This is a genomic window from Blautia schinkii, from assembly GCF_013304825.1.
Lineage (GTDB): Bacteria > Bacillota > Clostridia > Lachnospirales > Lachnospiraceae > Blautia_A > Blautia_A schinkii_B.
This window is the reverse complement of the sequence record NZ_JAAWUO010000014.1, coordinates 57,672-115,342: the sequence shown is the minus strand read 5'-3', so window position 1 is coordinate 115,342 and position 57,671 is coordinate 57,672. Positions and strand designations below refer to the sequence as shown.

General features: G+C 44.6%; 46 protein-coding genes and 1 pseudogene (2 of these 47 cut by a window edge). 41 read left to right on the top strand and 6 right to left on the bottom strand.

Annotated features, from left to right (window positions below):
* The 9 genes and pseudogenes from lon to HFM85_RS11790 all read left to right on the top strand — a co-directional run.
* A protein-coding gene (gene lon, locus HFM85_RS11830) for an endopeptidase La (protein ID WP_173738310.1) crosses the window boundary here: on the top strand, positions 1 to 1,677 show its 3' portion. The gene continues 636 nt to the left of window position 1, outside the view; only the last 1,677 of its 2,313 coding nucleotides appear in the window; its start codon lies beyond the left edge, outside the window; the stop codon is at positions 1,675 to 1,677.
* A 69-nt stretch (positions 1,678 to 1,746) separates the two neighbouring features.
* Positions 1,747 to 2,358, top strand: a complete 612-nt coding sequence (yihA, locus tag HFM85_RS11825) for a ribosome biogenesis GTP-binding protein YihA/YsxC (protein WP_119238703.1) — start codon at positions 1,747 to 1,749, stop codon at positions 2,356 to 2,358.
* Positions 2,359 to 2,371: 13 nt separating this feature from the next.
* Positions 2,372 to 3,223 carry an energy-coupling factor transporter ATPase gene (locus HFM85_RS11820; RefSeq protein ID WP_173738309.1) on the top strand — a complete coding sequence of 284 codons (852 nt, stop codon included), beginning with the start codon at positions 2,372 to 2,374 and terminating at the stop codon, positions 3,221 to 3,223.
* On the top strand, positions 3,208 to 4,095 hold the full coding sequence (locus HFM85_RS11815) for an energy-coupling factor transporter ATPase (RefSeq protein WP_173738308.1): 888 nt from the start codon (positions 3,208 to 3,210) through the stop codon (positions 4,093 to 4,095). Before HFM85_RS11820 ends, HFM85_RS11815 begins: the two co-directional genes overlap by 16 nt.
* Positions 4,092 to 4,895 (top strand): energy-coupling factor transporter transmembrane component T family protein, encoded by an 804-nt coding sequence (locus HFM85_RS11810; RefSeq protein WP_173738307.1) that lies wholly within the window; start codon positions 4,092 to 4,094, stop codon positions 4,893 to 4,895. The genes HFM85_RS11815 and HFM85_RS11810 overlap by 4 nt, the downstream gene beginning before the upstream one ends.
* Positions 4,896 to 4,998: 103 nt before the next feature.
* Entirely contained in the window at positions 4,999 to 5,736 is a 738-nt protein-coding gene (truA, locus tag HFM85_RS11805) for a tRNA pseudouridine(38-40) synthase TruA (protein WP_173738306.1), read from the top strand.
* 243 nt (positions 5,737 to 5,979) lie between these two features.
* Positions 5,980 to 6,408: a 50S ribosomal protein L13 gene (rplM, locus tag HFM85_RS11800; RefSeq protein WP_021650595.1), complete on the top strand. Its 429-nt coding sequence runs from the start codon at positions 5,980 to 5,982 to the stop codon at positions 6,406 to 6,408.
* Between the two features lie 16 nt (positions 6,409 to 6,424).
* Complete coding sequence (rpsI, locus tag HFM85_RS11795; protein ID WP_173738305.1) at positions 6,425 to 6,817, top strand: 30S ribosomal protein S9; 393 nt, start codon at positions 6,425 to 6,427, stop codon at positions 6,815 to 6,817.
* 184 nt (positions 6,818 to 7,001) lie between these two features.
* A pseudogene (locus HFM85_RS11790) lies at positions 7,002 to 7,567 on the top strand (ParA family protein); the annotation flags it as partial.
* On the opposite strand, the gene HFM85_RS16785 reads toward HFM85_RS11790, so the two are convergent.
* Entirely contained in the window at positions 7,525 to 8,406 is an 882-nt protein-coding gene (locus tag HFM85_RS16785; protein WP_173738304.1) for an AraC family transcriptional regulator, read from the bottom strand. The pseudogene HFM85_RS11790 and the gene HFM85_RS16785 sit on opposite strands and share 43 nt — an antisense overlap.
* A 110-nt stretch (positions 8,407 to 8,516) precedes the next feature.
* Between HFM85_RS16785 and HFM85_RS11780 the strand changes: the two genes are divergently transcribed.
* The 13 genes from HFM85_RS11780 to galE all read left to right on the top strand — a co-directional run bounded on the left by HFM85_RS11780 (position 8,517) and on the right by galE (position 26,082).
* Positions 8,517 to 9,860 carry an MATE family efflux transporter gene (locus HFM85_RS11780; RefSeq protein ID WP_173738303.1) on the top strand — a complete coding sequence of 448 codons (1,344 nt, stop codon included), beginning with the start codon at positions 8,517 to 8,519 and terminating at the stop codon, positions 9,858 to 9,860.
* Between the two features lie 3 nt (positions 9,861 to 9,863).
* Entirely contained in the window at positions 9,864 to 10,493 is a 630-nt protein-coding gene (locus tag HFM85_RS11775; protein ID WP_243251497.1) for a sugar O-acetyltransferase, read from the top strand.
* Positions 10,494 to 10,831: 338 nt separating this feature from the next.
* Entirely contained in the window at positions 10,832 to 12,217 is a 1,386-nt protein-coding gene (locus tag HFM85_RS11770; RefSeq protein WP_173738302.1) for a sodium-dependent transporter, read from the top strand.
* Between the two features lie 237 nt (positions 12,218 to 12,454).
* Complete coding sequence (locus tag HFM85_RS11765) at positions 12,455 to 14,011, top strand: ABC-F family ATP-binding cassette domain-containing protein (protein ID WP_173738301.1); 1,557 nt, start codon at positions 12,455 to 12,457, stop codon at positions 14,009 to 14,011.
* A 123-nt stretch (positions 14,012 to 14,134) separates the two neighbouring features.
* Complete coding sequence (locus HFM85_RS11760; RefSeq protein WP_173738300.1) at positions 14,135 to 15,001, top strand: patatin-like phospholipase family protein; 867 nt, start codon at positions 14,135 to 14,137, stop codon at positions 14,999 to 15,001.
* Positions 15,002 to 15,161: 160 nt separating this feature from the next.
* Positions 15,162 to 18,206, top strand: coding sequence for a translation factor GTPase family protein (locus HFM85_RS11755; RefSeq protein ID WP_173738299.1), 3,045 nt, complete (start codon positions 15,162 to 15,164; stop codon positions 18,204 to 18,206).
* A gap of 304 nt (positions 18,207 to 18,510) precedes the next feature.
* The gene (locus tag HFM85_RS11750; protein ID WP_226843711.1) at positions 18,511 to 19,044 is read left to right on the top strand and encodes a CarD family transcriptional regulator; all 534 of its coding nucleotides are present in this window, start codon (positions 18,511 to 18,513) and stop codon (positions 19,042 to 19,044) included.
* 124 nt (positions 19,045 to 19,168) lie between these two features.
* The gene (greA, locus tag HFM85_RS11745; protein WP_173738297.1) at positions 19,169 to 19,669 is read left to right on the top strand and encodes a transcription elongation factor GreA; all 501 of its coding nucleotides are present in this window, start codon (positions 19,169 to 19,171) and stop codon (positions 19,667 to 19,669) included.
* A 232-nt stretch (positions 19,670 to 19,901) separates the two neighbouring features.
* Positions 19,902 to 21,695, top strand: a complete 1,794-nt coding sequence (locus HFM85_RS11740; protein WP_173738296.1) for a Na/Pi cotransporter family protein — start codon at positions 19,902 to 19,904, stop codon at positions 21,693 to 21,695.
* 171 nt (positions 21,696 to 21,866) lie between these two features.
* Entirely contained in the window at positions 21,867 to 22,541 is a 675-nt protein-coding gene (locus HFM85_RS11735; protein WP_119238724.1) for a winged helix-turn-helix domain-containing protein, read from the top strand.
* A complete protein-coding gene (locus tag HFM85_RS11730) occupies positions 22,538 to 23,887 on the top strand; it encodes a sensor histidine kinase (protein ID WP_173738295.1) in 1,350 nt (449 codons plus the stop codon). The genes HFM85_RS11735 and HFM85_RS11730 overlap by 4 nt, the downstream gene beginning before the upstream one ends.
* Positions 23,888 to 24,017: 130 nt before the next feature.
* Positions 24,018 to 24,941 (top strand): sugar phosphate nucleotidyltransferase, encoded by a 924-nt coding sequence (locus tag HFM85_RS11725; protein WP_173738294.1) that lies wholly within the window; start codon positions 24,018 to 24,020, stop codon positions 24,939 to 24,941.
* 124 nt (positions 24,942 to 25,065) lie between these two features.
* Entirely contained in the window at positions 25,066 to 26,082 is a 1,017-nt protein-coding gene (galE, locus tag HFM85_RS11720) for a UDP-glucose 4-epimerase GalE (RefSeq protein WP_119238727.1), read from the top strand.
* Between the two features lie 76 nt (positions 26,083 to 26,158).
* Here galE and HFM85_RS11715 read toward each other — a convergent pair whose 3' ends face one another.
* Positions 26,159 to 27,268: a tyrosine-type recombinase/integrase gene (locus tag HFM85_RS11715; protein ID WP_173738293.1), complete on the bottom strand. Its 1,110-nt coding sequence runs from the start codon at positions 27,266 to 27,268 to the stop codon at positions 26,159 to 26,161.
* A gap of 165 nt (positions 27,269 to 27,433) precedes the next feature.
* On the opposite strand from HFM85_RS11715, the gene glf reads away from it, so the two are divergent.
* The 3 genes from glf to HFM85_RS11700 all read left to right on the top strand — a co-directional run bounded on the left by glf (position 27,434) and on the right by HFM85_RS11700 (position 32,303).
* A complete protein-coding gene (gene glf, locus HFM85_RS11710) occupies positions 27,434 to 28,549 on the top strand; it encodes a UDP-galactopyranose mutase (RefSeq protein WP_173738292.1) in 1,116 nt (371 codons plus the stop codon).
* Between the two features lie 127 nt (positions 28,550 to 28,676).
* Positions 28,677 to 29,270 carry a hypothetical protein gene (locus HFM85_RS11705; protein ID WP_173738291.1) on the top strand — a complete coding sequence of 198 codons (594 nt, stop codon included), beginning with the start codon at positions 28,677 to 28,679 and terminating at the stop codon, positions 29,268 to 29,270.
* A 51-nt stretch (positions 29,271 to 29,321) separates the two neighbouring features.
* On the top strand, positions 29,322 to 32,303 hold the full coding sequence (locus tag HFM85_RS11700; protein ID WP_173738290.1) for a C1 family peptidase: 2,982 nt from the start codon (positions 29,322 to 29,324) through the stop codon (positions 32,301 to 32,303).
* A 116-nt stretch (positions 32,304 to 32,419) separates the two neighbouring features.
* On the opposite strand, the gene HFM85_RS11695 is transcribed toward HFM85_RS11700, so the two are convergent.
* Complete coding sequence (locus HFM85_RS11695; RefSeq protein ID WP_173738289.1) at positions 32,420 to 32,866, bottom strand: RbsD/FucU family protein; 447 nt, start codon at positions 32,864 to 32,866, stop codon at positions 32,420 to 32,422.
* Between the two features lie 350 nt (positions 32,867 to 33,216).
* On the opposite strand from HFM85_RS11695, the gene HFM85_RS11690 reads away from it, so the two are divergent.
* The 15 genes from HFM85_RS11690 to HFM85_RS11620 all read left to right on the top strand — a co-directional run bounded on the left by HFM85_RS11690 (position 33,217) and on the right by HFM85_RS11620 (position 52,473).
* On the top strand, positions 33,217 to 34,068 hold the full coding sequence (locus HFM85_RS11690) for a class II fructose-bisphosphate aldolase (RefSeq protein ID WP_119238732.1): 852 nt from the start codon (positions 33,217 to 33,219) through the stop codon (positions 34,066 to 34,068).
* Positions 34,069 to 34,104: 36 nt separating this feature from the next.
* The gene (locus HFM85_RS11685) at positions 34,105 to 35,112 is read left to right on the top strand and encodes a LacI family DNA-binding transcriptional regulator (protein ID WP_173738288.1); all 1,008 of its coding nucleotides are present in this window, start codon (positions 34,105 to 34,107) and stop codon (positions 35,110 to 35,112) included.
* Between the two features lie 18 nt (positions 35,113 to 35,130).
* Entirely contained in the window at positions 35,131 to 36,651 is a 1,521-nt protein-coding gene (gene xylB, locus HFM85_RS11680) for a xylulokinase (RefSeq protein ID WP_173738287.1), read from the top strand.
* 2 nt (positions 36,652 to 36,653) lie between these two features.
* Entirely contained in the window at positions 36,654 to 37,706 is a 1,053-nt protein-coding gene (locus HFM85_RS11675) for a galactitol-1-phosphate 5-dehydrogenase (protein ID WP_173738286.1), read from the top strand.
* A 1-nt stretch (position 37,707) separates the two neighbouring features.
* Complete coding sequence (gene pfkB / locus HFM85_RS11670) at positions 37,708 to 38,637, top strand: 1-phosphofructokinase (RefSeq protein WP_173738285.1); 930 nt, start codon at positions 37,708 to 37,710, stop codon at positions 38,635 to 38,637.
* A 46-nt stretch (positions 38,638 to 38,683) separates the two neighbouring features.
* Positions 38,684 to 39,685, top strand: coding sequence for an aldo/keto reductase (locus tag HFM85_RS11665; RefSeq protein ID WP_173738284.1), 1,002 nt, complete (start codon positions 38,684 to 38,686; stop codon positions 39,683 to 39,685).
* A 300-nt stretch (positions 39,686 to 39,985) separates the two neighbouring features.
* Positions 39,986 to 41,602, top strand: coding sequence for a response regulator (locus HFM85_RS11660; protein ID WP_173738283.1), 1,617 nt, complete (start codon positions 39,986 to 39,988; stop codon positions 41,600 to 41,602).
* Positions 41,599 to 43,386 carry a cache domain-containing sensor histidine kinase gene (locus HFM85_RS11655; RefSeq protein WP_173738282.1) on the top strand — a complete coding sequence of 596 codons (1,788 nt, stop codon included), beginning with the start codon at positions 41,599 to 41,601 and terminating at the stop codon, positions 43,384 to 43,386. The genes HFM85_RS11660 and HFM85_RS11655 overlap by 4 nt, the downstream gene beginning before the upstream one ends.
* Positions 43,383 to 44,390 (top strand): substrate-binding domain-containing protein, encoded by a 1,008-nt coding sequence (locus HFM85_RS11650; RefSeq protein WP_173738281.1) that lies wholly within the window; start codon positions 43,383 to 43,385, stop codon positions 44,388 to 44,390. Before HFM85_RS11655 ends, HFM85_RS11650 begins: the two co-directional genes overlap by 4 nt.
* A gap of 157 nt (positions 44,391 to 44,547) precedes the next feature.
* Positions 44,548 to 45,522 carry an ABC transporter permease gene (locus HFM85_RS11645; protein ID WP_021977849.1) on the top strand — a complete coding sequence of 325 codons (975 nt, stop codon included), beginning with the start codon at positions 44,548 to 44,550 and terminating at the stop codon, positions 45,520 to 45,522.
* Positions 45,523 to 45,543: 21 nt separating this feature from the next.
* Positions 45,544 to 47,055, top strand: a complete 1,512-nt coding sequence (locus tag HFM85_RS11640; RefSeq protein ID WP_173738280.1) for a sugar ABC transporter ATP-binding protein — start codon at positions 45,544 to 45,546, stop codon at positions 47,053 to 47,055.
* Between the two features lie 11 nt (positions 47,056 to 47,066).
* Positions 47,067 to 48,044 (top strand): ABC transporter permease, encoded by a 978-nt coding sequence (locus HFM85_RS11635; protein WP_021977851.1) that lies wholly within the window; start codon positions 47,067 to 47,069, stop codon positions 48,042 to 48,044.
* 147 nt (positions 48,045 to 48,191) lie between these two features.
* Positions 48,192 to 49,361 carry a substrate-binding domain-containing protein gene (locus HFM85_RS11630; RefSeq protein WP_118070954.1) on the top strand — a complete coding sequence of 390 codons (1,170 nt, stop codon included), beginning with the start codon at positions 48,192 to 48,194 and terminating at the stop codon, positions 49,359 to 49,361.
* Positions 49,362 to 49,632: 271 nt separating this feature from the next.
* On the top strand, positions 49,633 to 51,036 hold the full coding sequence (gene rhaB / locus HFM85_RS11625; RefSeq protein ID WP_173738279.1) for a rhamnulokinase: 1,404 nt from the start codon (positions 49,633 to 49,635) through the stop codon (positions 51,034 to 51,036).
* Between the two features lie 18 nt (positions 51,037 to 51,054).
* A complete protein-coding gene (locus HFM85_RS11620) occupies positions 51,055 to 52,473 on the top strand; it encodes an arabinose isomerase (RefSeq protein WP_118368701.1) in 1,419 nt (472 codons plus the stop codon).
* Positions 52,474 to 52,608: 135 nt separating this feature from the next.
* On the opposite strand, the gene HFM85_RS11615 is transcribed toward HFM85_RS11620, so the two are convergent.
* From HFM85_RS11615 to HFM85_RS11605, 3 genes are all read right to left on the bottom strand, one after another.
* Positions 52,609 to 52,992: a DUF3783 domain-containing protein gene (locus HFM85_RS11615; protein WP_173738278.1), complete on the bottom strand. Its 384-nt coding sequence runs from the start codon at positions 52,990 to 52,992 to the stop codon at positions 52,609 to 52,611.
* Positions 52,993 to 53,084: 92 nt separating this feature from the next.
* Positions 53,085 to 54,908 (bottom strand): sensor histidine kinase, encoded by a 1,824-nt coding sequence (locus HFM85_RS11610; RefSeq protein WP_173738277.1) that lies wholly within the window; start codon positions 54,906 to 54,908, stop codon positions 53,085 to 53,087.
* Entirely contained in the window at positions 54,905 to 56,470 is a 1,566-nt protein-coding gene (locus tag HFM85_RS11605) for a response regulator transcription factor (RefSeq protein ID WP_173738276.1), read from the bottom strand. The genes HFM85_RS11610 and HFM85_RS11605 overlap by 4 nt, the downstream gene beginning before the upstream one ends.
* Before the next feature lie 265 nt (positions 56,471 to 56,735).
* On the opposite strand from HFM85_RS11605, the gene HFM85_RS11600 reads away from it, so the two are divergent.
* On the top strand, positions 56,736 to 57,671 hold the 5' portion of the coding sequence (locus tag HFM85_RS11600; protein WP_173738275.1) for a sugar ABC transporter ATP-binding protein. 570 nt of this gene lie beyond the right edge of the window; the window shows 936 of its 1,506 coding nt (coding positions 1–936); its start codon is at positions 56,736 to 56,738; the stop codon falls past the right edge of the window.

Sequence of the window (57,671 nt, the reverse complement as noted above, 5' to 3'; positions counted from 1 at the left end):
CAGCGCAAGGTGAAATCTCATATCGACAAGAATCAGAGGGAGTACATTCTCCGTGAGCAGCTTAAGACGATCCGTGAGGAGCTTGGCGAAGATAATACAGCTGATGATGTTGAGGAATTCCGCAAACAGCTGAAAGAACTTAACGCTTCCGACGAAGTAAAAGAGAAGATATCCAAGGAAATCGGCCGTTTCAGGGGAATGGCAGCCAGTGCGGCAGAGGCTACAGTGCAGAGGGGATATCTTGAGACAGTTCTTGCTCTTCCGTGGGATAAAAAATCCGAGGATTCCGAGGATCTTGAGAATGCGTGGAGAATCCTTGAGGAAGGTCATTACGGACTGAAAGATGTAAAAGAACGTATCATGGAATTCCTTGCAGTGCGTAAGCTGACACATAAGGGCAAGAGTCCGATCCTCTGTCTTGTAGGCCCTCCGGGAACCGGTAAGACTTCCATTGCCCGTTCTGTTGCAGAGGCCATGAATAAGAAATATGTACGTATCTGTCTTGGCGGTGTTCGTGATGAGGCTGAGATTCGTGGTCACAGAAAGACTTATGTGGGTGCCATGCCGGGAAGGATCACTGTTGCGCTGAAAGAAGCAGGTGTCAGCAATCCGCTGATGCTCCTTGACGAGATCGACAAGACAAGCAGCGACTACAAGGGAGATACTTCCGCGGCACTTCTGGAGGTTCTTGATCCGGAGCAGAACAGTAAGTTCAATGATCACTATGTGGAGATTCCCCAGGATCTTTCGGAGGTACTGTTTATTGCCACTGCAAATGATGTTCAGGGAATCCCGAGACCACTTCTTGACAGAATGGAACTGATAGAGATCTCCGGATACACAGAGAATGAGAAGGAACATATTGCAAGAGAGCATCTGATTCCGAAACAGATGGAAATCAACGGAATCCCGAAAGGAAAACTGGTGATCCAGCCGGCTGCACTTGGCAAGCTGATCAACAGCTATACAAAAGAAGCCGGAGTCCGTTCTCTTGAGAGAAATATCGGCCGCATCTGCCGCAAGACTGCGAGAGCTCTTATGGAAGAAGGCAAAGATAAGGTGGTTGTAACATCCAGAAATATTTCCAGATTCCTTGGAAAAGAGAGATATGATTATCTTATGGCCAATGAAAAAAATGAGATTGGAATCGCCCGTGGCCTTGCATGGACACAGGTTGGTGGTGATACTCTTCAGATCGAAGTCAATGTTATGCCGGGCAAAGGTGAGCTGCTTCTTACAGGACAGCTTGGAGATGTAATGAAGGAATCTGCACAGGCAGGTATCAGTTACATCCGTTCCGTTGCAGATGAGTATGGAATTGATGCAGAATTTTTCCAGAAAAAAGATATCCATGTACATATCCCGGAAGGTGCTGTTCCAAAAGATGGCCCGTCCGCAGGTATTACCATGGCAACAGCTATGTTTTCCGCTATTATCGGGAAACCGGTACGCGCAGACCTTGCCATGACAGGTGAGATTACTTTAAGAGGCCGTGTGCTTCCGATTGGCGGACTGAAAGAAAAGCTGCTTGCAGCCAAATATGCGAAAATAAAAGAAGTCCTCGTTCCGGCGAAAAACCGTCCGGATATTGAAGAGATGGACAAAGAGATCCTACAGGGACTTAACATTCAGTTTGTGGATAACATGAAAGAAGTTCTTGATGAAGCTCTTGCATAAACAAAACAAGAAAAAACCCTGCCTTGATTTTCAGGACAGGGCTTTTAACAGAAAAGGGAGGAACAACAAATGGTAATCAAAAACGTATCGCTGGACATTGTATGCGGAATCACAAGCAAGATCCCGGACACAGGAAGACCGGAGGTAGCTTTTGCGGGAAAATCAAATGTAGGGAAATCCTCCCTGATCAATGGTCTGATGAACCGCAAGGCTCTGGCCAGAACCAGTGCACAGCCGGGAAAAACACAGACGATTAATTTTTATAATATCAACGAAGCAATGTATCTTGTGGACCTGCCAGGCTACGGCTACGCTAAAGTTTCCGCAGCTGAGAAGGAAAAATGGGGAAAGATGATCGAGGGCTATCTTCACGAGTCAAAGGAGCTCCGGGCAGTCTTTCTTCTGGTGGATATCCGCCATAAACCATCTGCCAATGACAAGCAGATGTATGATTGGATCTGCCATAACGGATATGAGCCGGTGATCATCGCGACCAAGCTTGACAAGCTGAAGCGCAGCCAGGTGGCAAAGAGCCTGAAGGAGATCCGCACAGGACTGGGACTTCCGAAAGATGGAAAGATCCTTCCGTTTTCTGCGGAGACAAAGCAGGGAAGAGACGAGATATGGGCACTGATCGATGAGTTGACTGGATTAGCAGAACCGGCAGCTACAGAGGATTGAGGAGAACAAAAAGATGGGAATTATCAAGGCGCTCAAGCTGGGATTTGACTATCAGAGATATGACGATGACGGCAATGTGGTAGACATGCAGCGTGCAGTCAATGATGTAAACCTGGACATTGAAGCCGGGGAATTTGTGGCAGTACTGGGACATAACGGCTCCGGAAAATCTACACTGGCGAAACATATGAATGCACTTTTGATTCCGACAGAAGGAACCATGCTGGTAGACGGTATTGACACAGCCAGGGAAACAAAACTCTGGAAAGTGCGCCAGAAAGCAGGAATGGTGTTTCAGAACCCGGATAATCAGATCATAGGAACTGTAGTAGAAGAGGATGTAGGATTCGGTCCTGAGAACATGGGCATTCCCACAGACGATATCTGGAAACGTGTAGATGACAGCCTGGAAAAAGTTGGCATGACAGCTTATCGTTATCAGTCCCCAAACAAGCTTTCCGGAGGACAGAAGCAGAGAGTGGCTATTGCAGGCGTGATGGCCATGCGTCCCAGATGCATCATTCTGGATGAGCCTACAGCCATGCTGGACCCCAACGGGCGAAAAGAAGTTCTGGAGGCAGTGCGGGAATTGAATCGCAAGGAAAAAGTTACAGTCATTCTGATCACGCATTACATGGAGGAAGTGATCCATGCTGACCGTGTTTATGTCATGGACAGCGGAAATGTTGTGATGCAGGGAAATCCTAAAGAGATTTTTTCCCAGGTGGATACCCTCAAAGCGTATGGACTGGATGTACCACAGGTAACACTTCTTGCATATGAACTGAAGAAATCCGGCGTGGATGTTCCGGATGGAATACTGACTACAGAGGAGCTGGTGAGCGCATTATGTCAATCGAATTAAAAAATGTAACCTATACCTACAGCCCAGGGACAGCCTATGAGAGCCATGCGCTGCAGGATGTCAGCCTTGTGATCCCGGACGGTCAGTTTATCGGGATCATCGGACACACAGGAAGCGGAAAATCTACATTGATCCAGCATCTGAATGCGCTGGTACAGCCAACATCCGGCCAGGTTCTGTACAATGGAGAAGATGTGTGGGCAGAAAAATATGACAGAAAGCAGCTTCGGAGCGAAGTTGGACTGGTGTTCCAGTATCCGGAACATCAGCTTTTTGAGAACGATGTGATTTCCGATGTGTGCTTTGGACCTATGAATCAGGGACTTTCCAGAGAAGAGGCGGAGAAAGAAGCGAAGCAGGCACTGACACAGGTTGGAGTAAAAGAATCCAATTTCAAGAAATCACCCTTTGAGCTTTCCGGAGGCCAGAAAAAAAGAGTAGCTATTGCAGGGGTTCTTGCCATGAACCCGAAGATCCTGATCCTGGACGAGCCCACAGCAGGCCTTGATCCGAAGGGACGTGATGATATTCTGGATCAGATCGCAGAGCTTCATAAAGTGAGGGGAATCACTATTGTCCTGGTGTCCCACAGCATGGAGGATATTGCCAAATATGTGGAGCGTCTCATTGTTATGAATCATGGAGAAGCGGTATTTGACGATGAGCCGAAGAAAGTTTTTTCCCATTATAAAGAACTGGAAACTATGGGACTCGCCGCACCGCAGATTACCTATATTATGCATGCGCTGAAGGAACATGGGCTGAATGTGGATGCAGATGCCACAACAGTGGAGGAAGCCAGAGACAGCATCCTTGCCGCACTTACGCAGGCGAACTCTCCATTACTGAACAAAGGAGGGGCGGAAAAATGATCAGAGATATTACCATTGGCCAGTATTATCCGGCCAAATCCGTTCTTCACAGACTGGACCCACGGACCAAATTTCTGGGAACTCTGGGATTTCTGATCTCTGTGTTCCTGTTCCATACATTTCTCGGATATGCGGTGGCAACAGCATTTCTGGTAGCCATGATCGCAATATCCAAGGTTCCGGTGAAATTCATGTTCAAGGGTCTGAAGGCTATCGTTATGATCCTTCTGATCACGGTTGTGTTCAATATCATCCTGACGCCTGGCGAAGTGCTGTGGCGTTTCGGAATCATCAAGGTTACAAGGGAAGGCCTTGTTCTTGCAGGAAGAATGGCAATCCGTCTTGTTTACCTTGTGATCGGATCTTCCATCATGACATTGACTACCACGCCGAATCAGCTGACAGATGGTCTGGAGAGATTGCTCCGTCCGCTGAACAAGATCCGGGTGCCGGTACATGAGATCGCCATGATGATGTCCATTGCCCTTCGCTTTATCCCGATCCTTCTGGAGGAGACGGATAAGATCATGAAAGCGCAGATTGCCAGGGGTGCAGATTTCGAAAATGGAAATCTGATCCAGAAGGCAAAAAACATGGTTCCCCTTCTTGTACCGTTGTTTATTTCTGCTTTTCGACGTGCCAATGATCTGGCCATGGCAATGGAAGCAAGATGTTACCATGGCGGAGATCACAGGACTCAGATGAAACCGCTGCATTATGAGAAGAGAGATTACATTGCATTTGTGATCCTTGCGGCATATCTTGCAGTTGGTGTGGTGTTCCGTGCAGTGGGACTGTAACCGGGCCAGGCAGATTTTTGTAAAAATGCGAAGGTTATGAACAGTTCAGCCATGGATCACAAGCAGTGACAGGAACTGCCTGAAGCAGGAGGTATATTATTTTATGAAACGAGTAGGACTTGTAGTAGCTTACGATGGAACCAATTATTCCGGCTGGCAGACACAGCCAAACGGAACGACTATCCAGGGTGTCTTAAATGATACCTTAAGTGAGCTGCTTGGAGAAAAGATAGAGACCATCGGTGCCAGCCGTACAGATGCAGGAGTGCACGCTCTTGGGAATGTGGCGGTTTTTGATACCGAATCCAGGATCCCCGGGGAAAAATTTTCCTATGCACTGAACCAGAGACTTCCGGAGGATATCCGTATCCAGCTTTCTGAGGAGGTGGAGCCTGATTTTCATCCCCGCTACTGTGACAGTGAAAAAACATATGAATACCGTATCCTGAACCGAAAATTTCCGGTTCCAACAGAGCGGCTGTATTCCTATTTTTATCATTACAAGCTGGACGTGGATAAGATGAAGGAGGCAACTTCCTATCTGATCGGACGACATGATTTCGCAAGCTTCTGCGGTTCCGGTGCACAGGTGAAGACAACCATCCGTACAGTAACTTCCATGGATGTATGGAGGGACGGAGATATGGTGACGATCCGCATTTCAGGAACTGGATTTCTTTACAATATGGTGCGTATCATTTCTGGTACTCTGATCGAGATCGGGAACGGACAGTACCCGCCGGAACGTATGGATAAGATCTTGAAAGCCTGCGACCGTGGGGCAGCAGGCCCCACAGCACCGGCTCAGGGGCTGACATTGATGGGAATTGAATTTTTCTGAAAACAGGAATTTTGTTGAAAATTACAAGAAAAAACAGTTGACAGGCAAGGTGCCTTATAATATAATAACTCAATGTGACGTAGTGCGAAGATGCTTGAGCCAATAGCCCCGGCGACGGCATTTTATCAGCGGTTTCGGACATTTCCGCGATTTATTTTGCACCCGCGTTTCCATTTACTTTTTTTCGCGGAAGTACCGCGGTTTGAGAAACATTATCGTTGATAAATAACAGGAGGTAGGACCATGCAGACTTATATGGCTAATCCGGATAAAATCGAAAGAAAATGGTATGTAGTTGACGCAGAGGGTTGCACTCTGGGACGTCTGGCTTCCGGTGTTGCAAGTGTTTTAAGAGGAAAGAACAAACCTCAGTTTACACCGCACGTTGACACAGGAGATTATGTAATCGTTGTAAACGCTGATAAGATCAAAGTTACAGGCAAGAAGCTTGAGCAGAAGATTTATTATAACCACTCCGACTATGTTGGTGGAATGAAAGAAACCACATTAAAAGAAATGTTAGCAAAGAAACCTGAGAAGGTTATCGAGCTCGCAGTTAAGGGAATGCTTCCGAAAGGACCTCTTGGAAGAGCTATGAACAAGAAACTTTTCGTATACGCAGGACCAGAGCACAAACATGAGGCTCAGAAGCCTGAAGTTTTAACATTTTAATAGGAGGTAGAAAACATTGGCTAGCGCAAAATTCTACGGAACAGGAAGAAGAAAGAAATCAATCGCGAGAGTTTACCTGGTACCTGGAACAGGTAAAATCACTATCAATAAAAGAGACATCGATGAGTACTTCGGTCTTGAGACTCTGAAAGTTATCGTTCGTCAGCCACTCACTTTAACAGAGACAGAGGGTAAATTCGATGTGATCGTTAACGTTCACGGCGGTGGATACACAGGACAGGCTGGAGCAATCCGTCATGGTCTTTCCAGAGCACTCCTCGAGGCAGATAAAGACTACAGACCAGCTCTTAAAGCAGCAGGATTCCTTACACGTGATCCACGTATGAAAGAGCGTAAGAAATACGGTCTCAAAGCAGCTCGTCGCGCTCCGCAGTTCAGCAAGCGATAATCGACTGCTCAGACTATATCAAAATAGTTCAAAAACCCCGGAAAATCAAGGTTTTCCGGGGTTTTCTTATACCTAAATGGGCTGATATAGTTTGACCCCATTTGACCTAACGAGAGCCGTTTTCCCCCAATTTTTAGTGGTTCACCAGATTTTTCGCTGGAGAGTTTGGCATAATCTGATCAAAATGGAAGTATCCCTGGTAAATGCCATGAGTCGTAAGACTATCTTGCGGCAATATCTGGACACGCTGAAGGGGCAATATTCCCATATCCTCATCGACTGCCAGCCCTCCCTGGGTATGCTCACAGTCAATGCGCTGGCCGCTGCGAACAGGATCATCATTCCCGTTCAGGCGGAGTATCTGTCCGCCAAAGGGCTGGAACAGCTCCTCTCCACGTAAACAAGGTAAAGCGGCAGATCAACCCCAAGCTCCAGATCGACGGTATCCTGCTGACGATGGTGGATAGCCGAACCAACTTTGCCAAAGAGATTTCCGCGCTCCTGCGGGAGACCTATGGCAGCAAGATTAAAGTATTCGTCACAGAGATCCCCCATTCTGTCCGGGCAAAGGAAATCAGTGCAGAGGGAAACAATGCAGAGGGAAACAATGCAGGAGATCAGATGTTATGTGAAAGACTGGCTGGAAAAACAGGGAAACTGTTAAAAAATATCCATTATAATTATAAGTCAAAGAATATGAATAGTGTTTATCTATTACTGCTTCGAAACTTCCCAGGGGTGGTATTATAATACTTATGAAAAAGTTCACAAAAATAACTGCTATTTGAAAACCCGCAGGTATATGCTATCTCAGTAACAGACATTGTAGTATTTTGAAGAAGAAAAACAGATTTTTCCAAACGATAGCGATTTAGATATACCATTGGGGAAGTATTCAAATATTTCTGAAAAAGGGAAGTACATTTTGTCTTGCAGCAATTTCCTGAGGATGAAATATCTTTAAGCATAATTTTGTGGGGATAATTTTTCTGCACATATCCGATCATTGTAGTAAGAGCCAGAGTATCCTCTGTATCTTTATCATAATCTGGGAAATAATTCATATTTTCAGCAAGGAGTCGAAAAATATGAACGGTTTTTTCCAGCGTAATAAATGGCTGTAGTTCATCCACATTTTTTTTGTAAAGCATTTCAAGGTCACGAAGAATAGAATTCTGCCACAGGATAGACGGATTCAGTGGTTGATAGGGAAAATGAATATTCTGTATCAGGGGATTTAGACATTTTTCCACAAAATAAGTATTTGCAGAAAGCAACTGCGGAGATAACAGAATACAGATAAAGAGACATTCTGTATGAGTATCGGAATAGCCATAATGAAAGCAGCGGCTGTTTACAAAAATTCCTTCACCTGCTTGCAAAGAAATCTTCTGACCATTCACATCATAAAACATCTGTCCCTCTAAAATCAGAATAAATTCCAGATCGTCATGCCAATGACTGACTGCACGAAAATCAGGATAGCGTGAAAGCTGTCCCTTTTTTATATATGCAGGAAAGTCTGGATTGTTATAGGCAACATTTTCAGATGCATCTGAATTTAAAACAATGCTTGGACATACTTCCATCAAAATAATCTCCTTTTCGAACGTTTGTTATATTATTATGGCTGATTATGGTATAAAAATCAATAAAATTGGTTTATTTTTATATTGTGCACAGAAAGGAAAAATTGTAGATGGGAAACGAATTCACAAATAAGATTTTGAAACTTGCTCTGCCCATTACAGCACAACAATTTATGTTAGCACTTGTAAGTGCATGCGATGCTTTTATGTTGGGAGGATTAAATCAGAACTCTCTGTCAGCAGTTTCGCTGGCTTCGCAGATCACCTTTGTTTTCAATTTGATTTTAACAGCACTTACAATAGGGGAAAATATGTTTGTTGCACAGTATTATGGAAAAAGAGATTTTGATGGATTACGGACATCAGCAGGACTTGTATTAAGATATGTATTCATAATTTCCATTCTCTTTCTGCTTGCAACATTCTTTATTCCTGAAACGCTCATGCGACTGTTTACAAACGATACTATACTGATTGATTATGGTATTAAGTATTTGAAAGTGATTGGATTATCCTATATCTTTTCAGGAGTTCTGCAGGTTTTGCAGGGAATCTTGAAAAATTGTGGTTATGCAGGTAGATGTACCATAATAAGTGCAGTTGTTGTCTGTGTTAATATTATACTGAATGTTATTCTGATTTACGGATACATGGGCTTTCCAAGAATGGAGATTGCAGGTGCGGCACTGGCTACTGTCATTGCAAATGGACTTGGTCTGGCTATTGCGATTTATATTTTGCACCTGAAAAAGGAATTTTGGATTGGAGTAAAAGACATAAAAAACAGGGAAGTCCATATAACGAGGAAATTCTGGAAACATGTTTATCCGGTACTTTTTAATGAACTTGCCTGGGGCGGTGGATTTACGATGTATTCTGTCATACTTGGACATCTTGGTTCCGATGCTATCGCAGCCAATTCTATTGCAAATATAACCAAGAACCTTTTAATCTGTGGTTGTACCGGCTTTGGATATGGTGGAAGTATTATTGTTGGAAATCTGCTTGGTAAAGGGAACTTATCTGAAGCAAAGAAAAACGGAAATATTTTATGCAAAACTTCGGTATTTTTGGGCGTGGTGACGGCTGGAGTGATTTTTCTTGCGACACCTGTAATCCTGCATTTTACGAATCTGACTGATATAGCAACAGGATATTTAAAGAATATGCTGTTTATAAGCAGCTATTATGTAATAGGAAAATCAATCAATTCTATGACAATAGGTGGTATTTTTCCTGCAGGGGGAGATACAAAATTTGGATTAATATGTGATGTGGTTACCATGTGGTGCTTTGCAGTTCCACTGGGATGTATCGCAGCATTTGTATTTAAATTGCCGGTAATGATGGTGTATTTTGTCCTAAATCTGGATGAACTGGTAAAACTTCCGGCAGTATTTAAACATTATAAACAATATAAATGGTTAAAAAATTTAACAGAAATGGAGAATTAAATTATGAATATGAAAAAAAGAAGAGATATGCAGCTTGCTTACATTTCAGATGAAGCGGTTATGGAAGAACAGAGGATAGGTAGAAAAATCCTGCAAAAACTTAATTTTGCAGATCGGTCGGATTTTGATGGGATTGCAGAAATAGTAAAAGAACTTTTGGGAAAATCGGAAGGTGCATGGATTAACCCACCTTTTTACTGCGATTATGGTTCGCATATAGAAGTAGGTAAAAATTTCTTTGCAAATTATAACTGTACAATTATAGATGTGGCAAAGGTAAAAATCGGTGATAACTGTCAGATGGCACCCAATGTATCTATTTATACAGCAGGACATCCAATTTATCCAGATACGCGCAATTCTGCTTTTGAATACGGAAAAGAGGTTACCATCGGGGATAATGTATGGTTGGGAGGAAATACAGTAGTGTGTCCTGGAGTACATATTGGAGACAATGTGGTAATTGGTGCAGGAAGTGTTGTAACAAAAGACATTCCGGATTGGTCCATTGCAGCCGGAAATCCATGTCGTGTGATTAGAAAAATAACAGATGAGGACAGGAGAAAATTGTTTCACAATGAAGAAATTGATGATGAAGCATGGGATATGATATGTGCACAGGCGGAAAAATAATATGATCATGAGAGAACGGATTGCAGCCGGATAATAAAGTCCCGTTTCTTTAGCCGTCTGTTTTTTTGTCCATGCCATCAACTTGTCTTCATCGCCATCGAACTGTTCCAGAAGAGCATTGTATTTCCCAAGTTTTTTATAAATACATGAAGATGATTTTTAATTATTCAACTGTCAAACTCCCGGGTTGTATCAGGATTATCGAAAAAAAAGGAAAAAAAGTATACTCTTTTTTTGACATTTTTATATTTTTTTGATACTATATCATCATGCAGACCTCTCATAGGCATAAACCTGTGGGAGGTTTTTTACACATGAAATTTAAGGAGGATTAACGGATGAGAGAAGCAAAAAAATCCGGTCACAGCCATCAGCGGGGACGTTTTTCAGGGAAGATCGGTTATGTGCTGGCAGTGGCCGGATCAGCTGTTGGTTTGGGAAACATCTGGCGTTTTCCGTACCTGGCAGCGAAATATGGAGGAGGAATGTTCCTGCTGGTTTATATTCTTCTGACAGTGTCATTTGGATATGTTCTGATCATGTCCGAGACAGCACTTGGACGAATGACGAGAAAGAGTCCGGTAGGAGCGTTTGAACATTTTGGAAAGAGTGCACCGTTTAAGATTGGCGGCTGGCTGAATGCAGTAATCCCTATGCTGATCGTGCCGTATTACAGTACCATCGGCGGATGGGTCATTAAATATCTGGTGGAATATTTCAGAGGGAATGTTCAGAAGGTTTCTGAAGAAGGTTACTTTGGAAGCTTTATTGCGGATTCCTGGCAGGTAGAGATATGGTTTATTGTATTTGCTGTTCTGGTGTTTGCAATCATTCTTGGAGGAGTCAGAAACGGTGTGGAACGTATGTCCAAGATCATGATGCCGCTTCTGGTGGTTCTGGCAGTGATCGTGGCAGTATATTCTATCACACGTCCGGGGGCAATGACCGGTGTGAAATATTTCCTGATTCCAAATTTTGAAAATTTTTCCTGGATGACAGTAGTTGCAGCCATGGGACAGATGTTCTATTCTCTGTCTATTGCTATGGGAATCCTGTACACATATGGTTCTTATATGAATAAAAAGATGGATGTGGAGCAGGCAACCACCCAAGTAGAGATCTTTGATACGGGTATTGCGATCCTTGCAGGCCTGATGATCATTCCGGCAGTATTTGCTTTTTCCGGCGGAAATCCTGAGACACTGCAGGCGGGTCCATCCCTGATGTTTATTACATTGCCGAAGATTTTTGCAACCATGGGCGTTGGAACTGGAGCAGGAATCCTGTTTTTCCTTCTTGTTCTTCTGGCTGCACTGACCAGTGCGGTATCTCTTATGGAAACCAGCGTATCCACTTTTATGGATGAACTTCACTGGGGCAGGGCAAAATGCTGTATCATTATGGCTGTGATCATGCTTGTATTCGGAAGTGCATCCTCTATGGGATACGGAATTCTGGATTTTCTGAAGATCTTCGGAATGAATTTCCTGGATTTCTTTGACTTTATGACAAACTCCGTGATGATGCCGCTGGCAGCACTTGCAACCTGCTTCCTGGTGACACGTGTTGTTGGATATGACAGGATCGCAGCAGAGATCGAGCAGTCATCCAGATTCCGCAGAAAAGGACTGTATAAGTTTTTTATCAGATATCTGGCACCTGTTTGTCTGATCATTGTACTGTTAAGCTCTATTGCCAATGTGCTGGGAATTATCAGTATGTAAAAAAATATTAAGAGATAGAAAAAGATCAGGAGGGAATGAATACTGAATGAAATCATTCTCATCTGATCTTTTCCATAGTTTACGCTGCTGAAACAACAGCAATGGAAATATAGTCATACCTATTTTCATGCTAAAACAGGTGGCAGATTTGGCTTTACATCATGGGTTGGTATCAAGTATAATACATTGAACGCAGACTAAATATCACAATAAAATTACGATAAAGGAATATAACAGATGAGTATTTTAAACGTTGAACATCTCACTCACGGATTTGGAGACAGAGCGATTTTTGAGGATGTATCTTTCCGGCTCCTAAAGGGAGAACATATCGGACTTGTCGGTGCCAACGGTGAGGGAAAGTCCACATTTATGAGTATTGTAACCGGAAAACTGATGCCGGATGAAGGTAAGGTAGAATGGGCAAAAAATGTCCACGCAGGCTATCTGGATCAGCATGCAGTCCTGGAAAAAGGTATGACCATCGGGCAGGTGCTGAAATCTGCCTTTGATCCTCTTCTGAAAAAAGAAGAGCGCATGAACGAGATCTGCGACAAACTGGGAACAGCAGATCCTGATGAGATGGATTCTCTGATGGAAGAGCTTGGAACTATCCAGGATGAACTGACGCTTCATGATTTTTATGCCATTGATGCGAAAGTGGAGGAGGTTGCCAGAGCACTGGGACTTCTTGACCTGGGCCTGGACCGTGATGTTACGGACTTAAGTGGTGGCCAGAGAACCAAGGTACTTCTTGCGAAACTTCTTCTGGAGAAACCGGATATCCTTCTTCTGGACGAGCCCACAAACTATCTGGATGAAGAACATATTGCATGGCTGAAAAGATATCTCCTGGATTATGAGAATGCTTTTATCCTGATCTCCCATGATATTCCGTTCCTGAATTCAGTAGTCAATATTATCTACCACATGGAGAACCAGGAACTGAACCGATATGTAGGAGATTACGACCACTTCCAGGAAGTTTACGCAGTAAAAAAAGCTCAGCTGGAGGCTGCCTATCGTAAACAGCAGCAGGAAATCAGTGAGCTGAAAGATTTTGTAGCCAGAAACAAGGCACGTGTTTCCACAAGAAACATGGCCATGTCACGTCAGAAGAAACTGGATAAAATGGATGTGATCGAGCTGGCAGCAGAGAAGCCGAAGCCGGAGTTTAATTTCCGTTACGGACGCACACCGGGAAAAATGCTTTTTGAGACACATGACCTTGTGATCGGATATGATGAACCACTCTCCAAACCGCTGAATTTTACAATGGAACGCGGCCAGAAGAGTGCTCTGGTAGGAACTAACGGTATTGGTAAGACTACACTTCTTCGAAGTCTTCTCGGACTGATCAAGCCGATTTCCGGAAATGTGGAACAGGGCGAGAATCTTGAGATTGGATATTTTGAGCAGGAAGTTAAGGGTGAGAATCGAACTACCTGCATCGAAGAACTCTGGCAGGAATTTCCGTCATTTTCCCAGTATGAAGTACGTTCCGCACTGGCAAAATGCGGCCTGACGACCAAGCATATTGAGAGCCAGGTACGGGTTTTAAGCGGTGGTGAGCAGGCAAAGGTGCGTCTCTGCAAGCTGGTGAACCGTGACACCAACATTCTTCTTTTGGATGAGCCTACCAATCATCTGGATGTAGATGCAAAAGACGAGCTGAAAAAAGCTCTCCGGGAGTATCGTGGAAGTATTCTTCTTATCTGCCACGAGCCGGAATTTTATCAGGATGTGGTAAATGAAGTCTGGGATATGAGCAAGTGGACAACCAAGATATTCTGATAATGGATATAGATATATGGCAGAAAAGACAGATATAATTCGAAAAGTACAATAAATGAGACATAAAAGATGACAGCATAAGGGCAGCAGAGTCTGCCGGACAGAAATACAGAGGATGAATAAATGGAAGAAACACAACTGAAAAAATTCGGCATTGTGATGGAAGGCGGCGGGATGCGCGGTCTTTATACAGCCGGAGTGATCGATGTGCTGATGGAGAATGATATTTACGCAGACAGTGCAGTAGGCGTATCGGCAGGAGCTGTTTTTGGCTGCAATTACAAGTCAGAACAGATCGGAAGAGTTCGTCGTTACAATAAAAAATACTGTAAGGACAAGCGGCTTGCAAGTATCCGCAACTGGATCACAACAGGTGATATCTACAGCAAGGAGTTCGGATACAACGAACTTCCATGGAAACTGGATATTTTTGACAGGGGAACTTATAAGGATAATCCTATGAAATTTACGGTGGTATGTACGGATATCAACACAGGAAAACCGGTATATCACCAGTGTCCCAACGGAGATGTGGAGGATATTGAGTGGATGCGTGCCTCAGCGTCTATTCCGGTTGTTTCCCGCCCTGTAAAACTTGGGGGAAAGCAGCTGCTGGATGGAGGTGTGTCTGATCCGATTCCGGTTGAATGGATGCTGAAACAGGGCTATGAGAAGAACATAGTGGTACTTACAAGAGACATCAATTACCGGAAAACAGCCAACCCCAGGATGATGATGTTTCTGAAAGCTGTCTTACATAAATATCCGGCGTTACTAGAAGATCTGGAGAAACGCCATATTCATTATAATGAAACTCTGGAGAAACTAGGCTCTCTGGAAAAAGCAGGCCGTGTCCATATCATCCGCCCAAGCCAGCCTGTCAAAGCAGCCATGATCGAGAGGGATGCAGACAATCTGGAGCGGATCTACCAGATGGGAAGAAGTGATATGGAGAAAGATCTGGAACAGCTGAGAGCATACCTGCACTGATATGGAACCGAGGCCGGGATAAATTTTTCCGTGTTTCAGGCAGGCGGAATACCAGGCAGTGGAGTAAAGTATCGTCAGATACAGGAAACAGGATTCGACTTATACCCCTTTCTATGTTATGATAGTAGATATCACTATAAGACAGGAAAGGGGTATTTTCATGGGGGAAAAACCTCAGAACATAAAACAAAAGAAACATATCAGTCTGGGTGTGCTGGCCCACGTAGATGCAGGAAAGACGACTTTATCGGAAGGCCTGCTTTTTAAATGCGGACGTATCCGCAGGATCGGGCGTGTGGATCACAAAGACGCTTATCTGGATACCTATGAGCTGGAGCGGGAACGAGGAATTACGATTTTTTCCAAGCAGGCAGTTTTTTCCATGGGAGATATGGAAGTGACTCTTCTGGATACACCGGGACATGTGGATTTTTCCGCAGAGATGGAGCGTACGCTGCAGGTGCTGGATTATGCGATCCTGGTGATCAACGGAGCGGACGGCGTGCAGGGACATACGCAGACTCTGTGGAGACTGCTGACACAGTATAAGATCCCCACATTTCTCTTTGTAAACAAGATGGACCAGGAAGGAACAGACAGGGAGGCACTTCTTGAAGAATTAAAGAAGAAATTAAGCGGAAACTGTGTGGATTTCAGTGGAGAACTGGAATGCTCCGGTGCAGAAGAAGCCGGGAAAAAAGAAGCGCCGGTTGATAACTCCGGGGAATCTCCGGTAGCTGAAGGAACGCAGCTGAAAGATGATGCCAGTGGGGCAGAAAAAGCTCATATGTCCGAAGAGAAGAACGATTCTGACGAGATCAACGGAACCGATGAATTTCTGGAGAATATCGCCATGTGTGATGAAGAACTGCTGGAAACATTTCTGGAAACCGGTACTATCCGGAAGAAAGACGCAGCGAAGCTGATCCTGGAGAGAAAGCTTTTTCCATGCTTCTTCGGTTCTGCCCTGAAAATGGAGGGTGTGGATGCATTTATCCACGGAATGGAAAGCTATATGGAAACACCGGTTTATCCGGATAAATTTGGAGCAAAGGTTTTCAAAATCGCAAGAGACGATCAGGGCAACCGACTTACTTATATGAAGATCACAGGTGGAAGCTTGAAAGTAAAAGAAACGCTTACCAATGCCGGAGGTAAAGGAATTCCGGAAGATGAGAGGTGGGAGGAAAAGATTGATCAGATCAGGATATATTCCGGTGCAAAGTTTGATATGATAAAAGAAGCAGAGGCAGGAACAGTCTGTGCTGTTACCGGACTTACCCGGACTTATCCGGGCGAGGGACTTGGGGCAGAAGCGGAATCCAGCATGCCGGTTCTGGAACCTGTTCTGAATTATCATATCATCCTTCCGGAAGGCTGTGATGCCCACAAGATGCTGAAAAGCCTGAAAGAACTGGAGGAGGAAGAACCGCAGCTTCATATCATGTGGGATAAACAGCTGGGAGAGATCCACGCCATGCTCATGGGCGAAGTTCAGATCGAGATCCTGAAGCATCTGATCTGGGATCGTTTTCATGTGGCTGTGGAGTTTGGAACAGGAAATATTGTATATAAAGAAACCATCGCTGCACCTGTGGAAGGGGTGGGACATTTTGAGCCGCTGCGGCATTATGCAGAGGTACATCTTCTTCTGGAACCAGGAGAACGGGGAAGCGGACTTCAGTTTTTTACAGCTGCAAGTGAAGATCAGCTTGACCGCAACTGGCAACGTCTGATCCTGACCCATCTGGAAGAAAAAGAGCATCTGGGTGTTCTCACCGGTTCTCCGATCACAGATATGCAGATCACGCTTCTTACAGGCCGTGCTCATCAGAAGCATACAGAAGGCGGAGATTTCCGTCAGGCTACTTACCGTGCAGTCCGACAGGGACTTAAAAAAGCGCAGACTGTACTGCTGGAGCCATACTACAGCTTCCGGCTGGAGCTTCCGGCAGAGAATGTGGGAAAAGCCATGACGGATATCCAGCGTATGCAGGGAAGCTTCCAGGGACCGGAGACAGAGGGTGAGATGGCTGTGATTACAGGAAGTGCGTCTGTGGCAAAAATGCGCGACTATCAGAGTCAGGTAATCTCCTACACAAGAGGCCGCGGACGCCTTACCTGCACTTTAAAAGGCTATGAACCATGCCAGGATCAGGAAACTATCGCAGAAGAGATCGGCTATGATTCCGAGAGGGATCTGGATAATCCTACAGGTTCCGTATTCTGTGCTCATGGAGCTGGCTTTGTGGTTCCATGGTATGAGGTGGAGGAGTATATGCACCTGGAAGGCACAGAGATCCAGGAATGGGATGATGTATATGATGATTCAGAAGAGGGAGTCGGAAATGGTGCAAGAAGTGCATCAGCAGGACAAGGCAGAGGTTCTGACAGTACGATTTCTGGGATTGGAAATAAATCCCGTGGAAAATACACTTCCATGTACGGCAGCTATGAGGAAGAAAAAGAGCTGAAAGCGATCTTTGAGAAAACTTTCGGCCCTGTGAAATCGAAGAAATATAATAATAACAGCCGAAGCTTCGGAAATCTGGAAAGCAGCAGCTTTTCTGATTATGCAGGCAGCAGTGCAGGATCCCCTGCAGGTTCATCAGGTATCGGACTTCCGGAAAAGTCCGGCCACGGTGCCTGGAAAAACAGCAGTCCGGCGATCCACAGAGACGACTATCTGCTGGTAGACGGATGCAATATTATTTTTGCATGGGAGGACTTAAGAGACCTTGCACAGGCAGACTTTCATGCGGCACAGTCCAAGTTAATGGATATATTAAGCGATTATCAGGGAATCAAGGGCTGTATTTTAATTCTGGTATTTGATGCCTACCGTGTGGAAGGGCATCCGGAGGAAACGTTCCGGTATCACAACATTCACGTTGTCTACACAAAAGAAGCAGAGACAGCGGACCAGTATATTGAGCGCACTGTCCATAAAATCGGACGGAAACATAATGTAACAGTAGCAACCTCTGACGGCCTGGAACAGATCATCATCATGGGCCAGGGCGCAGCCAGGATCTCGGCCCGGGGATTTAAAGAAGAAATCGAGTCTGCGAAAAAGCAGCTTCGTGAAGACTGGAACGAGCGCAGGGATAACACAAAGAACTATCTGTTTGACAACATGACACCGGAACTGAGATCTCATATGGAGGATATCCGGCTGGGAAGAAAGAAAAAAGAAGAAATATAATATTTATCGTTCACAGACTGCACATCTTCGAGAAAGGTGTGCAGTTTTTATATTTTCGGAAAAATCTATCAAAGACGCTGTAAAAACTGCACAAAACACATATGCACACTGTTATGAGCATATTTCACAAAAATAAAAAAACTTTTTGAATTCTTTTGCAAATAAATGGGAAAAGTAGTAAAATAAGGATAGAATCCTCAGTGAGAAACTCCTTGTCCGGATCTTATGCCTGACAGGGAGTTTTCATTAGAGCACAATAGACGCCACGGAAATAAAAGCAAAAAATATGAAAGGATGTGGAAAAATGTTTGAAACAGGCGAATATGTTGTGTATGGCCGTACCGGAATCTGCAAGGTGACAGGAGTTACCACAATGAAGATGGACGGTGCCTCCGGTGAGAGACTTTATTATGTGTTAAGGCCGGGAGGGGAGACAGAAGGGAAGATCTTTACACCGGTGGAAGGCGGCAAGCAGGTGCTTCGTGGAATTATCACGAAGGAAGAGGCAGAGAAGCTGATCAATGAGATCCCTTTGATAGAAACACTGAGTATTGAGAACGAGAAATTCCGGGAAGACAGCTACAAGAAATGTATCCGAACCTGTGAATGCAGAGATCTGCTCCGGATCATCAAGACGATCTATATTCGTAAACAGACCAGATTATCCCATGGCAAAAAAACAACCGCTACAGATGAACGGTATCTGAAAATGGCAGAGGATCACCTCTATTCTGAATTTTCCATGTTACTGGATATTCCCAAAGATCATATGGCAGACTATATTAAACAGCGTATAAAACAACAGAGAGAAGAAACAGAACAAGCCTGCGCTGTTTGACAAAGCAGAGTGTATCTGCTAAGGTATCTCTGGTAAATAAATAGTACTCCGGCACCGGGATATATCTGTGTGGATATCAGAGAAGGTGACGGAATAAAGTACAGAAAAGGAGATGCCGTGAATTATGAGAGAACAGCTTACCCGCAAGGATGTTGAAAAAATAGAGCAGGAGATCGAACACCGCAAGCTGGTCGTACGAAAGGAAGCCATTGAGGCTGTCAAGGAAGCGCGTGCCCAGGGAGACTTAAGTGAGAACTTCGAATATTATGCAGCCAAGAAACATAAGAACCAGAACGAGAGCCGTATCCGTTATCTGGAGAGAATGCTGAAAACAGCGAGCATTGTATCCGATAATTCCAGGGCTGATGAAGTAGGAATGGATGATATCGTAGAGGTACTTTTTGAGGAGGACAATGAGGTAGAAAAGTATAAGCTTGTCACTTCCATCAGGGGAAATTCCATGGAGAACCGCATCAGTATTGAATCCCCTATCGGCAAAGCTTTAAGAGGACACAGAGTTGGCGACCGTGTTGAGGTAAAGGTCAACGATGATTACAGCTATTATCTTGTGATCAGATCGATTGATAAGACAGGATCCGAGGATGAGGAAATCCGTGGATTCTGATACATGTGATTTGTGGGATATATGATCAGAAATGAAAATAACGAAAAATATAATAAGACAGTTGATCTTTATAAGGGTAATATCTCCCGGACAGGATCAACTGTTTTATTTTTTTACACAGATTTTACATTCAGGTGGGGAAAACTTTACAAAGGACAGTTATCATGAAAAACGTCGAAATGAGAAATAGGAAATCAAACATATCAAAAAAGAGAAAGTGAAGGAGAGAATCATGGACTTTTTCAGCGTACTGGCATTGCTTGGAGGCCTTGCCATTTTCCTTTATGGAATGAACTTAATGGGAGACGGGCTTGCGAAAGTAGCAGGAGGAAAACTTGAGCGTATTCTTGAAACCCTTACATCCAGTCCGATCAGAGCCGTTCTTCTGGGAATGGGCGTAACTGCAGTGATCCAGTCATCATCTGCAACAACGGTTATGGTAGTTGGTTTTGTAAATTCAGGACTCATGAAACTTTCCCAGGTAGTGGGAATCATTATGGGAGCGAACATCGGAACAACAGTTACCTCCTGGATCTTAAGCCTTACCGGAATCCAGAGCGATAACTTTATCATCCGTCTTTTTAAACCGACATCATTTTCACCGGTGCTGGCTCTGATCGGTGTGGTCCTGATCATGTTTACAAAGAGCCAGAAGAAGAAAGACGTAGGAACGATTTTTGTAGGATTTGCAATCCTGATGTATGGAATGAGTGCCATGAGCGGAGCAGTAGAGCCGTTGGCAGATGTACCGGAATTCACAGGAATGCTTGTGAAATTTTCCAACCCGCTGCTTGGTGTTGTTGCCGGTGCAGTGCTTACAGCGATCATTCAGTCATCATCCGCATCCGTCGGTATCCTGCAGGCACTTTGTCTTACAGGAATGGTACCGTTCAGTGCAGCACTCCCTATTATTATGGGACAGAATATCGGTACCTGTATCACGGCGATTCTTTCAGCCATCGGAGCTAACACAAATGCGAAGCGTGCGGCAATGATTCATCTGTACTTTAACCTGATTGGAACGATTCTTTTTATGGCAGTGTTCTATACCGTCAATGCAGCTGTACATTTCTCGTTCATGTCACAGGCTGCAACACCGGCAGGAATCGCAATTCTGCACAGTGCATTCAATGTAAGTGCAACACTGGTACTGCTTCCGTTTGGAAAAGCACTGGAGAAACTTGCCTGTCTTACGATCAGAGACAAAAAGGAGGAGGAAGCAGCAGATCCGGATTTCATGATCCTGGAAAGCCGTTTTCTGGAGAAGCCGGCTTTTGCTGTTGAGCAGAGCAGAAATGCAGCAAAAAAAATGGCAGAGGATTCCCATAAAACATTATTTACAGCTCTTGATCTTCTGAAGCATTTCAGTGCAGAAGGAAAGAAGGAGGTAGAGGAATCAGAGAAAAAAGTAGACCGCTACGAGGATGAACTTGGAACTTATCTTGTAAAGCTGAACCAGAAGGATCTGTCAGTTCATGACAGCCACAGTATTTCCATCATGCTCCACTGTATCGGAGATTTCGAGAGAATTTCCGATCACGGCGTGAATATTATGGAATCCGCCCAGGAGCTTCATGAGAAAGGCCTTAAATTCTCAGAAAAAGCCCTCGAGGAGCTTCGTGTCATGGAACATGCTGTAGAGGATATCGTGGACATTGCATATAAGGTCTATGAGAATCAGGATGTACAGCTTGCACGTGAGATTGAACCGCTGGAAGAGGTGATCGATGAGCTGAGCAAAGAACTGAAATACAGACATGTTCAGAGACTTCGTGCCGGAGAGTGTACCATTGAGATGGGATTCATCCTTTCAGATGTGACTACCAGCCTGGAGAGGGTGGCTGACCATTGTTCCAACATTGGTGTCTGTGTAACTCAGGTACATGCAGATCTGTTTGATACACATCAGCATCTGAAACAGATCAAGCACAGTACAGATGCAAGCTTCTACCATGAACTGGAAGCAATCCGCGGACAGTACCAGCTGCCTCCGTTAACTGTTGAGGCAGAGACTGCGCAGGCTTAAAAATAAATAAGTAAAAATGAGCATATGCCCTGGTTATCCGCGATGACGCAGATACCAGGGCTTGTGCAGTAAAAAGAAAATCGTTATACTGAAAACAAAAATTCAACAAATATCGGGCAGATGAGTATCTTCTGCTCCGGAAAATGAAAACGAACAGAGAGGTGTTGGTAAATGATCTACTGTGTGGAAGATGAGCGCAATATCAGAGAGCTTCTTGTTTATACACTGGAGACAACCGGGTTTGAGGCAGAAGGATTTGAGACCGGGGCAGAACTTGATGCGGCTATGAGAAAGAGCCTGCCGGAGCTGATTCTTTTGGATATCATGCTCCCGGGCGAGGATGGATATAATATTTTGAAACGATTGAAAAGTGATACCAGGACAAGGGATATCCCGGTGATCATGGTAACAGCGAAGGAAGCGGAATTTGACAAGGTAAAAGGTCTGGAGGGCGGAGCTGACGATTATATTACAAAACCATTTGGAATGATGGAATTCGTGGCCAGAGTTAAGGCTGTTTTGCGCCGCTGTGCAAGACAGAGCGAGGAAAGAGAGCTTCACTGCAAGGGGCTGCGTGTAAATGTGTCCCGCCACGAGGTCAGCTACCAGGGGGAGGAGAAGGAACTCACCAGAAAAGAATTTGAACTTCTTGAGTATCTTCTGGAAAACAAAGGTCTTGTCATGTCAAGAAATCAGATCCTCTGCCATGTATGGGGATATGATTTTGACGGGGAAACAAGGACTGTAGATGTCCACGTACGTACCCTTCGCCAGAAGCTGGGTGAAGCGGGAAACCTTATTGAAACTGTGCGCGGAGTCGGCTACAGGATAGGAGATCATCTATGAAAAAAAAGATCCTGAATCATACAAGTGTAATGATCGTTCTGGCTGTCCTTGTAACATTTCTGGCTGCAAGCGTGGTGACATACAGTAAATTCAACACTTATATGCAGCGTGGAGTGAGAGAGGAAACCAGGTATATCTGTTTTGGGATGGAAGAGTACGGAGAAGCTTTTCTTACGAAAAAACTGGGAACAGTATCTACAAGCCGTGTGACGCTCATAGGAAAAGACGGAACTGTTCTCTTTGATTCTGAAGCGTCACCGGAGAAACTGGAGAATCACAGTAATCGTCCGGAATTTATCCAGGCAGAAAAAGAAGGACAAAGTGAAAGTATCCGCTACTCGGAGACTTTTGCAAAAAAGACTTTTTATTATGCGGTAAAACTGAATGACGGAAACGTGCTTCGTGTAGGAAAAACCATAGATTCCGTATATTCCACCTGGATATCAAGCCTGCTTGTTCTGGGGATTTTGATGCTTCTTGTACTGGTCCTGGAGTTTATTTTTGCACAGAGGCAGACAAAGGATCTTATCAGACCTATCAATGATCTGGACCTGGAACATCCGCTGAACAATGTGTGCTATGAAGAACTGAGGCCGCTTCTTGTGCGGGTGGATGAACAGAATCGCCAGATCAGGCAGCAGGTAAAAGAACTGAAAGAGGCAGAACAGATCCGGAAGGAATTTTCCGCAAATGTTTCCCATGAGCTGAAAACACCGCTGATGTCCATTTCCGGCTATGCAGAACTCATGATGAATGGAATGGTTCCTTCGGAACATGTACAGGAATTTTCCGGAAGAATCTATCATGAGGCAGTGCGGTTATCCAATCTTGTGGCAGATATCATCCAGCTTTCCAGACTGGATGAGAGCAACAGCGAGGTTCCTTTTGAAGAAGTGGATCTTTATGAACTGGCAGAGGATGTGGAAAGCAATCTGAAGCATCCGGCAGAAAAGAAAAATATCTCCCTGGAGCTGGCCGGAAATTCTGAGAAGATCCAGGGCGTGCGACACGTTCTTTATGAGATGTTTTTCAATATTGCAGATAATGCAGTGCGCTACACAGAAAATGATGGACATGTTCGCATTATGGTAGGAAACCGTAAAGGACATCCGTTCTACTGTGTTGTGGATGACGGGATCGGAATCCCGAAGAGTGAACAGGGCAGGATCTTTGAGCGTTTTTACAGAGTAGATAAGAGCCATTCCAGACAGACTGGCGGAACAGGACTTGGTCTGTCCATAGTAAAACATGGTGCGACGCTTCATCATGCGCAGATCCATGTGGAAAGCGAGCAGGGACAGGGAACGAGAATGGAGATTGTTTTTCCGGAGAAAGTGGGAAAATAACGGATAGGATTCCGTGATGAATTGTAGTATAATAAAGCATAAGGTTCGTAAAGCCGGTTGGATGAGGATCTGACCGGCTTTATGAATGCAGATCGGGAGATACCCGGAGAATAACAGGAGGAATAAGATTATGAAAGAGCCGGTTCTGGTAGTAATGGCAGCAGGAATGGGAAGCCGATACGGTGGTCTTAAGCAGATCGACCCGGTAGATCAGGAAGGCCATATTATCATGGATTTTTCCATTTATGACGCTGTACGCGCAGGCTTTAAGAAAGTTATCTTTATTATAAAGAAAGGAAATGAGCAGGATTTCCGTGATGCCATTGGTGATCGTTTAAGCGATAAGGTGGAGATCGTTTATGTGCATCAGGATCTGAATAACATTCCGGAGGGATTCAAAGTTCCGGAAGGACGTGTGAAGCCATGGGGAACAGGACACGCAGTATTAAGCTGCCTGAATGAGATAGGCGGACCGTTTGTTGTAATTAATGCAGATGATTATTACGGAACTCACGCATTTAAAATGGCGTATGATTTCCTGATCCAGGCAGAAGAAGATAGTGCTCCGGCTCAGTATATGATGGTTGGATACCGTCTGGAGAACACACTGACAGATAATGGTTATGTATCCCGCGGTGTCTGCGAGACAGACGAGAACGGATATCTTGCAGATATCAATGAGAGAACTCACATTGAAAAACGTGACGGCGGAGCAGCTTACACAGAGGACGATGGAAAAACATGGACAGCACTTCCTGTTGACGCACCGGTATCCATGAATATGTGGGGCTTCACCGGCGGATTCATGAAAGAGCTGGAAGCGCGATTTCCTGTATTCCTTGAGAAAAACATTCCGGTCAATCCGCTGAAGTGCGAGTACTTCCTTCCGTTTGTAGTAGATGAACTTCTTAAAGAAAAGAAAGCTACAGTAAAAGTGCTTACCACACAGGATAAATGGTACGGCGTAACTTATAAAGAGGATAAGCCGGTAGTTGTGGCTGCGATTCAGAGCCTGAAGGATCAGGGCCTTTATCCTCAGGGACTGTGGGACTAAGTGATTTTCACAGATCTGAGAGGAAGTCATGTACGAAACCTGGTTTTCTGCTATTGTGGAAAACAGGCAGCAGTGTTAAAATAAACACGAACTCTATAAACCTAATCTGAGGAGGAGAAAAACTATGGCAATTTTAGTAACAGGTGGAGCAGGATACATTGGAAGTCATACAGTTGTAGAGCTGCAGAACGCAGGATATGATGTTGTAGTAGTTGACAATTTGGCTAATTCCAGTGAGAAGGCTCTTGACAGAGTATCCAAGATCACAGGTAAGCCGGTGAAATTTTATAAGGCAGACATTCTGGATCGTGAAGCAATGAATAAGGTTTTTGACAGCGAGAAGATCGATTCCTGTATTCATTTTGCAGGACTGAAAGCAGTAGGTGAATCTGTTGCCAAGCCATGGGAGTACTACGAGAACAATATCGCAGGAACCCTGACACTTGTGGACGTGATGAGAAAACATAATGTAAAGAATATTATTTTCTCTTCCTCAGCAACTGTATACGGCGATCCGGCTATGATCCCGATCACAGAGGAGTGCCCGAAGGGACAGTGCACTAATCCATACGGCTGGACAAAATCCATGCTGGAGCAGATCCTGACAGATATCCAGAAAGCAGATCCGGAATGGAACGTAGTACTTCTTCGTTACTTCAATCCGATTGGTGCTCATAAGAGCGGAACGATCGGTGAGAACCCGAACGGAATCCCGAACAACCTGATGCCGTATATCACACAGGTTGCAGTAGGAAAGCTGAAAGAGCTTGGCGTGTTCGGAAATGACTACGACACACCGGACGGAACAGGTGTCCGTGACTACATCCACGTAGTAGACCTTGCCAAAGGACATGTAAAAGCTCTCAGGAAACTTGAGGATAACTCCGGCTTAAGCATCTACAACCTGGGAACAGGTAAAGGCTACAGTGTTCTTGACATCGTTAAGAACTTCGAGGCAGCTACAGGTGTTAAGATCCCATACGTGATCAAACCACGCCGCCCAGGTGACATCGCAACCTGCTACTCCGATGCAACTAAGGCAGAGAAAGAACTCGGCTGGAAAGCAGAGAACGGAATTCGCGAAATGTGTGCAGATTCCTGGAAATGGCAGAGCCAGAACCCGAATGGATATGAGGAATAATTAATTACATAGAGAGATGAAAAAAAGCAGGCAGCTCTGAGGAGGTGCCTGCTTTTTGTAACCAGAATTCTGACTGTTAATAATATAATTTTTCCATATATTTCTGCTTTTGTTTCATGCTGCTGTGGACATAGATATCCATGGTGATCTTAACGGAAGAATGTCCCAGGATTTCAGACAAAGTTTTGCTGTCAAATCCCATCTCTGTGCACCTTGTTGCAAAAGCATGCCTCAGAGAATGGATATTGATATTGGGAATCTCGCATTGTTCCAGAAGACGTTGAAATTTTCGCTGTATACTTCTTGGCTCCATGCATTTTGTACTGGAACCTGTAAGCAAATATGCATCTGGCATGGACGCGATCGGCTCCAGTTTGGCCAATAAAAAATCAGGGATTGGAATATCCCTGAGAGATGAGGTGGATTTAGGAGAACCTATCATTAAAATTGTTTTCGGGGTTTCATCAGACTCACCTGTGTAGTCAAGGTTTTTTACTCGTGAGATCGTGCGCCTTATATGAAGAATTTTTTTATTGAAATCAATATCTGACCATCGGATTCCGCTGAGTTCGCCAACGCGGATTCCTGTATAGATACATAACAGAATGCCCATGGAAAATGCGGATGTATCTGTTGAGAGAACAGAAATCAGTTTTGCCAGATTTTCCTGAGAAATAAGATTAAAAGATCTGTCTGCTATTTTGGGATATCGAAATTCAAGCTGTGACATACTAAGATATCCCAGTTTTTCGCCATATCGAAGAATACTGTGGAACAGGATCAGGAGATTTTTGATCGTACGTGGAGAAAGTCCTTCCTGTTTCATTTTTTCAGAAAAAGCATATATGGAACCAGATGAAATATACTTTACCGGAACATTTCCAAATTCAGGAATAATATGCGTTTCTATCAGAGTTTCGTAGCAGGCATATGTGCTGACTTTTACTGTGTAACGGATGGAAAGCAGCCATTCCTGGCTGAGAGTGTGGAATATATATCGATTTCCGGATAACTTTTGAGGATTATTTTGGCATAAAACAGCAATTTTTTTCTTTTTGACAGCATCATATGTATGTCCATACAGATATCCATATTGAATACGTCCGTTTTTATCACGGCATTTCTCGTATCGTGCCTCCCATCTTCCGTCTTTTCTTTTTCTGATATTTTCCCCTTTTCTCGGCATAATCGTAGTCTCCTTTTCGCACTATTATAGCAAAAGTCTGACCACTTTTGTGACCACGAATAGTTGAAAAACATAGAATATTTACTCAAAATTTGCAGAACACTTGCCAGATATGCAGTACAGGTGTTAGAATAGCATCATCAAGTAATAAGGAGAAAAAACGAAATGTACGATTATCTTATCGTAGGTGCCGGTTTGTACGGCGCTGTCTTTGCTCATGAGGCGAAGAAGGCGGGCAAGTCTGTTCTTGTAATCGATAAACGCCCGAACATTGCTGGAAATGTATATACAGAGAAGGTTGAAGGAATCAACGTTCATAAGTATGGTGCACATATTTTCCACACAAATAATAAGAAAGTATGGAGTTATATTACACAGTTTGCTGAGTTCAACCGTTTTACAAACAGCCCGGTTGCCAATTATCATGGGGAGCTGTACAGCCTTCCGTTCAATATGTACACATTTAATAAGATGTGGGGTGTTGTAACACCGGAGGAGGCTGCTGCGAAGATCGAGGAGCAGCGTAAGGATGCTGGTATCACAGAGCCGAAGAACCTTGAAGAGCAGGCTATCAGCCTTGTTGGTACAGATATCTATGAGAAACTGATCAAGGGATATACAGAGAAGCAGTGGGGACGTCCGTGCACAGAGCTTCCTTCCTTTATTATCAAGAGACTTCCGGTTCGTTTGACTTTTGATAACAATTATTTCAATGCACTTTATCAGGGAATCCCGGTTGGCGGTTATACGAAGATGGTTGCCAATCTTCTGGATGGCATCGAGGTACGCCTTAATGAGGATTATCTTGCGAAGAAGGCTGAGTATGATGTAATGGCAGATAAAGTTATCTATACAGGTGCCATTGATGCATACTTTGATTATAAGCTTGGTACACTGGAGTATCGTTCTGTACGTTTTGAGAATGAGACTCTTGATAAACCGAATTTCCAGGGTAATGCAGCTGTGAATTACACAGATGTGGAGACACCGTGGACACGTATCATCGAGCACAAGTGGTTTGAGTTTGGTAAAGATGAGGACGGCAATGATCTGCCGAAAACTGTGATCAGCCGTGAGTACAGCTCAGAGTGGAAGCCTGGTGATGAGCCGTATTACCCGGTTAATGATGAGAAGAATGGACAGCTTTATGCACAGTACAGGGAACTTGCTGAGAAAGAGAATAAAGTGATCTTCGGCGGCCGTCTTGGCGAGTATAAGTATTACGACATGGATGCAGTTATCGCATCAGCACTGGATATGTGCGAGAAAGAACTTGCTTAATTATTAACAGATCCAAAAGACATAACAAATGATAAAATCCTCTTATATTTCAGATCGTGTAAGGAAATATAGGGGGATTTTGTCTATAGGGAGATTTCGCCGGAAACTGGAAGGGGAGAAAGACAGAATGAGGAAAGGAACAAGGATATTGCTGGCCGGACTGCTGATGCTGTCCATGAGTACATCTGTTTACGCGGATAAATCTGTTAAGAGAGAATTGCCGCAGGAGAGCACGGATTATTATATGACTGTGGATTCGGGAGGAATCGGAGTGGATATCTATCCTGAAACCAGTGATAAAAGTGAAAAAATTAATAATAAAACGGTGGAAGATGGAACGGTTTTGCATATTGAAGGTGAGACTGAGAAGAATGGGGAGACCTGGGGATATGCAGAATATAACGGCACACATGGTTATGTGCCGTTGGATGAACTGAGGCCGTCTACAGAAAATGAACTGAAAGCATCCGAAGTGGGAAATGGCACAGATTCTATCTCAGAGAAAGATGCTACGGAAACTTCAGCTGCATCCTCAGACTCCACAATAAAAGAAACCACAGAAGAGGAAGCAGAACCTACAGATTCAAAGCCTGTAAATGGTATAACAGCAAAGTCCTTTAAAGAGGACAGAACCTGGTACGGGAATCCTTTTGTCTGGATCGGAGCTGCGACAGTACTTGCAGTGCTTGGAATTTTAGGGTATCATTTGAGAAAACATTGATAAGATACCAGAAAACAGTTCAGATACATAAGAGAAACAGGAGGCTTATATGTGAAGCGATTACAGCTGATCAGAAAAAAATTACTTCCATTATTTATAAGTGCAGCAGTTGCTGGATGTCAGATTTCAGTGGCAGCTGCAGATTTCAGTGATACGTTGGCTGTCAGTGAAAACGGACAGGAAGATGATGTGCAGTGTCAGGCTGGAAATATAGATGATATATCCGGAGATAGTATATCCGGGAGCAGCTCATCGTCTGAAAATATAAGTGAAACAGGAGATAATACTTCAGAGATTTTCGGGACATCAGAAGATATTTCGGATACAGATGGTTTGGGTGCAGACATTTCAGATACAGACAGTTCAGATACAGAAACACTCTCACAGATTTCCGAAGAAGATAAAGCAGAGGATGAAAGAGAGAATACTGGGGAAACAATAAATACTGAGAACCTGGCAGATTCTCAAAACGAACTGTTCGGTGACGGAAACAGTGAAGCAGATATCACTGACGATGGAATAGATTATATCAAGGGGCGGCCCCTGACAGAGGAGGAAGAGAAGGAGCAGCTGGCTCCTTTTGATACACTGACATCTTATTCTACAGCTGTGGAGATCGGCAATGATACAGATGAGATTCCGATGGGAAGGGCTGTTGCTTATCCTTCTTACTATAATGCAGCAGAGCAGGGATATGTAACTCCAGTTAAAGACCAGGATCCGTATGGAATGTGCTGGGCATTCGGCATGGCGTCTCTTCTGGAAACCTCACTTCTGGCGCAGGGCCTTGGGACATATGATCTGTCTGAGGAACATTTAGCGTACTTTTTTGCAAACAGAAGCAATGACCCTCTGGGAAATACTGCCGGCGATGTAAATCATCATTATGGAACGGATGATTATGGAAATATTGATTATCATGAGGGTGGAAACGATCTTCTTGCATCAATGTTTCTCAGTACATGGTCTGGAATGACTACGGAAGATGAGGTGCCGCTGGCTACTGATGCTACCCATACCCAGAAAACCGGGGTTCTGCCGTCAAGATCAAGCGAGTATCACGCAGCAGCATATCTGAAAAATGCTTGTTTTTCGGATTATTCGGTTTCTGCCATGAAGAAGCTTCTTACAGCCAACCATTCTGTAACTGTTATGTATAATGCCCAGAATAAATACTATAACGCCAGTACAGGTGCTTATTCTTATCCGACGCGAACAAAGAGTGTGAACCATGTGGTAACAGTTGTTGGCTGGGATGATGATTACAAGGCTGCAAATTTCAGGTCTGCATCAAAAGTAACCTCTGACGGTGCATGGATCGTCAAGAACAGTTGGGGAACAGACTGGGGAAAAGATGGTTATTTTTATATGTCTTATGGGGATAAATCTGTCTGCGAGCTGGTAGCAGCAACGGCGACGGATCAGCCGGAATACTCCAATAACTATTTTTATGACGGAACTTCTGGTCTTGGTTCGATCAGCCTGTATTCAGGGGAAAAGCTTGCCAGCGTTTTTAAGGCAACTGCAGGCAAAGGAAAGGCAGAGACTCTGGGCGAGGTAACGCTTGCGTCCATGACTGCAAACAGTTCATTTACTGTGCAGATATATACCAATCTGAAGAAGGCCAGTGACCCTACAAGCGGAACGCCGGCTTATTCGAAACCAGTTTCCTGTAAACAGACAATGGCGGGGATTCAGACATTTAAGGTTCCGGAGGTGCTGATAAGCCAGAACAGTCTGTACTCTGTTGTGGTGACGAATGCGGCAAATAAAACTGCGAAATATTATGTGGAGGCCAGTGTGGATTACGGATGGTGCAGCTTTTCAGCTTCGATCCCGTCTGGACAGAGTTATATTTATCGCAGTTCCGGTAAAAAATGGTCGGATACCAAAAATTTCGGGCCAGCTATCACGCCACGTATCAAGGTTCATACAAAGACTCTGGACAGTGCGGCAAGGATGAGCTTATCATCCTCTTCCCTGTGCCTGTATGTAGGAGAGAAACGGACACTGAAAGCATTTGCCACAAGAAAAGAGATGACTTCCCAGGGAATCACCTGGGTGAGTTCTGATACGAATGTGGCGGCAGTCAGCAAGAGTGGTGTGATCACAGCGAAACATCCGGGAACTGCAATGATATCCTGTTACGGAAATGGTGCGAAAGGAATCAAGGCATCCTGTAAGATCATCGTGAAGCTGAAAAAAACTACAGGGATAAAAGTAGCGGGCAGAGCCTACAACAGGATAAGGATCGCCTGGTCAGCGGTGCCAGGCTGCAACCGCTATGTCATCTACCGTTCTGAAAATGGTGGAAAAGAAACAAAGCTCACTTCAGTAAAATCTGATATAAACAACTGGCTGGATACATCTGCAAAAACAGGAAGAACTTATACATACCGCGTTCGGGCTGCCTATGTATGCAGCGGTAAGACAACCGTATATGGAGCTCTTTCAGACAAAGTATCTGCAAAAGCAGAGCTGGGAAAAGTTACAGCAGTGGCAGAAGCAAGAAGCGGTCCATGCAATGTAGTTTCCTGGAACAGAGTTTCCGGAGCCGGCAGATACAGGATCTATAGAAAAACAGCAAGTGGCAGTTTTCAATGTATAAAGGAGGTAGAGAATACCCGGAATACCTATCATGATTTTGATATTCAGGGAATTACTTCGTACACATATGCAGTCAGGGCGTGTTGTCTTGTTGATGGAAAAAAAGTTTTCAGCAGCTATGTTCCGGGAGAGGAGATTCTTTCCTATCCTTCACAGCAGAAAATATCAAAAATTGTCAGAACTGCCTGCGGGCTCAGGATCTGTTGGAAAAAACAGGCGAAAGCAGACTGCTATCAGATTTACCGAAAGACAAAGAACACCTCCTGGAAAAAGATCGGAACAGTTTCCGGAGGGAAAATTTCCTCTTTTGAGGATAAGACAGCAAAAAAGGGAACAACTTATTATTACGCAGTGCGTGCCGGTGTAAAAATATCCACAGGCAAGGTGCTGTGCGGAAGCTACGCAGCCAAATCTGCGAAGCGATGAGTGCCATATAAAAAGAAAACTCCCGGTTTCATTCCTGATAAAAATTATCAGACAATGAAACCGGGAGTTTTTGGTTGAATATGTGTATGTATATATCAGGCAGTTACGTAAGAAGATCAGTCGTTGTTGATAACAACACCTTTCTGAAGCATTATATTTGCATAAAGAGCTTTCTCACCTGTGGAGATGATGCAGTAAGCTGTCTTAGCTTCATCATAGAATGCGAAACGCTCGATATTTCCAATTGCTTTTTCGCCACGCTCGTCATGTTTGGACACGATTTCTTTGTATGTATCCCAGATCGGTGTCTCAACATCATCGCCAGGCATTACTTCCATCAGGTTTACCGGATGCTCTACATAAGTATCAAGCGGGAACAGCTTCAGGATCGCATCAAGGATCTCCGGAACACCGTGTCCGTCGCAGCGGATGGTGATAGCGTTCTTTCCCATGGATTCTACAGGAAAGTTGCCGTCTGCGATTACAAGACGGTCACTGTGACCCATCTCGCATAATACTTTCAGTAATTCTGGTGATAAGATTTCTGGAATTCCTTTTAACATAGTTCATATCCTCCTAAGATAAATTGATCATTTACAGCATTGCAGAAATTATTGCATCAGGTCAGGCTTAAGATTCAGCTGCTCAGAGAATAATTTATGCAGTTGCCATATCTGCCGGTCATATCAGACGTTCCTGCCCGGCCACAGGTTTTTATATCTTTTATAGATTAATCTAACGGTATTTTATCTTCTTTTCAAGGCAATATTTTCCTTTAAATGATGAATATTTTATGGTTGACAGAAACGTTTCGGAGAGCTATGATAAACTCAAACAGAAACGTTTCGGTTTATGGACCGACAATAGATATTATTTAGAAAATAAACACAATATTCCAAGGAGGAAAAAGATTATGCCACTGGTTACATCGAAAGAAATGCTGTTAAAAGCACAGAAAGGCGGATACGCAGTAGGAGCATTCAATGCAGAGAATATGGAGATGGTGAAAGCAATCATCCAGGCTGCTGAGGAGCTGAAAGCTCCGGTTATGATCCAGACGACACCATCTACGGTTAAATATGGTACTGTTGAGACCTATGCAGCGATCGTTGCAGCTGAGGCTGCCAAGGCTTCTGTTCCGGTTTGCCTTCATCTTGACCATGGCAGCAGTTTTGAGCTGGCTATGCAGGCAATGCATGCAGGTTACACATCTGTTATGATCGACGGTTCCAAACTGGATTTTGAGGACAATATTAAAGAGACAAAGAGAGTTGCTGATGTAGCTGCTGCCCTGAACATTCCGTGTGAGGCTGAACTTGGTAAAGTCGGCGGTAAGGAAGATGATCTTGAGGCAGAGGCAGACACCAACACAGATCCGCAGGAAGCAAAAGAATTCGTAGAGCGCACAGGTGTTACTTCCCTTGCAGTTGCAATTGGAACAGCACACGGTTTTTATGTAGGAACTCCGGTTCTTGATAAAGAACGTTTAAGCGAGATCCGTGAAGTTGTTGATATCCCACTTGTTCTTCACGGAGCATCCGGTCTCAGTGATGAGGATGTAAGCGACTGTGTAAAACGTGGTATCTGCAAGGTAAACTTTGCAACAGAGCTTCGTGCGGCATATTCCAAGGCGGTTAAGGAGACATTCGCAGAGAATGAGAACACCATCGATCCGAAAGCATACGGAAAAAAAGCAATCCAGGCTGTAAAAGAGCTTGTTGAGGCTCGTATGAAAGTCTGCGGCTGCGACGGAAAGGCAGAATAAGTATTGCGGTAAAATGCAGATAATGAGGTGATAAGTATGGCAGCGACCATGAAAGATATCGCCAGGCGGACGGGACTTGGGCTTGCAACGATTTCTTCCTATTTTAATGGGGGAAACGTAAGAGAAAAAAACAGAGTAAAGATCGAGGAAGCCATCGAGGAGCTGCACTACGAGGTAAATGAGGTGGCCAGAGGACTTAAGACCAATGCCACCAAAACCATCGGCGTGGTGATTCCGGAGCTTAACAATACCTTTTGTGCGGAGATTATCACAGAGATGGAGGATGTCCTGAGAAGTCATGGATATGCGACCATTGTCTGTGACTGCCGTACAGATAAGAAGCTGGAGCGGGACGCAGTGGAATTCTTAAGCCGGAAACGTGTGGATGGCATTATCAACATGCCGGTGGACACAGAAGGCAATCACCTGAAAAAATTTCAGAAAACCGGGAAACCGATCGTGCTCATTGACCGTAAGATCCAGGAGATTTCCTGTGACAGTGTTCTTGTGGACAATGAGAAGGCGGCAGAAGATGCCATGAGAGTTTTTTTTCAGGCAGGACACCGCAAAATCGGGATCATCGGCGGCCCGGAGGAGATATCCACAGCGCAGGAACGTCTCCAGGGCTACAGAAGCGCATATGAAAAAGAGAATCTTCCGGTACAGGAATCTCTGATCTATCACGGCGACTATACCATTCAGGGTGGCGTGAACGGTCTGGAGAAACTTGTGGCGGACAATCCGGATATGACAGCTGTATTTGTCACCAACTATGAGATGACCATGGGGGCGGTGATCGGTGTCAATGAGCTGGCACTTAAAATTCCGGAGCAGCTTTCTATGATCGGGTTCGATAACCTGCAGTTTGCAAGGGCATGTAATCCCAAGCTGACTATCGTTGCTCAGCCTACACCAAGTATTGCAAGAGAGGTGGCCGGCATTATGCTGAAACGACTGGAAGAGGGAGATGCTGGAAATACGGAGCGGATTGCGGAGAAGCTTGACGCAGAGATTATTATGGGGAAATCTGTGCGTGCTATATAAGGAGAAGGAGAAATCACAATGAAACCATATTTACTTGGTATTGATATTGGTACCAGTGCCTGTAAGGTTGCGATCTTTGAGAAATCCGGAAACGTAGTGGCAGCAGCCAACGGCGACTATCCGGTATATTATCCGAGGGAAGGCTGGGCTGAACAGAATCCGGAGGAATGGTGGAGCGCAGTCTGCAGTGCAGTAAAAAAAGCTATCCGGAAAGCAGGTATTGTACCGGATGAGATCGCAGGCATCGGTATTGACGGACAGAGCTGGTCAGCGATTGCCATGGATAAAGATGGTAATGTTCTGACCAACACACCGATCTGGATGGATACAAGAGCACAGTCCATCTGTGACAGGCTGAATGAGGAGATCGGAGCAGATAAGATTTTTGAAGTATCCGGCAATTCACTGCAGCCGTCTTATACAACAGCGAAGATCCTCTGGTATAAAGAAAATATGCCGGAGGTTTATGAAAAGATAGACAAGATTCTGCAGTCCAACAGCTTTATTGCATATAAGCTGACGGGTGTTATGAGTCAGGATGTTTCACAGGGATACGGTCTGCACTGCTTTGATATGCGAAGAGCTGTATGGGATGAGGATATGTGCAGAAGGCTTGGAATTCCCATGGGATTTCTTCCTGAGATCTGCGAGTGCGACCATATAGTAGGAACTGTCACAGAGAAGGCAGCAGAGGAAGCAGGACTTGCAGCAGGAATACCGGTTGTTGCGGGTGGTCTGGATGCAGCATGCGGAACACTGGGGGCTGGAGTTATCCATCCTGGTGAGACACAGGAGCAGGGCGGACAGGCTGGTGGAATGAGCATCTGCATGGATGAGTACAAGGCAGATCCAAGACTGATCCTTGGATATCATGTTGTTCCGGGTCAGTGGCTCCTTCAGGGCGGCACAACCGGCGGCGGTGGTGTGATGCGCTGGTTTGAGCGTGAGTTTGCAGATTATGAGCGCATGATGACAGGCGCGGGAAAAGGTTCTTCCCTGAATCAGCTTAATGAGATTGCAGAAAAAATCGCTCCAGGCAGTGACGGTGTTGTATTCCTTCCATATATGTCCGGTGAGCGTTCACCGATCTGGAATCCAAATGCAAAAGGCGTTTTCTATGGACTGGATTTTGCAAAGACCAAGGGCCATATGGTACGCGCCTGCATGGAAGGTGTGGCACTTTCCCTGAAGCATAATCTTGAGGTTGCAAAAGAAGCAGGGGCAGAAGTTGAAGTACTCCGGGCAATGGGAGGATCAGCCAACTCTCTACTCTGGACACAGATCAAATCCGACATCACCGGCAAACCGATCGTAGTGCCGTCATCCGACACAGCTACAACACTTGGTGCAGCGATTCTGGCAGGCATTGGTGTTGGAATGTATAAAGATTATGATGAGGCTATCAGCCTTACTGTAAAAGAAACAAGAAGACATGAACCGAACCCTGAAAACAGGGTTGTTTATGATAAAACCTATAAAACCTATTTAAATCTCTATAAATCTCTTGAACCTATGATGAGAAATGAGGAGGAAAAGTAATCATGAAAGCAGCAGTAGTAGTAGCAAATGAAGATGTTCAGTATCAGGAAGTGGAAGAACCTAAGGTAACTCCTGGCCATGTTAAGATCAAAGTAAGATATTCCGGAATCTGCGGATCAGATATCCCGCGTGTATTAAACCACGGCGTACATTTTTATCCGATCGTACTTGGACATGAGTTCTCCGGTGATGTTGTGGAAGTCGGAGAAGGTGTTACAAAGGTAAAAGTCGGAGACCGTGTATCCGGTGCACCGCTTCTTCCATGTATGAAATGTGACGACTGCCAGAAAGGTAATTACTCCCTCTGCAAACATTACAGCTTCATCGGTTCCAGAGAGCAGGGAGCAAATGCAGATTATGTAGTAGTTCCGGAGAAAAATGCCGTACCATTTGCAGACAATGTTCCATATGAGCAGGGCGCAATGTTTGAACCTGCAACAGTAGCTATCCACGGTGTATTCCAGAATGATTATCACGGCGGCGAGTATGTGGCGATCCTTGGCGGCGGAACAGTTGGTATGTTCACCATGCAGTGGACAAAGATCTTCGGCTCCAAGAAAGTCGTAGTTTTTGATATCAGTGATGAGAGACTTGCTCTTGCAAAACGTCTCGGTGCAGATGAAGTGATCAACACGAAAGAAGAAGGATATATGGAAAAAGCCATGGCCATCACAGGCGGCAAGGGATACGGCTTCGTATTTGAGACAGCTGGACAGGTTCCGACCATGCACATGGCGTTCGAGCTTGCGGCAAACAAAGCACATGTATGCTTCATCGGTACTCCTCATGAGAACCTTACTTTCACACCGAAGCAGTGGGAAAATATGAACCGTAAAGAATTCAAGCTTACCGGTTCCTGGATGTCCTACAGTGCACCGTATCCGGGACGAGAGTGGGATCTGACAGCTCATTATTTTGCAACAGGGCAGCTGAAATTTGATCCGGGCTTCATCTATAAGAAAATTCCGATGAGCCAGGCTCAGGAGGCCTTCCAGCTGTTCAAGACACCGGGCCTTGTAAAAGGAAAGATCCTTCTTTCCAATGAGGAAGACTGATATGATCCTGACAGTAACCTTAAACGCTGCCATTGACAAGCGTTATGTAGTGGATGATTTTAAAGTGGGCGAAGTAAACCGTGTGCGTGAATGTACCTATGTTCCCGGCGGAAAGGGACTGAATGTTTCCAAGCCGGCGTCTATTTACGGTGCTGAAGTGGTTGCCACAGGGTTTGTGGGCGGCCACGCAGGCAACTATATTGAAGATGCCCTGAAACCTTTTGGTATCAGGAGTGCTTTTTACCATGTTGATGCAGAGAGCCGTTCCTGTATCAATATCTGGGATGAAGTGAATCACGTACAGACAGAATTTCTGGAGCCGGGATTTACTCTTACAGAGACAGATTTTGAGGGATTTGAGAAAAAATTCCGCGATCTTGTAAAAGACGCCTCCGTTGTGGCAATGTCCGGAAGCGTACCGAAGGGGCTTGACGGAACTGCATATCAGCGTCTTGTGAAGATTGTTAAAGATGCAGGAAAGCCGGTGATTCTGGATACCAGCGGCAAACTTCTGGAAGAAGGAATCAAAGCTGCTCCGACACTGATCAAGCCGAATATTGATGAGATCCGTATGCTTACAGGCAAGCACTGCGACGATATCAATGATATCATAGAGGCTGCGAAAGCCATCCACGCAGGCGGTGTGGAGATCGTAGCGGTTTCTCTTGGCGCAGACGGTTCCCTGGCAGTTGGTGATGAAGGAATTTTCCGTGCTGTTGTCCCGAAGATCGATGCAGTGAATACTGTAGGATGTGGCGATTCCATGATTGCAGGCTTTGCACTGGGATTAAGCGAAGGACTTTCCCTGGAGGAGACCTTGCGCAGAGCCAGCGCAATCTCAGCAGCTGCAGCCATGCGCGAGGAGACAGGCTTCTTTGTAATGGAAGATATGGAAGCACTTCTTCCGAAGATTGAGATCAAGCGTTTATAAGATCAGCTTATAATAAGAAAATTTTTCATAAAAAGGAGATGTAAAAATGGCAGAAGTTATCAATCCGGCAATCGTGCCGAAAGTGACACTTCCATCCGGCGAGCAGGTTCCATGTGTCGGAATGGGAACATTCGGTTCTGACCGTGTATCCGCAGAGGATGTATCCGCAGCTGTTGCAGGTGCGATCCGCAGCGGCTACCGTATGTTTGACTGTGCTGCATGCTACGGAAACGAGCATGAGATCGGCCAGGTGTTCAAAGATGCTTTTGACGAAGGTGTTGTAGAGCGTAAAGATCTCTTCATCATGACAAAGGTATGGAATGACATGCACAGAAGAGTAGAGGAAGCATGTGACAAGAGCATCAGGGATCTTCAGTGTGATTATGTAGATATGTACTATATCCACTGGCCATTTCCGAACTATCATGCACCGGGATGTGATGTAGACTCCAGAAATCCTGATTCCAAGCCGTTCAGTGTTGAGGAGTTTATGGACACTTACCGCCAGTGCGAGGCACTGGTAGAAAAAGGAAAGATCCGTTATATCGGTATTTCCAATATGACCATTCCGAAGCTTGAGGCTGTTCTTCCTTTGATGAAGATCAAACCTGCAACCTGTGAGCTTGAGCTTCATGTATGCTTCCAGCAGCAGGAGCTTTACGATTATCTGGTAGCTCACAACATTCAGCCTGTAGGCTATATGCCGATCGGTTCCCCGCGCAGACCTGAGAGAGATATCTGTCCTGAAGATGTTGCTGATCTGGAAGTACCGGAGATGCAGACAATTGCAAAAGCACACGGTGTTCATCCGGCTCTGATCGCTCTGAAATGGGCTCATCAGAGAGGCGAGATCTCCATACCGTTTTCTGTTCACAACTATGCAAGCAACCTGAAATGTGTGACAGAGGATCCGCTTACAGAGGAAGAGATGGCAACCATTGCTACTCTGGAAAAAGGCAACCGTCTTGTAAAAGGCCAGGTATTCCTGTGGCATGGTGCAAATGACTGGCATGACCTCTGGGATGAAGATGGCGTGATCGTAAAATAATAAAATTCTGTGTGAGATATCACAGTACAAAGGCCTCATGTTCGATATATTGAACATGGGGCCTTTGTTACTGTTCGCTCTGTGACCAGCAACGAGCTTTTTTCACCGTGTAAAATGGACTAAGAAACTCTGTTGTAAATTATCACCAAACATGTTACCATGTAGGAGGTATAAACAGTTATTGTTCACATAGAAAGCAGTGATTTTTAACAAAATAATGGCAGAAATGGTGAGAGGAGACTGCCGGGGGGATGTATAAAAAGAGCAGCAGAAACTGATCAGAGGGGGATGACAGAGATTATGTATCGTATTTTACTGGTAGATGATGAAATACTTGTTCGCGATGCGATCCGGGAGAACATTGACTGGAAAGCAATGGACTGTGAGCTGGTAGGAGACTGTGATAACGGAAAAGCAGCAGCGGAATTTGTACAGACACATCCGGTGGATATCGTGCTTACGGATATTCTTATGCCATATATGGATGGTATGGAACTGAGCCGTTTTCTCCATGACAATTACCCGGATATCGTGATCGTGATCTTCAGCGGATTCGGAGAATTTGAGTATGCGAAGAAGGCAATCCAGTACGATGTAAGTGAATATATGCTGAAGCCGGTGACAGCAATGGAACTCAGAAATGTCATCGAAAAAATGAAAGAGAAGGTGGATCAGCGAAGAAAAGAAAAAGAAAAGCTGGAACGTCTGACACAGACTTCCGAGAATTATCAGAAAAACGCCATTGTGATCCGTTCCAGAGCACTGCAGGGCTTTGTGGATAATATCAAGACACGGCAGGAAAGCCTGGAAGAGCTTGCAGCACTGGGAATCGACCTTGAGGCAGCTTGCTATCGTGTGGCTGTTTTTGAACTGGATCTGTATTCGGACAGCAGTCAGCTTACTGCGGAGAAACGTCAGGAGAGTGCACTGATGTCTTTTGTTCTTTTTAATATCAGTGATGAGATCATCAGTGAAGAAAAAGCAGGAGTGGCATATCAGGCCGGAAATAACAAGGTCGGTGCTCTTTTCATGGGAAACCGGACCAGAGAATTTGACCAGAAGATCATGGAGATCTGCAGGACGATCCAGGATAAGCTGAAGGAGCTGATGTCACTGGATATTTCTATCGGTGTGGGATGCTGGGCCAGAACCCAGCAGGAGCTCCAGTTATCCCATGAGCTTGCGGAGAAAGCTATTGAATACCGTTATCTTCTTGGCGGAAACCTTCTTATCAGTATGGAAGAACGTCCGGAGGAGAATAGTCTTTCCATCAAAAACCATGTGGAGAAGCTGGTAGCTGCTCTGAAAGCAGGAAAAAAGGAAAACTCAGAGCATGTCCTGGAACAGATTTCTTCTGAAATCAAGGAAGCGCGTGTGGATAAGAGCCGTGCCTGCGTATATCTTCAGCAGATCATCCGCGCGGCAGATGAGACATGTGAGGATGTGGTTCCGGACAGCAGGCTTTTTTCAAAAAGAGATGCACTTCTGCAGCAGGTTACAGAGCAGAATTCTTTTGACAGTGCCTTTGCACTGGTAAGGAATCATGTCGGAGAAATTTTCCGGAAACTCTCCGATGCAAACAGCTCCAGCGGACAGCGGCAGGCCAGACTTGCCCTGGATTACATACAGAAGAATTATATGGATCCGGATTTAAGCCTGAACAGCATCTGTTCTTATCTGAATATCAGCACCAGCTATTTCAGTACGATCTTTAAGGAGCTTACAGGAGAGACTTTTACAGAGGTTCTGATCCGTACCCGTATGGAGAAGGCGAAGGAGCTTCTGGAGAATACAACTATGAAGAATTATGAAATTGCCGAGAAAGTCGGATTTGCAGACCCTCATTATTTTGGAATTTCCTTCAAAAAAATGACCGGCTGCACGCCGACAGAATATGCGAGGGAGAAACGTAAATGAGAGATATCCGGTTTGCTGCAAGGATCATAGGAAAATTCAAAAGCATCCAGAGCGCGATCTTTGCGGTAGTGACGGTGCTGCTTTTAAGTGCGGTGCTGGTCATAACAGGTGTTTCTATGAGGTATACCCGGAATTCTATTTTTGAAAATTCCTCTGTTTACACACAGAATATCGTACAGCAGATGAATCAGAATATTGATTCCTATATTGATTATATGGAAAATATTGCCTATATGATCTCCAGCAATGAGGATGTACAGCAATATCTTTTTGGTGACAATGTGGACGATGGAACAAGAGAACGTCTGATCAATCAGTTTAAGACTATACTGGACGGGCGAAGTGATATCAGAAATCTTGGGATCATTGGAATTAATGGCCGTAAGCTGATCAATGATGGCAAGCAGTCTGTGAACCCGGATCTGAAGCTTTCCACCCAGGAATGGTATCTGGAAGCTTTACAGAAGCCGGAAGGACCGCTTCTTACATCTTCCCATGTACAGCACATTATCAGCGGAGATCGTCCGTGGGTAATTACCTTAAGCCGGGGGATCCGCAATTTTTCCAACCAAGGTGAAAAAGAGGGCGTTTTTTTTATTGACCTGAATTACAGCGCCATTAGTGAGCTCTGTGATCAGAATACCATTGGAAAAAAAGGATACGCATTCATTCTGGATGAAAGCGGAAATATTGTATACCATCCCCAGCAGCAGCAGCTTTATAATGAACTGCAGACCGAAAATATCGACCTGATTGTGAATTCAAAAGAAGATACGGTGCGTACCGGAAAGGGAAACAGAGGAAAGCTGTATTCCATTTCCAGATCTAATAAAACAGGATGGACTGTTGTGGGCTGCATGAGTGTCAGTGAGCTCCTGCGCAAAAGCAATCAGGCACAGAGCATTTATGTGCTTATTTCCGCATTTCTGATGATCGTGGCGCTGCTTTTTTCCAGCTTTCTGGCTAAGAGTCTTACTTATCCCCTTCAGCGTCTCAGGGATTCCATGTCCAGGGTACAGGAGGGGCATTTTGACGGAGCGGATGTGGAGATTGATTCGGAGAATGAGATCGGAAGTCTGACGAAATCTTTTAATGTGATGACACATCGGATACAGGATCTGATGGAACAGAATGTGAAGGAACAGGAAGCAAAGAGAAAAAGTGAGCTGAAGGCTCTTCAGTCTCAGATTAATCCGCATTTTCTCTATAATACTCTGGATTCGATCATCTGGATGGCAGAAGGCAGAAAATACGAGGAGGTTGTCCTGATGACAGCATCTCTGGCACGTCTTTTGCGGCAGAGTATCAGCAATGAGGATGAAGTGGTTCCTCTTGCAAGGGAAGTGGAGTATGCAAAGGGGTACCTTACGATCCAGAAGATGCGTTACAAGGACAAGCTGGAATTTGAGATCAATGTAGAACCTTCTATATTAAATATCCCGCTGATCAAGCTGGTTCTCCAGCCGATCATTGAAAATGCCATCTATCATGGCCTGAAATATAAAGAGAGCAAGGGGCTTTTGCAGGTAAAAGGGTTTATGAAGGATGGAAATGCAGTTCTTCAGGTGATCGACAACGGAGTAGGTATGGATGAGGAAACACTGGCACATATTTATGATAAGCATAAGGTGAATTATCATTCCAATGGCGTGGGGGTTTATAATGTACAGAAACGTCTGCAGCTTTATTATGGAGAAAGTTACGGGATCACCTATGAAAGTGAAAAAGGTGTCGGAACAACTGCCACGATCACCATTCCGGGAATGCAGGAGGAATCAATATGAAAAAACACAGAAAACTCCTGACCTTTGGAGTAGTCATCTGCCTTGCAGCAGGACTTGTGGCCGGAATCTTCTATTATAAACAGACAGAGGAAGAGAGAAATTTATCACTGATCTATATTCCGAAGGTTGTGGATGGTAGCAATGATTTCTGGACTTCCCTGATCCAGGGAGCGGAGATGGCCGCAAAAGAATATAATGCAGATATCCGCGTATGGGCACCTGAGGAAGAGAATGATGTGGATGGTCAGAATAAGCTGCTCAAAAGGGCGATAGAAGAAAAACCGGATGCGATCCTGATCTCTCCATCCAGCTTTACTGAATCGGACCAGCTTTTGAAGAGGGCAAAGGAACAGGGAATACATATTGCATTTATTGATTCCTATACCCAGGAAGCTGTCCAGGATCTCACTGTTGCGACCGATAATCTGGAAGCAGGGCAGCTTCTTGGCAGATTTGCAAAGGAGCTTGTGGGGGAGGATGACCAGATCGCAGTCGTTTCACATGTAAAAGGTGTATCTACGGCAGTTGAAAGAGAAAAAGGATTCCGTACAGGACTTGGCAGTCTGAAGGAGAATATCGTAGATGTGGTATACTGTGATTCTCAGTATGACAAGTCCTATGAACTCACAAAAGAACTGATGAAAAAATATCCGGACCTCAAGATGATTGCGGGAATGAATGAATATTCCTCTGTAGGTGCTGCAAGGGCAGTTAAAGCGGCAAAAGCAGAGAATCGGATCAGGGTAGTGGGAGTAGACAGCTCACAGGAGGCTGTTCAGCTGATGGAACACGGAGTATTCCAGGGGATCGTTGTGCAGAAAGCATTTAAAATGGGGTATGTAGGTGTTCGGGAAACCATTAAGATGCTGCGAGGTGAAGAGTATAAAAAGAATATTAATTCCGGCTGCCAGCTGGTAACCCCGGATAACATGTATACCAGTGAGATCGAAAAACTGCTTTTTCCGTTTAATACGTTAAAAACACATGGCGATCTTACACCGTAAATAGTCATAAATACACAAAGAAAAAGGTTAAATATTTACCGTACAGTAAATATTTAACCTTTTTTTGCAAGATATTCTATTACAATTATTGACTTTTGACGGTATTATAATAACCAAGAAAACACAAGATACGTGCAAAACGTGAGGAGGGTAAAAATTGGAAAACTTAAAACAAAATCCAATCGTTAAGAAGCTCGGATTGAACAGAATACTTCTTGTCTGTGTTCTGATTCTCATGTTCCTGGTTTTTAAAGTAGTTCTTGGAAACAAGTTTCCGGCTGTTGATAGTATCAGATCTACTTTGAACTATGTGTACTTCCTGGGCTTTTTGTCACTTGGCGTTACATTCGTAATCGCTACAGGAGGAATTGATTTCTCCATCGGACCTGTAATGTTCTGCTGTGCACTGGTATCCGGTTACTGCATGACATCCTACAAGGTTCCGTGTGCAGTTGCCATGATCCTTTGCATTCTGATCGGTCTCTGCTTTGGTATTTTCAATGGCTGGATGGTTTCTTACATGTCAGTACCACCATTCATTATTTCCATGGCATCCATGAACATTGCAAAAGGTATTGCTTCTGTATTCACAAAAACACAGTCAGTAAGCTGGCCGGCAGCCAGTGAGGCAAACGGCTGGTTCCGTAATATCGTTTCCGTAAACGGTTTCCCTGTAGGAATCATTATCTTCCTGGGAATGGCAGTTATCTGCGGTATCGTTCTTTACAACACAAAACAAGGACGTTACATCCTCTGCCTTGGTTCCAACAAAGAGGCTGTCCGTCTTTCCGGTGTTAACACAAAGAAATGGGAAATGCTTGCTTATGTGATCTGCGGATTCCTGGTAGGTATTGCAGCACTCTTCTTTGTAGCTACATACACAACTGTTCAGCCTGGCTATGGCGATCAGTACAACAACGAGGCTATTGCAGGCTGCGTTATGGGTGGTACATCCATGGTTGGTGGACTTGCTTCCATCGGCGGTACTGTAATCGGCGTATTCATCATCTCTCTTCTTCAGCAGGGCATCATGGCATTTGGTCTTGGTAAAGGACAGCAGATGATCATCACAGGTATCATTGTTATCGTTGCAGTTTATATCGACGTTTCTGCAAGACGCAGAAAGAACTGATCTTAGAGGGAGGATGCGACAATGGGTGAAGTTATTTTAACTATGAAGGACATTGATAAGTCCTTTCCTGGAGTTCATGCTCTGGATCACGTTAATTTCGAAGTAAAACGCGGCGAAGTACATGCACTTATGGGAGAAAACGGTGCCGGTAAATCAACACTGATGAAGGTTCTTACCGGTATTTATCAGAAGGATTCAGGTTCCATCGTTTACAAAGGAAAGGAAACAGAATTTCACAATACACGTGAGGCACAGGATGCCGGCGTTGTAATCGTACATCAGGAGCTGAACATGGTAGGTGATCTTACTGTTGCTCAGAACATCTTCATCGGACGTGAGCCGAAGAAGGGTTTCCGCATTGATGACAAAAAGATGATCGAGGATTCCAAAAAGCTTTTTCAGGATCTGAACATTGAGATCAATCCGAAAGAAAAGATGAAAAACCTGACAGTCGGAAAACAGCAGATGTGTGAGATCGCAAAAGCAATTTCCCATAAAGCTGAGGTTATCATTTTTGATGAGCCTTCCGCAGCACTGACAGAGAAAGAGATCGCGGACCTGTTCGAGATCATCCGTGACCTTCGTAAGAAGAATCTTGGTATCGTATATATCTCTCACCGTATGGATGAGATCAAGACCATCACAGACCGTGTAACCGTTATGCGAGATGGTGGATATGTAGGAACTCTGATCACAAAAGACAGTACAAAAGAAGATATCATCAACATGATGGTTGGTCGTGTTATTTATGAAGATCCGAAACAGCAGAGTGCAGTTCCGGCAGATGCACCGGTAGTTCTTAAGGTTGAACATCTGAACGCAGGAAAGATGGTTCAAGATGTAAGCTTTGAACTGAAGAAAGGTGAGATCCTTGGTTTCTCAGGACTAATGGGGGCAGGACGTACCGAGACAGCCAGAGCACTGTTCGGAGCAGACCCGAAACAGAGTGGTAAGATCTCTGTTATGGGTAAAGATGGACAGCTTCACGAAGTTACCATCAACAGCCCGCAGGATGCTGTTAAATACGGTATCGGTTATCTGTCAGAGGACAGAAGAAGATACGGCTGTGTTGTACAGAAATCTGTAACAGAGAATACAACACTGGCAACAATGGAAGAGTTTACCAATGGTATCTTTATCAACAAAGCAAAAGAGAAAAAAGTTGCTGAGAAATATGTAAACGAACTTGCAACAAAGACACCTACAACAGATCAGCTGGTAGTAAACCTTTCCGGTGGTAACCAGCAGAAGGTTGTTATTGCTAAATGGCTGACACGAGACAGCGATATCCTTATTTTCGATGAGCCGACAAGAGGTATCGATGTTGGTGCCAAGAACGAAATCTACAAATTAATGAACAGACTGGCAGCAGAAGGCAAATCCATTATCATGATTTCTTCTGAGATGACGGAAGTTCTCCGAATGAGTGACCGTATCATCATCATGTGTGAGGGTAAAGTTACCGGATGTATTGATATCTCCGAGGCAACCCAGGAAAACATCATGGACAAGGCCACACGGAATATCGATTAAGGAGGAAAGTCATGACTAAGAAGAAAAAAAGTATTTTAAGTGATCAGAGATTTATTGTTTTGCTCGTTATCATTGTCCTGTGTGCAATATTCTCAGGCTTGAGTAAAGAATTCAGACAGTACACCACGATCCTGAGTATGCTGGATTTCTCATATTACGATCTTCTTATGGCGATCGGAGTTACATTCCCGCTTATCACTGGTGGTGTTGACCTGTCAATCGGAACTGGTATGGTAGCATACGCACTGATCGCCGGAACACTGATCAGAAACAACAATTGCCCGGTAGCTCTGGCAATGCTGATCTGTATTGTTCTTGGTATCGCAGTTGGTGCACTGAACGGTGTACTGATCGGTGTTATGAACCTGCCGCCATTTTTGGCAACACTTTGTACCTGTATGATCACCCGTGGTGCCGGATCTCTCTGCAGTGCGACACCTTGGCCGGGACTTACACAGGACGGTGGATGGTTCCACACAATCTTTAAAGTAACCGTTGGTACAGGAAGAAGTGCTTCACGTTATCCGCTCGGTTTCCTGTGGATGATCATTCTGGTTCTTCTTATGGAGTACATCCTGAACCACACCAAATTCGGTCGTTACACAATTGCAATCGGTTCCAACAAAGAGGCAGCAGCCCTTTCCGGAATCAATACAAAGTTCTATCACGTAATGGTATACGTTGTCTGCGGTCTGTTTACAGGTCTTGCAGCAATCGCATACGCAGCAGTAACACCTACTGTACAGCCTGGTACTGGTGCCGGACTTGAGATGGATGCTATCGGTGGTGTATTCGTTGGTGGTGTAGCAGCTACCGGTGGATATGGTTCCGTGATCGGTACATTCGTTGGTATCTTCGTCATCATGCTTCTGAAAACAGGTCTTCCATATATCGGCCTGCAGGCAAACTGGCAGCAGATCATCACTGGTATCGTTCTGATCGTAGCCGTTCTGATCGATATCTTGAAAGAGAAAAAAGCAGCACATTGATATTAAGAAGTGTGTATAATAAGTAAGGGTGCTGTTTACAGAGAAATGTGAACAGCACCCGATAATCAAAGATGTGAAACGCCAAGGGGTAGCAACGGCGTATGAACATAAAAAACTATATAATATATTTTAAGGAGGAAATATTATATGAAAGCAAAAAAGGTTATGGCATTAATGCTCTGTGCAGCAATGGTAACAAGCATGAGCGCAACAGCAGCTTTTGCAGCTGAGGAGAAAGAAGATGCAGCAACAGAGGAATCCGCAGATTCCACAGCAGCTGAGGATCCTACCGCACAGTTCGACGGACTGAAAGCAAACGAAGCTTATGAGTTCCCGATGATGGTTAAATCTTTCCAGTCTACATACTGGGATGCAGCTCAGGAAGGTATGAAGAAAGCATCTGAGGAGCTGGGCGTTACTTATAAAGCACAGGGACCGAACAGTGAGTCCGATATCGCTGACCAGGTTAACATGATCAACACAGCTATCGGCTCCAATCCTGTTGGATTAGGACTTGCAGCTTGCGATACATCTTCTGTTCAGGATGCTCTTAAGACATGTGCAGAAAAAGGTATCCCGGTTGTAACTTTCGATACAGGTATCGCTGATGCTCCGGAAGGATCTGTAGTATGCGAGGTTTGTACAGACAACGCACAGGCTGGTGCAGTAGCAGCTGAGAATATGTACAACTCCATTAAAGACGTTGTTAAAGATGCTGACGGACAGGTTATCATCGGTGAGGTTAACCAGGATGCAACAGCTCAGAACATTCAGCAGCGTGGTACTGGATTCATCAACAAGATGATCGAGCTTCTTCAGGCTGATGGCAAGACAGTTGCAGTAAGCGGTAACGAGTTCTATGTAAACGCAGCAGAGGGTGCTGACGCAGACGCTAAAGACGCTGACGTTGTTATCCAGGTAGCTGTTCCGGCACAGACAACTGTAGAGCTCTGCTCCACAGAGGCACAGGCAATCCTTTCCCAGGAGAACTGTATCGCAGTATTCGGTTCCAACCAGGTTTCTGCAGAGGGTGTTCTTGCAGCAAATGCTAACCTTAACGTTCTTGGTTCTGACCCGGCAAACGGTGATGTAGTTGGTGTTGGTTTCGATGCTGGTTCTATCATCAAAGCAGCTGTTAAAGATGGCACATTCATTGGTGCTGTTACACAGTCTCCTCTTATGATGGGATACTATGCAATCTACGCTCTGACAGCAGCAGCAAACGGCCAGGAGCTTCAGGATGTTCCTACAGACGGTTACTGGTATGATGCAACAAATATGGAAGACGAGGATATCGCTCCTAACCTTTATGATTAATCAAATCATATAATTGATAAGATCGTGAAGTTATAATGAACGCGGATGGCGTTCACGGACGTATGAAATAAGAGATCCGCTGGCTGATTCAGTCAGCGGATTTTTTAAACAAATAATGTAGTAGTTCATAAATAATCGCTGTATTATTGGCAAATAAAGACACTTTTTTTGACAAAAGAGGTTCTTATCACCGGAAGGATCCTGATGTATGATAAATACAACATCAGATATGAAAGTGATCAGAAGCTTACATATTGAGGAGGATTTAAAAATGGCAACATATTATTTAGCAGTAGATATCGGAGCATCCAGCGGACGTCACATTCTGGGACATATGGAAAACGGAAAAATGATCCTGGAAGAAATCTATCGTTTTGAGAACGGTATGGTTAAGAAAGACGGAGAACTCTGCTGGGAGTTTGACCGCCTTTTCAACGAGATTGTAAACGGTCTTAAGAAATGTAAAGAAATCGGCAAGATTCCGGTAAGCATGGGTGTTGACACATGGGGCGTTGACTTTGTACTTCTTGACAAAGATGACAACGTTCTCGGAAACACAGTAGGCTACCGTGATCATCGTACAGAGGGAATGGACGAGGAAGTTTACAAGACAATTTCCCTGAAAGATCTGTATGCAAGAACCGGTATCCAGAAAGCAATCTTCAACACAGTATATCAGCTGATGGCAGTTAAGAAGAAACATCCGGAGTATCTGGAGCAGGCCGAGACACTTCTTCATGTACCGGATTACTTCCATTTCCTTCTTACAGGAGAGAAGACCTGTGAGTACACTGAGGCAACAACAGGACAGCTTGTATGCCCGACAACAAAAGACTGGGATTACGAGCTGATCGACATGCTGGGATATCCGAAGAAGATCTTCCAGAAGCTGATCATGCCTGGTACAAGCATCGGACATTTAACAGACGCAGTAAAAGAGGCAGTTGGATTTGACCTTGAGGTTGTAGCACCGGCTACCCACGATACAGGCTCAGCAGTACTTGCCGTTCCTGCAAATGATGACGATTTCATCTACATCAGCTCAGGAACATGGTCTCTGATGGGAATCGAGAGAAAAGAAGCAGACTGCTCAGAGAAGAGCTGTGAGATGAACTTTACAAACGAGGGTGGATATGCAGGACGTTTCCGCTACCTGAAGAACATTATGGGTCTCTGGATGATCCAGTCCGTACGTCATGAGTTTGATGATGCATACAGCTTTGCTCAGATCTGCGAGATGGCTGAGGAGGCAAAAGATTTCCCGTCAAGAGTAGACGCAAACGATGAGTGTTTCCTTTCTCCTGAGAATATGACAAAAGAGGTTCAGGATTACTGTCGCAGAACAGGACAGAAGGTTCCGGAAACTCTTGGTGAGATCGCAACTGTTATCTACACAAGCCTTGCAGAGTGCTATGCAAAAATAGCCAAAGAGCTTGAGGAGATGACAGGAAGAACCTACAGCCGTATCCATATCGTAGGCGGTGGTTCCAATGCAGGATACTTAAATGAGCTGACTGCAAAAGCTACAAAGAAAGAAATCCATGCAGGCCCTGGTGAGGCTACTGCAATCGGTAATATCACAGCACAGATGCTGAAGGCCGAGGAGTTCAAAACTATCGAGGAGGCTCGTACAACCATCCATGAGTCCTTCGGTATCAAAGTATACAAAGCATAAATAATTGGAGGTTTTATTATGTTAGTTAACACAAAGGCAAAAGTTGGTGTATTTTCAATTGCTTTAGGCGCATATCTTCCGCAGTTTCCGTCACTGGTGCCGGAATTTGAGGCACAGTACGACGCATTCAAGAAAACGATCCCGGATACAGTAGAGATCGTTGACGGCGGAATGGTGACAACAAAAGAGCAGGCAATGGTGGCAGGAGATAAGTTCCGTGCAGCAGATGTTGATCTTGTATTTCTTCAGATGCTGACATATGCTACATCCTACAACATGCTTCCTGCGATCCGTGATCTGGATGTTCCGGTTGTTCTTGTAAACGTTCAGAAGATCAAAGCGCTGGATTATGAGCACACTGACATTGCCTCCTGGCTGGGTGAAGGCTATGCATGCGGTGCTGTAGGCGAGGCAGTTGCTGACCTTGAGAGAGCAGGCAAGAGACATGCGGTTATCACAGGCGTTGTAGAAGGCGGAGATCCTGCAGTTCAGGCTGAGATCGAAGACTGGTGCAAGGCTGCTCAGGTAAGAAGAAGATTCCGTGAGACTAACATTGCACAGATCGGAAGACCATATCCGGGTATGATGGATCTGTATATTGATGAGACAAACCTCTATAACAGAATGTTCCTCTACACAAAACAGTTCGACTGGGAGAAGATGTGGGCGATCGCTGATGATATCACAGACGAGGAAGCAATCCGTGCAAAGGCACAGGATATCCTTGATACATTCGATATTGAGGGCGGCGGCACAATCGAGAAAGTATGGGATATGGCTAAATACGTTGTTGCTTTTGAGAAATGGGTAAAAGACGAGCATCTTGGAATGATCGCTTCCCATTACGATGGATTTGCACAGGGTAAAGCAGGTGTCCTTGACAGTATGCTGATCCCGGCATTCTCCATGCTGATCAAACAGGGTACTGCATGTGCTGTAGAGGGTGACATGAAGGTTGCCATGGCAATGAGTATCTTAAAGACAATTTCCGGTACAGGTCAGCTTTCTGAGATGTACTCCATTGACTTCAATGATGATATCTGCATCATCGGACATTCCGGAAGCGGCGACGCTGACATCTCTGACAAGAAGCCAACCATGAAGATCGTAAAAGTATTCCATGGCAAAACAGGTGGCGGATATTTGACACAGTTCTATCCGTACACAGGTCCGGTGACCTACCTTGCAATCACTCAGGATAAAGACGGAAACTTCAAATTCGTTGTAGCTGAGGGCGTAAACGAGGAAGGACCAATCCTTTCCTTCGGTGATACAAACATGAGAACACGCTTCACATGCGGAGCAAGAGAGTTTGTTAACCGTTGGAGTGAGGCTGGCCCGACACATCATATGGCAGCTGCTACAGGAAGACACATCGATACGATCCTGAAGGTTGCAAAAATCTTTAACGTACCGGTAGATATCGTGACAAGATAAATTCTTTCTTATATATTCAACCTAAAACATATTCAAAAAAGGAGACTGCGCGGAGCGGTCTCCTTTTTCATTGGAAAAATAAAAAATCTGCCGGAAATGCAGCTGGCAGATTCGGCAGATCAAAGCTTTGAATTTTTATTTTTTATGCATAAGTGTATGCTCCATGGAAAGCTCATTATGCAGCTGAATGGAAGACCAGTGCTGAGTTACAGGTGTGAGCATGGCCTTCAGTGCAACAGAGGGAATCTGGTTTTCACGGAAAAAAGCAAGAAAATCATCCATCTGTTCACTGGAAAAATCCTTCAGTACGATCATTTCATCGGTGAAATTGCTTCCCAGATTAAACCGGGAAGAGGGCTGAAATCCCGGAATCTCAAAAAGATATCCCAGTGGATGAAGAAATTCGGGTGCTGTGATGATTCGTGTCTTAACCTTCTGTCGGTTCAGATAGCGGCGGATTTGGCGAAGACGTTCAGGATCATTAAAATTATATAAAAGTGCAGCTGGCTGTGTATTCATATAATGTCATACCTCATTTCTGAATATAGATTTTTCTGGAACGTTTTGTATTTTAAAGGACAGGAAAAGTATCTATATAAAAAGTCTGTAAATTACTTTTCGCGATGTGCAGGGAAACGGATCTCAACCTCCGTCCCCTCTCCAGGCTTGCTGGAATAAGTAAGTCCGTAATCATTTCCGTAAAGGATCTGAAGTCTCCGGTGCGTATTATAAACAGCAATATTTGTGCCTCCGGACTGGCTGTTTCCGTTTCCGGAGAGAATAGTGGAAAGGATCTCAGGTGGAATTCCAACACCATCATCAGAAACAAGAAGAACAACATCTTCATTTTCCATCCATCCTGTAATTACGATCGTACCGGACTTGGATTCTTTTTCCAGGATTCCGTGAAGAATGGAATTCTCCACAACGGGCTGAAGAGTCAGCTTCGGGATCTGGTATTCTGAAAGCTCATCCGGGATATCTGTGATCAGCTCAATGCTGTCATGGTAGCGCATATTCTGGAGTTGCACGTAGATGGTTACATGCTCCAGCTCCCTTGCAATGGTAGAGATTCCTTTTTGGCGGCTCAGGGTCAGCTTATAAAAACGGGAAAGACTCTGCACAGCGTGACTGATCTCATCAGTCTGTCCCTGCAGTGCCATCCAGTTGATCATATCCATGGTGTTATAAAGAAAATGTGGATTGATCTGTGCCTGGAGGGAGTTAAATTCCGCGATCCGGAGATCTTCGGCGGCCTTTGCCTGCGTTTTCATCAGCTCATCCATTTTTCGGGTCATATAGTTGTAGGTGTCAATCAGATCACCGATCTCATCATGGGCAGAAGGGCTGTCCATGGGAGTAGGCGGGCCGTGGCGGACGGTCTGCATCTGCCGGATCACAGAAGAGAGTCTTCCGGTAATGGAATGAGCCAGCACGTTGGCAAAAATAAGTGCCAGAACCAGAAAAACGGCGTAGATAAGCGCAATCTGGATCATCAGCCGGTTGCTCGCATGGATCAGCGGTGGTGAAGGCAGGACCGTTACCATAAACCAGTCCGTATTGGAAATACTGTAAAAACCGGCATAAACCTTTGTGTCCAGAATGTTCCGCTCAATGAAGTTATTGGAAGACATAAAGGAAGCCTTGATGGTGTCGTAATCCAGCTGGTAGATTCCGGATAATGACGGATCTGAGGTGGCAACAATGGCATCACGTTCGTTTACAATATATGAAACACTTCCTTCCAGAGATAGATTGTCGGAAAGAATGGAGGTAAGCTTGTCATCGGAATAATACACTGCAAGATAAGCCTTATAGGCAGTGGAGTGATAATAAAGGCTTAAAGGGCAGATATATGCCATATCACCATAATTCTTTTTTTCCCTGGAGCCTAGATAAAAGGAAGGACAGAACATTTCCTGGGCGTTCCGGTTTCCCTGAAAGATACCGTACCAGTAGGTACCTTTCGCCTGACTTAAGGGAGCAAGGATATTCTCAGTGTTGGGATAAGTATCCAGTTCTTTCAGATCATCAGGAAAATCTACATAGATCCGTACATCGGTAACAATGGAATCTGTGGTCAGACGCTGAAGGGCATTTTTAAAATCAATGGCATGGTTGGAGGTGGCAAGCTCTTCTGCTGAATCGCTGACCGGCATATAAAAAAGCTCCTGAAAAAAATTCTGTCCTGTAATATTCCGGGTGGTTGCAAGAATCGTCTCCATAGTCCGTTCGATCAGAGGGGCAGTTTTTGCGGAGGCGTCCTGTTCCTGCCGGATGGTATTGGAAACCACCATGCTATAAAGTCTTCCATAAAAAAGAAAGACAGTAAGAAATGCAGGAACTACCACAATGCTGATCAGGGCAATGGTGAATTTGGTCTGCAGGCTTAGATTCAGGTAGCCGTTTTTGAAACGGCGCCAGAGGGCCCTCATGACATTTTCTCCCGGTATTCAGAAGGGGAAAAGCCGGAGTATTTTTTGAAGCTTTTTCCGAAGTAATTGCCATCCGTATAGCCTACCTTGGAAGAAATCTCGGAAATCTTGTATCTGGGATCGGAAAGCAGCTGCTTGGCCTTTTCCATCCGGTACTCCGTCAGATATTGATTGAGAGTCTGTCCGGTCTCACTTTTGAAAAAGGTGCATACATAAGAGGTGGAAAGGTATACATGTCCGCTGATATCTTTTACGGAAAGAGTATCGTTCATGTAGTTCCGGCTGATGTAATCCTTGATCATAAAGATCGTGGAATTTTCCGGCTGGGAATTTTTGGAATCTTCAAAATACCGGGCGGTTTTTTCTTTCAGAGCTTTGTGAAGCTCTTCGTAGGTAAAGGCGTTGTTCAGAGTATCCACGATCAGGTCCTGTTTTTCATGAAGCTCCGATCCTACCTGATTTTTTTTACGGGAAGCTGAAAGTGCATTAAACAGCTGGTAATAAAGATCACGGATCTGATTAGGAATAAATGTGTGATTGCAGCTGTAATACCGGAAAAGCTCTTCAAGAAACTGAGCACAGTGTTCTTCCTCGCCGGCCAGGAGATAGTTGGAAAAGGTATTTTCCGGTGACTGCAGGGAGTCCGGAACCGGCCCTTTTGAAGGTAGCTGGGTTATGATATTTTCTGTGAGAAATGTTTTTTCCGGAAAGAAAAAGCAGTTCTGCAGAAGAATCACGGCGGAAGCATAGGATTGATAAACCCTGGAAATATCTGTTACGGTAGTTCCGGCTGCGATCAGATGCTTTCCGCAGCTGTCATACTGTCTGGAAATATAGCTTCCTACTGCGGAAAGTGTTGCCGGGGAAAGAGCATTTGTTCCATATATATGGTGAACCAGATACTGAACTCTTTTTTCCACAAAAAGACATTTCAGATGATAATGTTCCAGAAAACGGGAAATGTCAGTCAGGAGATCTTCCAGGAAAATACCGGAGGCTTCCACAGATTCATTAAGCTTCACAATTACAGAAGTAAAATTCATACCGGGTTCAAGAAGCTCCGGCTGTTCCAGCTCCAGACAGAGATCTGCGATCCTGGTGCTGCCGGAAGGGGGAAGCGTCAGCTGCTGTGCCAGCCGGGTAGCGATTTCCTGGGAATGGATCGCTTCGCCACGATGGGAGCGGAGCTTTTGCTTGTAAAGAGTTTCTGCTTCAAGAACTGCAGCCCGTACTTCTTCGGGATGCAGAGGTTTTTCGATGTAATTGACGGCTTTTAATTTGATGGCAGCTTTCAGATACTCTTTGTCAGAATATCCGCTCATAAAGATAGGGATACTGTCCGGCAGGAATTTCTCCAGTCGTTCCAGCATGGCAATGCCTGTCATCCGCGGCATCCGAACATCGCAGAGAATGATCTCAGGTTTATACAGTCTGGCCATTTCCAGTCCATTCACACCATCGTCTGCCTGAAGGATCTCGGTAATTCCCAGAGAATCCCAGTCAATAGATGAGATCAATCCGGTACGAGTAAGTTCTTCGTCATCAACGATCAGTAATTTCATATACAATTCTCCAATCGAGCATAGCTTCATAGCTTTGTAAATCGGACGTTTAAAGTTCTGTTTATATTCACAGAAAACTGTAACGTCAACGTTACTATTATAGCATAAAGTATATAGAAATACGAGAATGTGGCAATGGTTTATGAGTAATATTTTACAGGGAAAAGAAGAATATTTTACCCTTATCCAAAAATATTCCCATTATCAACCTGTGGGCCGGATGATAGAATATAATCAGATTAAGGGAAAGGGAGGAGAAAGAGCCGTGTCAGAATATGTTCTTGAATTAAAAGGTATTACGAAGATATTCCCCGGTGTCAAAGCTCTGAATAATGTACAGTTCCAGCTCAAGCCTGGCGAGGTTCACGCGCTGATGGGTGAGAATGGTGCTGGTAAATCTACGTTTATCAAGGTTATTACCGGAGTACATAAAGCAGAAGAGGGTGAGATGTTCCTGAATGGACAGAAGGTTGACTTCAAAGGTCCGAAGGATGCCCAGGAGGCAGGTATTGCAGCCGTATATCAGCATCCGACATCATATCCGCACCTTACAGTTGCAGAAAATATTTTTATGGGTCATGAGATCATCAAACATCATATGATCCAGTGGAAAGAGATGAACCAGGAGGCGAACAAGTACTTAGGTGAGCTGGATGCAGATTTCGATGCAACAGCAGAGATGGGTACACTTTCCGTTGCACAGCAGCAGATGGTTGAGATCGCCAAGGCACTTTCCACAAATGCAAAGATCATCATTCTGGATGAGCCGACAGCAGCACTTACCAGAAACGAGTCTGAGAAGCTTTATACACTGGTTGACAAGCTGAAAGAGAATGGCGTTTCCATTATCTTTATTTCCCACCGTTTTGAGGATATGTACCGTTTGGCTTCCAGAGTTACCGTATTCCGTGATTCACAGTATATCGGAACCTACGATGTAAACGGAATCACAAACGCAGATCTGATCAAAGCAATGGTTGGACGTGAGATCAATGATCTGTTCCCGAAGCCGGAGGTTGAGCTGGGAGATGAGATGCTTCGTATCGAACATCTTTCCAGAACAGGATTTTTCAAGGATGTTTCCTTCAATGTACGTGCAGGCGAGATCGTAGGTCTTACCGGTCTGGTTGGTGCAGGACGTACAGAGGTTATGGAAGCTGTCAGCGGAATCACCCGTCCGGACGAAGGAAAGGTTTTCCTT

What these genes read in the sequence shown, in the direction of transcription:
- HFM85_RS11815 (WP_173738308.1), top strand. Translation starts at nt 3,208, where the DNA reads ATGTCAATCGAATTAAAAAATGTAACCTATACCTACAGCCCAGGGACA.
- HFM85_RS11620 (WP_118368701.1), top strand. Translation starts at nt 51,055, where the DNA reads ATGTTAGTTAACACAAAGGCAAAAGTTGGTGTATTTTCAATTGCTTTA.
- HFM85_RS11605 (WP_173738276.1), bottom strand. Translation starts at nt 56,470, where the DNA reads ATGAAATTACTGATCGTTGATGACGAAGAACTTACTCGTACCGGATTG.
- HFM85_RS11640 (WP_173738280.1), top strand. Translation starts at nt 45,544, where the DNA reads ATGGGTGAAGTTATTTTAACTATGAAGGACATTGATAAGTCCTTTCCT.
- HFM85_RS11685 (WP_173738288.1), top strand. Translation starts at nt 34,105, where the DNA reads ATGGCAGCGACCATGAAAGATATCGCCAGGCGGACGGGACTTGGGCTT.
- greA (WP_173738297.1), top strand. Translation starts at nt 19,169, where the DNA reads ATGAGAGAACAGCTTACCCGCAAGGATGTTGAAAAAATAGAGCAGGAG.
- HFM85_RS11660 (WP_173738283.1), top strand. Translation starts at nt 39,986, where the DNA reads ATGTATCGTATTTTACTGGTAGATGATGAAATACTTGTTCGCGATGCG.
- HFM85_RS11780 (WP_173738303.1), top strand. Translation starts at nt 8,517, where the DNA reads ATGGGAAACGAATTCACAAATAAGATTTTGAAACTTGCTCTGCCCATT.
- HFM85_RS11760 (WP_173738300.1), top strand. Translation starts at nt 14,135, where the DNA reads ATGGAAGAAACACAACTGAAAAAATTCGGCATTGTGATGGAAGGCGGC.
- rplM (WP_021650595.1), top strand. Translation starts at nt 5,980, where the DNA reads ATGCAGACTTATATGGCTAATCCGGATAAAATCGAAAGAAAATGGTAT.
- HFM85_RS16785 (WP_173738304.1), bottom strand. Translation starts at nt 8,406, where the DNA reads ATGGAAGTATGTCCAAGCATTGTTTTAAATTCAGATGCATCTGAAAAT.
- rhaB (WP_173738279.1), top strand. Translation starts at nt 49,633, where the DNA reads ATGGCAACATATTATTTAGCAGTAGATATCGGAGCATCCAGCGGACGT.
- xylB (WP_173738287.1), top strand. Translation starts at nt 35,131, where the DNA reads ATGAAACCATATTTACTTGGTATTGATATTGGTACCAGTGCCTGTAAG.
- HFM85_RS11735 (WP_119238724.1), top strand. Translation starts at nt 21,867, where the DNA reads ATGATCTACTGTGTGGAAGATGAGCGCAATATCAGAGAGCTTCTTGTT.
- HFM85_RS11770 (WP_173738302.1), top strand. Translation starts at nt 10,832, where the DNA reads ATGAGAGAAGCAAAAAAATCCGGTCACAGCCATCAGCGGGGACGTTTT.
- HFM85_RS11610 (WP_173738277.1), bottom strand. Translation starts at nt 54,908, where the DNA reads ATGAGGGCCCTCTGGCGCCGTTTCAAAAACGGCTACCTGAATCTAAGC.
- HFM85_RS11630 (WP_118070954.1), top strand. Translation starts at nt 48,192, where the DNA reads ATGAAAGCAAAAAAGGTTATGGCATTAATGCTCTGTGCAGCAATGGTA.
- pfkB (WP_173738285.1), top strand. Translation starts at nt 37,708, where the DNA reads ATGATCCTGACAGTAACCTTAAACGCTGCCATTGACAAGCGTTATGTA.
- HFM85_RS11820 (WP_173738309.1), top strand. Translation starts at nt 2,372, where the DNA reads ATGGGAATTATCAAGGCGCTCAAGCTGGGATTTGACTATCAGAGATAT.
- HFM85_RS11690 (WP_119238732.1), top strand. Translation starts at nt 33,217, where the DNA reads ATGCCACTGGTTACATCGAAAGAAATGCTGTTAAAAGCACAGAAAGGC.
- HFM85_RS11725 (WP_173738294.1), top strand. Translation starts at nt 24,018, where the DNA reads ATGAAAGAGCCGGTTCTGGTAGTAATGGCAGCAGGAATGGGAAGCCGA.
- galE (WP_119238727.1), top strand. Translation starts at nt 25,066, where the DNA reads ATGGCAATTTTAGTAACAGGTGGAGCAGGATACATTGGAAGTCATACA.
- HFM85_RS11650 (WP_173738281.1), top strand. Translation starts at nt 43,383, where the DNA reads ATGAAAAAACACAGAAAACTCCTGACCTTTGGAGTAGTCATCTGCCTT.
- HFM85_RS11715 (WP_173738293.1), bottom strand. Translation starts at nt 27,268, where the DNA reads ATGCCGAGAAAAGGGGAAAATATCAGAAAAAGAAAAGACGGAAGATGG.
- HFM85_RS11665 (WP_173738284.1), top strand. Translation starts at nt 38,684, where the DNA reads ATGGCAGAAGTTATCAATCCGGCAATCGTGCCGAAAGTGACACTTCCA.
- HFM85_RS11615 (WP_173738278.1), bottom strand. Translation starts at nt 52,992, where the DNA reads ATGAATACACAGCCAGCTGCACTTTTATATAATTTTAATGATCCTGAA.
- HFM85_RS11635 (WP_021977851.1), top strand. Translation starts at nt 47,067, where the DNA reads ATGACTAAGAAGAAAAAAAGTATTTTAAGTGATCAGAGATTTATTGTT.
- yihA (WP_119238703.1), top strand. Translation starts at nt 1,747, where the DNA reads ATGGTAATCAAAAACGTATCGCTGGACATTGTATGCGGAATCACAAGC.
- HFM85_RS11695 (WP_173738289.1), bottom strand. Translation starts at nt 32,866, where the DNA reads ATGTTAAAAGGAATTCCAGAAATCTTATCACCAGAATTACTGAAAGTA.
- HFM85_RS11765 (WP_173738301.1), top strand. Translation starts at nt 12,455, where the DNA reads ATGAGTATTTTAAACGTTGAACATCTCACTCACGGATTTGGAGACAGA.
- HFM85_RS11675 (WP_173738286.1), top strand. Translation starts at nt 36,654, where the DNA reads ATGAAAGCAGCAGTAGTAGTAGCAAATGAAGATGTTCAGTATCAGGAA.
- HFM85_RS11750 (WP_226843711.1), top strand. Translation starts at nt 18,511, where the DNA reads ATGTTTGAAACAGGCGAATATGTTGTGTATGGCCGTACCGGAATCTGC.
- truA (WP_173738306.1), top strand. Translation starts at nt 4,999, where the DNA reads ATGAAACGAGTAGGACTTGTAGTAGCTTACGATGGAACCAATTATTCC.
- HFM85_RS11775 (WP_243251497.1), top strand. Translation starts at nt 9,864, where the DNA reads ATGAATATGAAAAAAAGAAGAGATATGCAGCTTGCTTACATTTCAGAT.
- HFM85_RS11755 (WP_173738299.1), top strand. Translation starts at nt 15,162, where the DNA reads ATGGGGGAAAAACCTCAGAACATAAAACAAAAGAAACATATCAGTCTG.
- glf (WP_173738292.1), top strand. Translation starts at nt 27,434, where the DNA reads ATGTACGATTATCTTATCGTAGGTGCCGGTTTGTACGGCGCTGTCTTT.
- HFM85_RS11740 (WP_173738296.1), top strand. Translation starts at nt 19,902, where the DNA reads ATGGACTTTTTCAGCGTACTGGCATTGCTTGGAGGCCTTGCCATTTTC.
- HFM85_RS11730 (WP_173738295.1), top strand. Translation starts at nt 22,538, where the DNA reads ATGAAAAAAAAGATCCTGAATCATACAAGTGTAATGATCGTTCTGGCT.
- HFM85_RS11810 (WP_173738307.1), top strand. Translation starts at nt 4,092, where the DNA reads ATGATCAGAGATATTACCATTGGCCAGTATTATCCGGCCAAATCCGTT.
- HFM85_RS11705 (WP_173738291.1), top strand. Translation starts at nt 28,677, where the DNA reads ATGAGGAAAGGAACAAGGATATTGCTGGCCGGACTGCTGATGCTGTCC.
- HFM85_RS11655 (WP_173738282.1), top strand. Translation starts at nt 41,599, where the DNA reads ATGAGAGATATCCGGTTTGCTGCAAGGATCATAGGAAAATTCAAAAGC.